Consider the following 55,049-nt stretch of genomic DNA (forward strand, 5'->3'; position numbering starts at 1 on the left):
AGAGGTGAAAAAAAGCTTGTAAAATATCCACGAATATTGCACGTTCCTTGGTCGATAGGGGTACGATAAGGGTAACAAGTGATGACCGTGTTCTACAAAATATGGACGTATTTGAAACTCAAGATGTGGTCGCACTAGAAAAGTTAGATGGTGAAAATACATTCCTTTATAAAGATGCTATTCATGCAAGGTCGTTATCAAGTGATCATCACCCATCGAGAACATGGGTAAAAACGTTACAAAGAAGTCTGGGATATAGAATTCCAGAAAGACGAGCTCTCTAAGAAAGCAAAAGAAAAACTAGGTGTAAAATAATCAGTTATTTGTGATGGTGGATTCTCCTAGGTGGAGGGTTTACCGTTTTTTATTATATGTTACGTTGTAGTTTTTATATAAAGCATATTGAAAAGATAGGTTAATTCTTCTGGAATGATATCTCCATAATTAATAACTTGTACAATAACTTTTCAATTATCACTAAATCCATTCATATCAACAAATTGTCCCACATATCCCTTTGTAGCAATATCTTTTAAAGTAGGCTAAAAAATACCCTTTATTTTATCTTTATCTTATCTTTACCTTATCTTTAAATTTTTATATTAAACTTGAAACCTTAAAGTATTGATGTATAAGTCTAAAAGGGCGGGAGATAGATGTTCATTACATAGTTTATGATAACCAATTACCTTTGAAAAAATTGAATTTCTTATACGAGGAGGAATATATGAAGGATACAAGTAAAAAACAAATTATAAAAGTGTTCCTTATTAGTATTTTAGGTTTAGGAACAATACTTGGAATGCTATATTTTAATCATAAAACCAATATTCAACAAAATAAAGCGCTAGCCACCGAAAAACGTGTATTGCAATATGAGTCTACCTTAAAAAAAGAATTAGAAAAATATAATTTAGGAGAGAAAACACCAATTTTATTAGGAATTATGTACCAAGAGAGTAGAGGTGAGGGAAACGACCCTATGCAGTCATCCGAATCACTTGGATTAAAGCCAAATGAAATTCAAGAGACAAGCTTGAGCATTAAACAAGGGGTAAAGCACTTTGCTAAAATGTACAAGTATGGAACGGAAAAAGATGTTAGCATGGATACAATTATTCAAAGCTATAATATGGGGCCAGGGTATATTGATTTTATTGCTAGTCAAGAAGTTAAACAACACTCGGAGGATTCGGCCAAAAAATTTTCTAAGATGAAAGTTGATCAAAATCCAGCAATGTACACTTGTGGTGGAAATAAAAATAATTTTAGGTATCCATATTGTTATGGTGATTTCAAATATGCCACAAAGGTAAATGAAAAAACAAAACTTATTGAAGAACTTCTTCAAAATGTACATAGCTCTTCTAAATAAGTTGCAGAATGAAATATAATGATACCATCAGTTATTAACAATAATAGCTAAGAAAAAACTATTTTATTTATTAATTCACATAATTTTCAAAAATAAATTCTGTAGATGTTAATATTTGTTATATAATATATTTGTCAAAGCATTACCCCTGAAGTTTCTACGGTCAATCTGTAAGATAGTTTGTTTGTCCCTTATATTCACCTTAAACTAAAAAGAACTTGTAGAGATTCCTACAAGTTCTTTTTGTTTTAAGGGTTAAATGTGGGTTTCAAATATAATTGTAATTTTTTGAGGGGGGAAAGTAAATGTTTATAAAAACAGAAAGGTTATTGATACGAAAATTTGAGTTCAAAGATTGGCAAGCTGTTCATGAGTATACATCAGATATCAATGTTATGAAGTACATACCTGAAGGGGTTTTTACTGAAGAAAATACAAGAAACTTTGTGAATGAAAACATTGGTGAAAACGCTAAGAACTTTCCTGTAGTATTAATAGATAGGGATATTCTGATTGATCATATAGTTTTTCATAAATATTTTGGTGAGCATACTTATGAGATTGGTTGGGTGTTCAATTCAAAATACTTCAATAAAGGATATGCTTCTGAAGCAGCACAAGCTACACTGAAATATGGCTTTAAGGAAATGAAATTACATAGGATTATAGCTACATGTCAGCCACAAAATATTCCATCATATCGAGTGATGGAGAAGATTGGAATGAGAAGGGAAGGTTATTTTAGGAAGTGTATACCACATGGGAATGAATGGTGGGATGAATATTATTACGCTATTTTAGAAGAAGAGTAGTGTTTCAGAATGCATTATTTAAATTGACACTCTTATTCCTAAAGAGGCAAGTTTGACTATCTTTCGTGGGGATTCTTGCTACTAAAGGCGAAGTCTATTTCCGGTATCGCTGACGTGCAAAACTTTGTATAATCTGATCTTATCTCTAAATCACAACTGTTACCCCATCATCATCAAGTTAAAGTTTCATTTTATTTTGCTAACTTGATGGTGATGTGACGTAACCTTAATTATTTAAAAATTTTAAAAAATCCCCTTAATCATGTTAAAGGGACCTTGATCACGCAAATGATCTGTAAATCAATTTATTTTTGATAGACAGATCATTTGTATGATAATTTTTATAAATAATTGCTAAATAGTGAATTTACATAAATGCTTTTAGAAGTTCTTGAATTAATGGGATAGCTCCACCTATAAATTTTAAAACTGCCATTGCGATTTCCATATTATTCTCTCCTCTTTTTTCGTATTAAGATGTGATAAATCTTTATAACATTATTATAGTAAGCGCTTACAATTAAAACAATACATTTTCGTATGTAATATTGCATATTTATACATTAGATCTCTATTATTCATTTTTTAATGGTACTATAGCGAGGTGAGAGTCTTTAAAGGTTCTCCTTAATAGGAGGAAATATGGAAAGAGTGCAAGCGATTTACAGTAATCAAAAATTTAAGAGTTGGGTTAAACAGGTATTAGCTGTAGGAGGAATAATAGGGTGCTGCTATTTGGTGTTATATGTTTTCTGTTTCTTAGTTATCATGTAAATGTCATACAACTAAACTAGTAGAGTCTTGCCTAGAGAGGTAAGGCTCTTTTATTGTAGTATCTGGAGATGAGCAAACTAGATACAATACCTCTCAGGTTTTTCAGATCACTTTGCATGGTTCCTTGTTTAGAACACTAATCACTATCATTGAAACTAAATAAACGTCTTTTAAAAGTTTCAATTTATATTGAAAACAGAATTCTATTGATAAAAAATATGTTTTTACTAGATACATATTAAAAAGACAAGCATAAATTATATTAGACTTTGGTAAAGTCTTTTTGATTTTGAAAAGGATTTAATTCTTACTTATAGATTTGATTCCTTTTTATATACCATAATCCTTATATTGATACATAAATATAATATAGTAATAATCATTTAAAAGCAAGAATTTTAGTAGCGGTACGTTCACACATCCATCAACTTAAGATTTTAAAGTAGCTCTTAAACAAAAAATTCTTTTTTTAATTGATTAATAGTAAACAAGAAAGGTTGGCAAATTAACAACTAAGAGATTTCTTCAGGTAAGCTAATAAGGAGTTATTACAGAACAGTGCAGTAGATTTTGCATTAACGGCTGAGGATGCAAAAAAGGCCCTTGAAAGAAAAGGGGAATATATGAAAGCTCTACAGCTTACAAGGTGAAAAAGAAACTCATTTTAAAACTGTTTTTAACATTTTATTCTTGTACCGGAAAAACATGGGAGGTTAAGGGTGGTAGTTTACATTTAATGAGGGATAAGCAAAAATAATTGTTAACAATATTAAGTGCAGCATCTTAATTGTAAAATCTTTTATATCCCTACCTTTGATTTTATTGAGTTTAGCATCTATGATCTAAATATCACAGAAGGTAGTTTTCTTTTATACTTCTATATCTTTCCCTTCTGCTACTACTGTATCTCGCCACAACACAAGTAGTTTTCTAAATTCAGAGGTCTCAATTTTACATTGGTTATTTGGAGCACTCATAAATAAGTTAATAGCACTGGTGTAATTAGGTTCAATGTAGACTGCTGCTACGTTCCCTTCTATTTCATATTGCGGAACTTTTTTGTCTACTACATTATCTAAAATTTGTATATACTCATCTGCTTCATCATCTAAAATATCTTCCAAGAAATGAGAAATTATAGAAATTTCTTTTGGCAAACGTATTCTTAATCCGCCAAGCCCATCACGATAAAATTCGTATGTATATTTCATTTTTTACCTCCTAGTATAAACAGGATATGCTGTTATTATCTCATTATTTTGTATAATCATTTCTACTTTAAATCAGTGGGATGTTTGTCCTACATATCTAACTGTATCGACTTGAATCTTATTATCGTATGCTTCTTTGATAGAATCAAGTATCTGTACTCTATCCCAATCCTTAGGGAAAAATGAAGAAAGCGCATTTTTTGTTTCTCTTGAATTAATGTTTCCTTTTGTTCTTCTAATTTATAAGAAAGGCTTCTTTCAATTTGTTGAGTTTCTAATTGTATATTGGTAAAAAAGCGAAAGAGTTCTTTATCACCATGCCATGTTTCTAAAATACGATGAAAAAAGCGATGGCTGCGTATTTTTAATTCTTGAAAGTCTGCTTCTGCTTGTTCTTGTATTTGTATTGCGTGTTGATTTTGGTATTGTTCCTCGGATAGATTCATTAGATTTCGACTCAAGACCTTCATTTTTTGTTCTATTTCTTGATTCATTTTTTCCGCCTACCTTTTTGCTTATATATAAGTTAATAGAAGGGGTAAAGGAAAAATTCTTAAAAAAGCTAAAAATTCTTCTGTAATTCGTTGTCCATTCGTTCAAACTCTGTTGCTACAGACTGTATATTGTCAATGGATTGCTGAAAGGCAGCAAGAAATTGTCTAGTTAATTCTAAGGCTTGTTGGTTTGCTTCCTGTGCTTTGGAATTAACGGTTAAAGTTGTACGTGTTGCGTGCGTTATTGATTTACCTGTTGCATTTTGAATTGCGTCAGAAGCTGATCTCATTTGAGTAGCAATTTGTTCAGCTTTTAGAACATTACTTTGAAAGATTGCTATTATAATATAACTCCTTACTTCAATATGTTTTTTAATAGTAAAAAGAAAGGGCTATGTATTTTATTATGTTTAATATTAAATTAGCAGTATTTTTATATGTTTTAAAACATAGCCTTATATTAATTTGTTTATCCATAAAATGGAATACGATATTGATTATACCAATAAATCACTAGATTTATTTAGGCTAATTTTAGCTTTCATACAAAATAATTCATTTTATAATGAATTATTTTGTAGCCTAGAAGGATAGTAGAGCTGTGGAAATACAAAAATTAATGAAAGAGTTTGAAATAGCCCCTAACTCTGCTGTTGCAGCAATTCAGAAAATCAGAATAGGGTTATTGGAGAGCAGTATAAAAATAAATCAACCAAGGAATGGAACTTGAGTAAATAACAGAGCATATAAGAGGGAAAGTATGAAGATTTGGCAATAAAACTTTCTGATTTATACATAAGTTAATTATAAAACGATGTAAATATTATGCATTTTTGCAAAATAAATTCATTGACACTTGTGTATATAAGTAACTATACTCGTTACATCAAATTGAATGCGTGATAATACGATTTTATTCTTATTACAAACATGTAAATATAAAAATAGAAAATCTCAATTTGATAAATACAATGGTAGAGGTGTTTATTTTAATGAAGCACAAATTAATTGCAACAGGTATCCTTGCAGGAGCTATATTATCCTATTCTTCTAATATTTTAGCAGATACTCATAAATTCCCTGATGTTCCTGCCTGGGCTGATAAATCTGTTAATTATTTAGTTAATAAACAGGTATTGAATGGTTATCCAGATGGAACTTTTGGTTCAAATGACTCATTAGACAGAGCTTCGGCTACAAAAATTATGACAAAAGTTTTAGGGATACAAATTGATCCTAATGCAAAACCATCTTTTACAGATTCACAAAACCACTGGGCTACTCCTTATATTGCTGCTGCTGAAAAAGCCGGTATTGTTAAAGGGGAAGGTAATGGAATCTTCAATCCATCCGGAAAAGTAACTCGCGCTGCTATGGCTACGATGCTAGTAAATGCATATAAACTACAAAGCACACCAAATCATAACGAGCAGGTTAAATTTGAAGATTTAAAAGGGCATTGGGGAGAAAAATATGCTAATATTTTAATCGGTTTGAAAATTTCTAATGGTACTGAGAACGGTTGGCAACCAAATAGATTTATAACACGTGCGGAAGCTGCTCAACTTACTGCAAAAACAGATATGTTACAACAAAATTTAAACGATGAAAAAGAGGTTATTACTGCTACGTCATATGAAGATCTAAATTTAACAGTAGCTTCGAAAATTACAGCTCAAGAGATTGATAGTTTTATTGCAAAATATCATTCAGATAGTCCCTTAGTTGGACATGGGCAAGATTTTATCAATGCGCAAAATCAATATGGCGTGAGTGCTCATTATTTAGCGGCGCATGCGATTTTAGAATCTGGATACGGAAAATCAGAAATCGCATATCAAAAACATAATTTATTCGGTCTACGTGCATATGATGGAGATCCGTTTAAATATGCGAAATATTTACCAAGCTACGGCGATAGTATTGCTTATAACGCTAATTATGTACGAGAAAGATATTTAGAAGAAAGTGGTATGTATTATAACGGGCCAACATTAACTGGCATGAACGTGAAATATGCATCAGATAAAGGCTGGGCTAAAAAAATTGCGGGTATTATGGAACGTATTAAACCGTTTCGTGCAGAAGACTATACATATGCAAAAAAATTACCAAAGAATGCTGAAACATTAGATGTCGACGCGTTATCTAATGAAATTCCGTATAAAATGTATGCAAACGGTTCAAGCTCAAATGTTGTATCATCAGCTACTTACTATCAGGTACCTTATCCATTTAATTTAAAAATTAAAAGTAGACCAGATGTAGCTGTCGAGGAGAATAAAGTTGGTACAGTAACTCCTGGAACAACCATCTTTATTTATCGTGAAGATCCAAATGGCTGGGTAGAATTCTCTTTTGAAGCGAATGGAGAAAAATACTGGACATTAAAAAATAAATTAAGTATGTAATTAAAAAGATATATTTCACTACTTTTAATCTCATATAATTATGAGACAAGTTTTTTACTTTCTTACAATAAAGTTATGTATACAAGAAAAGTTAGAGAATTATTTTCTCTAACTTTTCTTTGCTAGTATTTGAAATTAAAAAGATGGTGGGGTTACTCCAAATATAACAGTGACTTTGTTTAAAGAAGTGTTTTCCCATTTATGTTTTGCATAAGGTGGGATTTTAACGCTATCACCTGTATTGAGAAGTAAAACCTCATCATTTAGATGTAGTTTTACTTGTCCTTCCATAATAAATGCTATTTCTTCCCCTTTATGCGCCACAGGCTGCATAGATGAAGCAGTTTGAGGTAACAGATTCATTAGAGCCAATTCTAGTGATCCATCTAGATTAGGAGATAATAGCTCATACGAAACATTGCCGCTTTCAGGAAAAGTTATTTTTTTTCTTTGGTTAGCTCTTACAACTAATTCTTCTGTATTGGTATCCTCTAAGAAAAAATTAAACAATGGAATATTTAATGCTACAGAAATTAATTTTAGTGTTTGTAATGATGGATTTGTGATTCCTTTCTCAATCTGACTTAACATGGAAGGTGTTATATCAGCTAACTCTGCTAAACGTTTACTGGTTAATCCGGCACCTTTTCTAAATGCCATAATTTTTTGACCAACATTAATATTGTTCATATATGTAACCCCCTTTAAATAAGTAATAAAATTAAATTTTAATTAATTTTATTTACTTATACTTAATATATTGTTAATATATACTTAATTATAATAAAGTATGATTAATTTTAAAACATCATATGTACATATGTCAGCAGCTGCTTCTCGTTTGAATAATACATATGCAAATAAAAGTTGCTGAATCTCATCCTCTATTTGTATATCTACTATGTGGAGTAGGATATGGTGATGTTTATTGTATGAAGATCATGTACATGTATTTTTTGCTGTAATTCCCCATTCTTCGTATATGCTATTAGGTATGATGACCGGATTATTTGATGGTATTTCCATACAAGATTCTGAATGAAAAGAATTCTAATAAGTAAAGAACAACTTAAGAGTAAACATCAATGCTGTATTATAAAATTTTTAAGGAAGTGAAAATATTATGAAATCAGCTTTAAATAGTATTATGATCTCCTTGATTCTTGCAGTAGGAGGGATCATTGCGTTTTTGTTTAATTTAATGGGAAATCAAGATTGGGTCTTGAATTGGGTAGGGGTATTGCTGGCATATCTATCTTTAAGTATTTTAATAGATTTATATAATGAAACTGTGAATTATAAAACATTTTCTAAAATACTAAAAAGAACTTTGTTTATTTCCTTTAATGTTACAGTATTAGGAATAATAATAGGGATAACATACCAACTATTAGGAAAGTGGAATCTTACTATAATGATGTATTATTGGTTGATAATATTATTACTACATTTAATTACTGTAATAACATTGGTCGTCCTGGTATTTGTAAATCGAAATGATAAAAATTATAGCTTACTATATAAATTTATTATACTTTTAAACATTTTCCTTACCTTAGGACCAGTATTATATCCTGTGGTTCTAACTATTATAGGAAATGGCATGAACGCTAGTGCAGGCCACTAACTTTCACCTAAATAGATTATTAAAACGATTAGTCCAAAAGTGAGTTTGGTTAAGCTAATGAATCTATAAGCAAATAGAATAATAAAAATAACAACATAAAGTGGGATAATAAGATAGGAAGAGAATTATAATATGAAAATTAAGCTTAAGAAAAAGAGAATTATAAGTGTATTGTTGTCTATTACATTAGTAGCAATAGGATATTACATGTTTCAATCTATTACGAATCCTAAGCTGGTAAACGCGGAAGAGGCAAGTAGTGTTCAACAAGTGAGCAGTCTACCTAAAAATGAATTGAAAAAATCCATACCTAATCGTTTTGATGGTAAAGAAAGAAAAGTTGCATATTTAACTTTTGATGATGGACCAGGAAAATATACAGCTAATCTATTAGATGTATTAAAGAAAAATGATGTGAAAGCAACATTCTTTTTAATTGGCGATAATGTGAAAAGGTTCTCAGATTTAGTGAAACGAGAGCATGTAGAGAACCATTATGTGGGCATGCATAGTATGACACATAATTTTAAAAAGCTATATACCAATCAGGAATATGTGAAGGAAATGAAAGAGGATCAATCTTTAATTAGAAATGTTATTGGAAACTCCCCGAAATTAACACGCCCACCATATGGATCAATGCCTGGATTAAATGAATCACTTCGAAATGAGGTGGTCGGAAATAATTTAAAAGTATGGGATTGGACAATTGATTCTCTAGATTGGAAATACAATAAATTACCTGTGGATGTAGCAGCCGCAAAAATTGTTCAAAATGTCTTAGCAGGTGCGACGTCTTCAAAGGAAATTGTTTTAATGCACGATATTCATCCACAATCTGTTGCGGCTGTTCCAGCAATTATAAAAGGATTAAAAGAAAAAGGGTATGAATTTGAAGCTTATGATGAGAACAATCATCTTCCAATAAACTTCTGGCATGATAGCCGGATATAAAAGTATTATCTGGTATCATTAAACAGAAATTGCAGATCTAGTCTGGAAAGATATGTTTGTTCGTCTGGAAAAATATTAGTTTGAAGTGAAGAAGTCCTACGAAGAAATAGTAACAGAAGCGGTATTAAATCATAATTGGTTCCATTTCAACAGGCTCCAAATCCGACAGTAATTTTGTTCTGTTTATTTATGAGGTAACGGAAGGGAATTTAGAAGAACTTGCTACAATTGCTCATTAGTATACATACAATCACGGCATTGTAGAAGAAATAGGATAACAGAAGAACACATACGGTTCTAAATTAATATTACGTGTGTTTTTATACATACATTTCTCATTTAAATGTATATGTTGAATATATAGATATATAGTGATATAATGTGAATTAGAAACTCGCGTGTTTCAAATACAACATTTTTATCTTCTTGATGACCTCTTATCTTTCCGTAAGAGGTCTTTTTTTATGCCTCCTTATTGCATAGCCGTTAAAATACTATGAAAAGATACTAGAGACTACTACACTATGACATTCATGTTGAAATCTTATCAAACGTTATCTCACTTGTATGCATTAGGACTAGGCTGGAGACTTTGGAATAGAGAGGATGTAATTTCATGGTGTGATAGGTTGATCGAAGCAACTGATTACCCACCATATGAAATTATAGAGATATCCTTAATGTCTAAAGAAAAACGGATATATATAGAATCGGCTTTACTATCATATAGCCGCATAGTTGATGAAAAACACTCGGTAAACATCCTTCTTTCAGTCTTAAATGAAAAGTTAGTAGCTCAGAAATGGAATGTAAAACAAGCTCTTACCTGCTCCACTCGTTTACTAGTAAACAGTGGCCTGTATTGGGATGAGGAATATTTTAATTTATACAGTCTGGATGATAGCTATGATATAGTACAGAAAGGGCTCCATTTTAATAAAGAAGATGTGATTTCTGCTTATATCGATACATTAGGTGCTTTTCGCGTCCATTTTAACGAGTTTGAAGATCTCTATTTACAAGTCATGAAACAGAAGTGGCAAGTGTAGAAGGCAGGAAAAGGAATCATTGAATCGTAAGAGTTACTTCCTGTATTTATCACCAAATTTATCTAGCTAAGACAAATCTGTCTTGGCTAGATAAATTTTTGTCTCTTAATAACTTAATTCTATCATCTTTAATTTTTCCGACAGCAAGCAAAGCTAGCGGTTTTTATGCATAATCAGACGCTTGTAAAGGAGAATCACTATATAAATTTTTACCAGAGAGTAATTTATTTAACTAGTAGAAAAAGGAAGGGGCCTATTTGGCTCCTTCCTTTTTCTCATACATAAAGCTTGTTGACAACTTATGAAATAATAGCATTCATCGCTATTAAAATATAGCACTAAAAGCAATTAAGCGGATATGTAATTATACATATCCGCTTAATTACATGGATGGGAACAAAACTATTTATCTCTTCCGGTATGGAAACAAATAGATTTAGGTTTACTTAGGGTAAGAGGACCTGATCACTGATTGATGGTTAAACCATATTTCTACATATCTGAAACAAATTATTTTATTGGATTGTATGTTAATAGGGTGAGGGCTTTATAAAAGTTAGATTGTTCCTTGGTTTCATGCTCTTGATTTTACTTGAAGTACGCATTGGAAAACTACACTTAGCATCATTAATACAGAAACTGATAAGATTATAAAGACAAAATTATTTTCAGATTTAATTACCCCGGTTCATGTAACGAATGATGGGAAAGTATTGGTAGGGCATACATGTTTCCAGAATAAGAATGGAGAGAGAACAAGAAATATGTTTTCTCCATCACCAGGGTATGTTTCTGTTCTTGATGGAGAATCGTTAAATGTGTTAGGTACAATAGAAGGAGATTTACTCCCAATTATAATGCGTTCTTTTACGGACGTAACGGTTAGATACGTTTCTAACCTTAGATCAAGGACAATAAGTATATTAGATTTAGTTAATTATAAGAATGTTCATACCATCAAAGTTAATCCAGGAGATCGAAATGCAGATCCTTCTGTAAATCAAGGAGCTCACGGTATAGCATATATAGAAAGATAAAATAAGAAAACACTATACTTTCTGTAGAAACTGACAGAAAGTATAGTGTTTTTTTGTATCTATTGATTACTGATGAATTCCAATTAGGTCTATTTTTTGTAAATATGGAACAATGTCATTACTTACACTGTCTATTAAGCGTTAAAACATTTTTTATTAAATAAATTAAGAAAGGAATCATCATTTTTAACTAAGGGAGAGATTGAATTGAAAAAATTATGGATGCTGCTTTTCGTTTGTTTCGCGGTTATGTTGGTAGGATGTAATAAAAACGAACCGTCAAAACAAGCATTTGAAGAATATATTAATTTATGGAATGATAGAAAATTTGCAAATATGTATGATCAATTATCAGATCATGCTCAAAAATCGATTTCTAAAAAAGAATTCACAGAAAAATATCAAAAAATCTATGAGGGGATTGGAGCTAAGAATTTAAAAGTTAAAATGAAAGGAGAGAATACAAAAGATAAAGAGCTTTTTCTTTTTGAAGTTAAGATGGATACGGATGTAGGGCCAGTTTCATTCATCCATGAAGCAAAACTTGTGAAAGATAAAGAATCTTGGAAAATAGATTGGACACCGGACTTCATTTTTCCAGGAATGAAAAAAGATTACAAAGTACGTATGCAAGTAGAGCAAGGAAAACGCGGAGAAATATATGATCGAAATGGAAAAGGGCTTGCAACGAATGGTAAAGCGACTGAGGTTGGAATTATTCCAGAGAAACTAGGCGAAACAGCAGCGCAAACGAAAGAAATAGTAGCACAATTACTTGATATGTCTATAGAAGAGGTCGAACAAAAGCTCACAGCGAAATGGATAAAACCAGACTCCTTTGTACCAATTGGAATTTTAAAAGAGGGAACCAGACAGAATGATTATATTGAATTAGAAGGAGTTTCATCTCGCCCAGTAAATATTCGTACGTATCCATTAGGTGAAGCAGCGGCACACTTAACTGGATATATAGGAAAGGTGAATGCGGAGGAGTTAAAATCACTTCAAAAACAAGGTTATCAAGCAGATGATTTAGTAGGTAAGACCGGTTTAGAGAAAGTGTTAGAAAATAAATTGCGTGGTGAAAAGGGTGGACGCGTATTTATAGAAGATGAGAAGGGGAAAGAGATTAAAAACGTAGCAAAAAAAGAAGCAAAAGAAGGAGAAACTGTTACGTTAACAATTGATGCTGCAATTCAAGAAAAAATCTTTAATGAGATGAAAACTGAAGCAGGATCTAGTGCAGCGGTCAACCCTAAAACGGGTGAAACAATCGCACTTGTAAGTAGCCCTGCTTATAATCCAAATATAATAGTTAGAGGAGCATCGAAAGCCCAACGAGAAGCATGGAGTAACGATTTGAAACTACCAATGATGAATCGCTTCACGCAAGCATTTGTACCAGGTTCCGTATTTAAAACGATTACAGGTGCAATTGGTTTGGAAACAAAAACAATAAATCCAAAGGAAGAATTTAAAATTCAAGGATTGAAGTGGACAAAAGATTCATCTTGGGGAAATTACTATGTCACGCGTGTAAAGGATGCAAGTCCAATTAATTTTGAGAAGGCAATGAAGTACTCTGATAATATTTATTTTGCTCAACAAGCTTTGAAAATGGGAAAAGATCAGTATGTAAATGAATTTAAAAAGTACGGATTTCATGAAAAATTACCAATCGAATACGAATTTCCTATTTCAATCATTGCAAAAGATGGGATAAAAAACGATATTCAACTAGCAGACACGGGCTATGGACAAGGACAAGTATTAATGACGCCACTTCATTTAGCATTAACATATGCACCGATTGTGAATGAAGGGAATATTCCGTGGCCACACCTTTTAAAAGAAGTAAAAGTAGCGGGGAATTGGAAAGAAAATGTGATTTCTAAAAAGAATCAAGAGATATTAAAGAGTGCATTAATCAAAGTCATTAATGACCCTGATGGCGCGGGGAGAATTGCAAAGGTTGATGGTGTTACGCTTGCTGGTAAAACCGGTACGGCAGAACTGAAAGAGTCTAAAGAAGCAGACGGAAAAGAACTGGGATGGTTCGCAGCTTTCGATGCAAATGCGCCAGACATGATTGTTACCATGATGATTGAAGGTGTAAAAGGAAGAGGAGGAAGTAACGTTCCAGGTGAAAAAGTAAAACATGTATTTCAGAAATAAAACTTAATTATAAGGTGAATTTTTTTCACTACATTTATCCCGCTATTTGCCCGTAAAAGCCCGATTGTTGAGGGCGGATTAAAGTTTCACTTTATTATATGTTTGCTTAACTCAAAGATATAAGTTGGGGAAAATATAGAACAATTAAATTTCAAAAAAGCATTCTTTCTAATCGAGAATGCTTTTTTGCTGCGACTATAGAAAATTGATACCTTATCTTTATTTTCATTTCTGAAAAGTTGGCATTGCTAATGGTAAATAGAAGAGTATAGTAAATTGAAATGGACAAGTAGATTGTTACGTTAAATTCAAAAAAATAGATTTTCATGAGTGGATTTTTATCATTGTATGCTTTACTTGTTTTTTAGTAGTATTATTCTACCTGAAAAAAGATAAACAATGGAACAAATGAAACTTGTATCTTGTCTATATATTGAAACCATAATAAAAGTGAGGGCAGTTTTATGTTTATTCAAATAAGTTTGAGGTGTGGAAATGGAACAGACGTTTATTGAAAAGTGTAATCATGATGAGCTGGACTATGTTATAAAAGACTATTGGCAAGATGTATGGAATTATTCATTTATTATTACGAAAGATCCACACTTATCAGATGATATCACGCAAGATGTATTTATAAAGGTGTTTAAAAATTGGAATTCATTTCGAAAGGAGTCATCTATTAAAACGTGGATATTAAAAATCACAAGAAATACGGCAATAAACTATTTGAAATCCTCCTATTTTAAAAGGATATCTTTAATAGGATTTTTTAGTGACGATAAGCAATCCCTGTCAGCAGAACAAGAATTTTTTAAGCAAGAAGAAATGAATGATGTGTGGAAGGTTGTATTAGAACTACCTAAAAAGCACCGTGAAATAATTATATTGGACGCAAAATATGAATTATCTTATGAAGAAATGGCTGAAACATTAGGAGTATCCATTGGAACTGTAAAATCGAGATTAAGTAGAGCGAGAAGTAAGGTTTCAAAATTAATAGGGGAGGGTAGTAGTGATGAACAATAAACAAAATCCTGACTGGTATAGAAAAATAAAAAAAGGGCCAATGGAGAATCGTAAAGATGAAGAAGAATTTATTTCTAAAATAAAGCAGTCTATATATGAAAATAATGAAGTGGATTTTGTAAAACATAAAAGACCATTTCGTAAAAAAGCATTACCTATTGTAGTTGTTTTGGTTTGTACGATGTTATTTTTCATTGTTCAACAACCTTGGCTTGATGATAATAAATCGCCGGTACAAAGTAGTACTCAAATTAAGCCTAAAACAAAAGATGAGTCTGCTCAAGATTCATCATTAAAACAATTTATGAATGAACTATATCAAAGTACGAACTCAAAAAATGAAAATGAATTGTACAAAGCGTTAAATGATGAAGTTCTATTTAAAGGGAAGAGTTATAAGAAGGATGAACTGAAGTTTGATGAAGATATCTTTCATGAGTTGCAAGTCGCCCTTACAATGGGAGGAGAGTTTGCCAAAGATACAAAGCAAGTATATAAAGTACCAAGTGGATTGACAGAAAGTAATCAACCAAACCAAGCGCATTTTATATATGCGACTGTTACTGGAAATAAAACAAAAATTTTAGCTGAACCAAAGCGAGAATCACAAGTTTTATATGAAGTATCTAATGAAATGGTAAAAGCTTGGATTCCAGAAAAAGTACAGAATAATGGATATATAAAAGTTTCGACAATTAACGGTAATACTGGATATGTACAGAAAGAGTACGTTTTAACTGATATTAAATATTCATTTACATTCGAAAAGAATAATGAAGGTATATGGAAAATAATAAATATAAATTCTATATGGTAAAAGAGGAAGGTTCACTTAAATGAACCTTCCTCTTTGTTTTTATTGTCTTTTTGAAGAGTATTCCAGTACTCTAAAATTTCTGATGTAACGAGAGCGGCAATGTTTTTTTCTGAATTACTACCAAGGATAACGACAGAAACGGCAATTTGTGGATCTTCCGTAGGAGCATACGCAATGAAAAGAGAGTGATTTATCATTCTTGCTTGCTCATTTGGAAAACCTGTAATACCTGTTTTACCTGCGACGTCAAAGGGCAACTTTTTAATTTCCTCTATATTTTGACTCATCCCACCTTGCACGACACTCCAAAAGTTCATCGGGTAACGATTTGAACTTTCTAAAATGGGTTTAAACTTTTTGGTTTCCTTACCATCTTGACCAATAATCGCACTTACGATTTGAGGTTTATATTTGTCGCCTTTACTTGCCAAAGTTGCTGCATATTGAGCGAGTTGAAGAGGAGTATGCACTTCATTTCCTCCCCAAGAGGCATTTAATAATGCTGAAATCCCATTTTCAAATTTATTAGATGGATGGAATTCATATTGTCCGTCTTCTTCAAAGGGTAAATCAATCCCAGTTTTAGAACGTAGGCCGAATTGCATTAAATAATCTGTCCATATATGTGCCACTTTTTCTATATTTCCATTATTTTGGTTGAATAAGGGCAGAGCTACTTTTGCTGTCATAAATGTGTTAGATGAATTAATGATAGCCTGCCTCGGTGTAATCTCCCCTGTTGGTGTTTCAGGCGCATTCGTAATGTTATTTTGATTATCATACTGAAAAGTACCTTTATCTAAATAAGTATCTTCTGGTTGAAAAAGCTTTTCGTTTAATCCAATTAAAATAGTAAGTGGTTTTATAGTAGAAGCCATATTTACATAAGATTCACCATACTTTAATTTTTGAATTGCTTTATTTTGCGAAAGAGATTTAATGTTTTCTTTTCTAGAAGATACATGTGTATTTAATATATTTGGATCAAAAACTACCGAGTTGGCCATAGTTAAAATTGCGCCAGTTTTTGCATCGCTCACTATAGCATAACCAGCTTTAGCATCAGGTGTTTTCTTAATTTGAGATTTTAATGCTTCTTCTGCCTTTTGCTGCAACTCAGAGTCTAAAGCTAGCCGCACGTCTTTTCCTTTTTGTACTTTTTGAATGTTCCATAAGAACTTTTTATTATTCAATTTAAAAATAAGAGTTTTGCCTGGTTTTCCTTTTAAATCATTTTCATATTGCAGCTCAATCCCGTTTTTTCCAACAGCCATATGCTTTGAATTAAGGTCATTTTCTACATACCCAATTACTTGTGAACCAATTTCGTGTTTAGGGTAATATCGAATCCATTCATCTTTAATTATTACATTATTGGGTTTGTTTTTGTTTATGAATGCAAGTTCATTCTCATTTATATCAGAGTATAACGGTATATCATTCATAGTCTGCTTTTTACAAGATTGTTGTAATTGAGATTTTATGTTCTCTGTAGAAATATCATGTTGAAACTCGCTTGAAAATTGGTTGAAAAAAGCTAATGTGTTTGATGTATCTTGTTTCGATAGCTTTTCATCATTAGAAGTGCAATATAGAGACTTAACTTTCTTATTTGTAGCGAGCATTACACCATTTTTATCAAAAATCTTTCCTCTTTCAGCTGAAGAAGTTGCGATAGTAATTGAAATGAAGTTGATTTTTAATAAAATCAGTAAAATCAAACCTACAATAGAAAGAATCGCAAAAAATCTCCATCTTCTTGTATGTAACATATAACCCTCCCTTATGTAGCCTATTTCATCTTATATTTAATTATTTTTTTTGTAAATGTGGAACAACTTTATTGTTTAGGTTGTCTATTAAGTATTACAGCATGAAGAAAGGAATAATTAGCATGAAAATTTACTAGCAAGTTTATATGTAAGATTAATAAGAGTCATTATACAGTTTAGCACTTCTAATGTAAGTGGCAAAAAAAATAGAGAGAAAACAAGAAGGGAGAGTTATTAATTCCGTAGCTAAACGAAAAGGAATGGTTGCTTACAAGGATTAAGCAAAAAATTGAGGCGATATTTATAACCGATTATCGGTATCTAATATATAAGGAATGCTTTTAGTATTTGTAGCAATTCCTGAAAGGATTAAATGGAGGATTTATGAAAGAACAAAAAGGCAAGAAGCAGAAGACATATATATCTATTCGATTAAATATAATGTTCCTTTGCATATTTGTACTATTCTCAGCTATTATTATGCAGCTAGGAAAGGTACAAATCGTTGAGGGAGAGGCTTATAAGAACCAAGTGGAAAGTAGTCAAAATGCAATAACTAGTATTCCAGTTCCACGTGGACAAATTTTAGATCGAGAAGGGAAAACAGTTGTTAATAATAAATCTCTTCGCACAATTACGTATACAAGGGTGAAGGGAATTACGAGTGAAGATACTTTAAAAACAGCAAAAGACTTGGCGAAAGTACTTGAAATGCCTGAACAAGATATAAATAAATTAACAGATATCGATAAAAAAGATTTTTGGATGCAGTTGAATTCGAAACGTGCGGAGGCAAAGATTACTAAGAAAGATATAGAAAAGTTTAAAGAAAAGGGTATAGAGGGAAAAGAGTTAGATAAAAAAATAGAAGACTTAAGACGAGGTCGTGTTACAGAGGTAGAATTAGCAGAATTAACAGCACAAGATTTAAAGGTGTTAGCTATTAAAAGTAAAATGAGTTCAGGTTATCAACTAACACCACAAATCATTAAAAAAGATGTAACAGATGAAGAGTATGCGCGGATAAGCGAAAATCTTGCGGATTTTCCAGGAGTAGATGCAACTGTTGATTGGGAACGTAATTATGTAAACGGTAATTTATTTCGTTCTGTATTAGGAAATATTACGAGTAGTGAAGAAGGATTACCGAAAGAAAATTTAGATTCTTATTTAGTACGTGGATATAACCGTAATGATCGTGTTGGAAAAAGTTATATTGAACAACGATATGAAGATGTATTACACGGCACAAAAGAAGAAGTGAAAAATATTACTGATAAATCAGGAAACATTGTTAACACAGAAATAATCTCTAAAGGAAAAAGTGGTAATAGTTTAACATTAACGATTGATATGGAATTACAAAAGAAAGTTGAAGAAAGTATAGAGAAAAACTTGAGAGCTTTTAAGAGTTCAGAGCCACTGCTCGATCGAGCTTTTGTTGTCATGACGAATCCAAATAACGGACAAATTTTATCAATGGCAGGCAAAAAGATTGTAGAAAAAGAAGGGAAAATAGAGGTTGAGGATTTGGCATTAGGAAACATGACAACTTCGTATGAGCTAGGGTCAGCTGTAAAAGGTGCTACTTTATTAACTGGATATGAGACAGGGGCAATACATCCAGGAGATCAATTTTATGACGCACCGATGAAATTTAAAGGTACACAAGCTAAGAAATCGTGGAATGTATCCGGATTTGGTAATATTAATGATTTACGGGCTTTACAAGTATCTTCGAATGTATACATGTTCCAGACAGCTTTAAAAATTGCGGGAGTCAATTACGTACCAAATGGCTCATTAGATATTAAACAAGGAGCATTTGATACGATGCGCTATTATTTCAAGCAATTTGGTTTAGGTGTCCCAACAGGTATTGATTTACCGAATGAAATAATTGGACAAACGAGAAAAGTAGATAGTCAACCTGGTTTTTTACTAGATTTTTCTATCGGTCAGTATGATACGTATACGCCGTTGCAATTAGCGCAATATATTTCAACGATTGCGAATGGTGGTTATAGAATGCAACCTCAAATTGTACAAGAAATACGAGAACAATCAATAAAAGAAGAGGTTGGCAAAGTTATACGTTCCATAGAGCCTGTCGTATTAAATCGAATTGATATGAAGAAAGAACATATTGATCGTATAAAAGAAGGGTTTAGATGGGTATTCCAAGAAGGTGATGGAACTGGCGTGAAATATTTCAAAAACGCGCCATATAAACCAGCAGGAAAGACAGGAACAGCCCAAACTGTATATGGTGGAGATGACCCGATTGGCAGAAATGCAAAAGGAGAACGTATGGAATGTTACAACTTAACGTTAGTTGGATATGCTCCATATGATAATCCGGAAGTAGCATTTTCCGTAGTAGTTCCATGGCTTCATGATGATAAAAATGGAATTAATTCTATAATTGGAAAGGAAGTTTTAGATGTATACTTTGATTTGAAACAGCAACGTATACATGCTGAATCTACTAGTACAGGTAGTTCTAAGCAAAATTAGAATACTTTTCTCAGGGAAGAGAACCTGTTTATATAAAGCCATTTATAAGTAAAAAAATGAAATATGAAATAAGAGATAGTGGCGATCATAGCTACTATCTCTTATTTTGTTAATAACTCTCATACTAGCTATAAATTTTTTTCAGTTTATGGAACAAATTTGGTTCGGTGATTGTCTATTATGTGTACGTATAAAAAGGTGCTAAAAATTTGGAAGGAATGATGATTTTGAAAAATAAGAGGATGCTAAAAATAGGAATATGCGTTGGTATATTAGGTTTAAGTATTACAAGCCTAGAAGCTTTTACAGGAGAGTCACTGCAAGTTGAAGCGAAAGAAAAGACTGGACAAGTGAAACATAAAAATCAGGCAACGCATAAAGAGTTCTCTCAACTTGAGAAAAAATTTAATGCTCGATTAGGTGTATATGTGATTGATACTGGTACAAATCAAACAATCTCTTATCGACCTAACGAAAGATTTGCCTTCGCATCAACTTACAAGGCTTTAGCCGCGGGAGTATTACTACAGCAAAACTCAATTGATTCATTAAATGAAGTAATCACATATACGAAAGAAGACTTAGTGGATTATTCACCTGTTACAGAGAAACATGTAGATACTGGAATGAAACTAGGAGAAATTGCTGAGGCAGCTGTTCGTTCAAGCGATAATACTGCAGGGAACATTTTATTTAATAAAATAGGAGGACCGAAAGGATATGAAAAAGCGCTTAGGCATATGGGGGATCGGATTACTATGTCTGATCGCTTTGAAACAGAATTAAACGAAGCTATTCCAGGAGACATTCGTGACACTAGTACAGCGAAAGCTATTGCTACGAATCTTAAAGCTTTTACGGTCGGAAATGCACTTCCAGCTGAAAAACGTAAAATTCTTACAGAGTGGATGAAAGGAAATGCTACAGGGGACAAACTTATTCGTGCAGGCGTACCAACTGACTGGGTAGTTGGAGATAAATCAGGTGCTGGTAGTTACGGGACAAGAAATGATATTGCTATCGTTTGGCCTCCAAATAGAGCACCAATTATCATCGCAATTTTATCTAGTAAAGATGAGAAAGAGGCAACCTATGATAATCAACTCATTGCAGAGGCAACTAAAGTTATAGTTAAGGCTCTTAGGTAATAGTATTTTAGTTTTCGCATTTTTAACATGAAAGTATTAAAAGTATAAAGTTAGAAAACGACTCTTTTCTTGTGATAAGAGTCGTTTTTGTATTCTTATTATTAAAAAGGTAAAAGTAAAAATATAACGAATATATATGACATATCTCATACGAAATTTCATGTACTGTATTATTTTATTAATTTAAATAAATTTCAAGAAAGTATAATATAATTCAGTTAGCATATAGAAGTGTTTGATGAGAATGTAAAGGAGAAAATATGAAAAAGAAGATTAATAGAATTGTAATGATTATTTGTATATTAGTAGGTTTTACAATCTTTTTATATTTACAGAACAATTTAATAAGTATAACTGAGATTAAAATAACCTCTAGTAAAATACCATCCTCTTTTAAAGGGTATAAAATTCTACAAATTTCAGACTTACACAATAAAAAATTTGGCGATAATCAAGATGTGTTAATTCAAAAAATAAAAAGTATAGACCCAGATATTATTGCAATTACGGGTGATTTAATTGACAGTAAATCATACGATGCAGAAGTTAGTATGCAATTAATACGAGAAATGGTAAAGAAGTATCCTGTATATTTTGTGACAGGAAACCATGAACAATGGTCTGGAAAGTATAACAGTTTAGAAAAAGAGTTGAAGAAATATGGTGTCAATGTTTTAAGGAATGAACATGTAGGCATTCGAAAGGGTGAGCAAGAGATAAACTTGCTAGGTATTGATGATCCAGAGTTTGGTACTGGAAACCGTGATGAAGGAAATATTATAATAGATGAAATTAAAAAAGCAAAAATTGAAATGCAGCCAGATAGATATAATGTGTTATTATCCCACAGGCCTGAATTTATAAAGGAATATACGAATGAGAGGTTGGATTTGGTTTTATCGGGACATGCTCATGGAGGGCAAGTTAGATTGCCATTTATCGGTGGATTAGTTGCTCCAAATCAAGGTGTTTTACCTAAATATACAGCAGGTTTATATGTAGAACAAAATACATCAATGGTAGTGAGTAGAGGATTAGGAAATAGTATCATTCCGCAAAGAATTTTGAATAGGCCAGAGATTGTAGTCGTGCAGTTAAATTAAGCTGTACGATTTTTTTATACAAAAGTGAGTAAAGAGATTTTATGGATTTTGCAGGAGTTAACATTACAATTTTGTTAAAAATTTTCTACGTTACATAAAGTAACAAAATTTGACCCTGATTGTTTGTTATAGTGTAAATAATCAAAAAACTTAAAAATTGTCGAGTGAAAATTGTGATAAGTAATTCATGTAAAAAACTTAAAGGGGTGTACACATGCATAAAGAATATGAAATTGAAGAATACACGGCGATTGAGGAACAAATACATTATTATTGTAAATGTTTATTAGTAAGTCATCCTGATCAAATAATAAAGTATTTAGAAAAAAGATTAGAAAAATATGCAGAAACATTACAATATGCACATTTATATCCTGACACAGTTATTTTACCGTTACAGCAATTAGTTATTGAATATTCTTTAGATGTTGCTAGAATTCGGAAGTATATGAATTTAAAAACGTAAAGTGAAATTTATAGTTTAAATGAAACAGAGTCGGCTTTAGGAAATGAAATTCTAATGTCGACTCTGTTTCATTGTTTAATATCGTTGATTGAACATACATACTAATCAATGAAGTTTGACATATAATTAAGCAAGGGTAAAATAAAAGTGAGTACTCACTCATTTCATTGGAAAAGGAGGATGAAACGTGCAACAACCTTCAATTATTTTACGGACTGTATCAAAAAGTTTTGGAAAAAAAGAAGTGTTACACAATCTTTCATTGCAAGTTGAAAAAGCAGAAATTTTTGGTTTTGTTGGACCTTCTGGATCGGGGAAAACAACGCTCATTAAAATGATTGCAGGTATTAATGAGGCAACGAAAGGTGAAGTGCTTGTTAATAATACTAATATGCCTAATTTAAATGAAATGAAAAGAATTGGTTATATGGCCCAGGCGGATGCATTATACGAAGAATTGTCAGCATATGAAAATGCAGATTTTATAGCAACGATGTATGGACTAAAGGGAAAACGTAAAAAGACAAGAATTGCACAGGTTTTTGAACTTGTACAATTGTCACAGTATATGAAAAAGCAAGTACAACAATTTTCAGGTGGAATGAAAAAACGCTTATCATTAGCAATAGCGCTCCTTCACGAACCAGAAATATTAATTTTAGATGAGCCTACAGTGGGGATAGATCCGCTTCTTAGAAAAACGATTTGGGAAAAATTTTATGATCTTAAAAAGAAAGGCACAACGATTATTGTAACGACGCACATTATGGATGAAGCTGAATTTTGTGAGCGTCTAGGGTTAATTAGAGAAGGGAAACTAGTTGCGGTTGGAACAACTGAAGAATTGAAAAAACGCGTGTCATCTGGACGGATTGAAGATGTCTTTTTGCTGGAAGAGGTGGCTCCGTCATGAGAGTTACTGGTGTAATTATACGTATTATTCGTCAATTTTTTCGAGATAAGCGTTCGTTAGCAATGATGTTTGGAGCACCGATGTTATTACTTTGGCTTTTGTCACTAGTGTTTACACAGAAAGACTATATACCGCAAATTGCTGTTGTTGATATGCCCGCTCAAATAGTAAAAGTGATGAAAAATCAAGAAGCGTCAATTTATGAATACAGTAAGGAAAAGGCGATTTCTGAGTTGGAAAAACAAAAGGTAGATGCAGTATTTCGTATAGAGAATGGAAAAATGAAACTTCTGTTGGAAGGTAGTGATTCGTCAAAAAATCGTGCTGTACTTCAAGTATTGCAAAAAAGCACAGAGAAGAATGATGTATCGATTATGAAACCTGAAGTAAATTATTTACATGGCTCTAAAGACTTTACGATGTTTGATGGGCTTGGTCCTGTATTAATTGGTTTCTTTACATTTTTCTTTGTATTTATATTATCAGGTGTATCTTTCGTAAGAGAACGTTTAAGTGGTACGCTAGAAAGGTTATTATCCACCCCAGTAAGAAGATGGGAAATAGTCGCAGGTTATATTATTGGTTTTGGATTCTTTGCCTTTATACAATCCATTATTATCGTAAGCTTTTCCGTTTATATTTTAGATTTATACGTAGCTGGCTCCATATGGCTAACGCTACTTATTACATGTATGCTCTCTTTAACTGCACTAACATTAGGTACGTTTTTATCGACATACGCAAATAATGAATTTCAAATGATTCAATTTATACCGCTTGTTATTGTGCCACAAATCTTCTTTTCTGGATTATTTCCAATGGAATCTATGAACAAGTGGCTACAAATGTTAGGGAAAGCATTTCCACTCACATACGGCGCTGACGCAATAAGACAAGTGATGATTCGGAATCAAGGGTTTACAGAGATTGCATTAGATCTTACTGTGTTATTACTTTTTTCACTATTATTTGCAGTAGGAAATGTATTTGCTTTAAAGAAACATCGCAAAATATAATAATGACAAAAAGGAGCTTTATAAATGCAGAAAGATTGGCTGGAGGAATTAATAGCTGCAACTAATACGGATAAACGAAATGAACGTCAAATGCGAATATTAGAGGCGGCTGTTGATATGTTTGGAGAAAAAGGATACGCTTCAACTTCAACAAGTGAAATTGCAAAGCGTGCTGGTGTAGCGGAGGGAACCATCTTCCGCTACTATAAGACGAAAAAAGATTTATTACTAGCGGTCGTAATGCCAACTTTAACTAAGTTCGCTGCACCATTTTTCGTACAAACCTTTGCAAAAGAAATATTTAAATCGGAGTATGAATCGTATGAAGGACTTTTAAGGGTTGTAATTCATAATAGATTTAAATTTGCTCAAAAACACTTTCCTATGATAAAAATATTAATTCAAGAAGTACCATTTCAACCAGAACTGAAAAATGAAATACAGCAATTAGTAGAAACAGAACTGTTTTCACATTTCAAAAAGTTGATTGTGAAATTTCAAGAAGAAGGGGAAATAATTGAGATACCACCATCTTCCGTATTACGTTTTACTTTATCAGCTGTATTAGGTTTATTATTAACACGATTTTTATTATTGCCTGAAGAAAAATGGGATGATGAAGCGGAAATTGAAAATACGATTCAATTTATATTGTATGGATTAACTCCACGAATTTAATCGTTGAAGTGTGAATTACATACATTACTTTTAAGTGAAAATAAATCGCCTTTAAAAAGGCGATTTATTTTCATTATATATTTTTGATAAATAAGTACTTGTTTAATAAAAACATTCTAAATCAGCGTGTTTCTTTGTCTCTTCTTCTAAGACCTAATAATCCTGCTAGTCCTAATAAACCAAGCCAAGCCCAATTATTATTTCTATCACGATTATCATTTAAATCATTTGTTGTATTTACATTTCGAGTTCTCACATCATTATTAACTCTGTCTAAATTATTGTCATTTACTCGAGTTGAAATATCAGTGTTATTAACTCTGTTCATATTATTTCCATCGTATTCAGCTTGCGCAGATGTACCTAAAAACATAATAGATAGTGCTAAAACACTTAAGATTGATGATAATTTCTTTTTCATAACAATCCCTCCTTTCTTAATAATTAAGTTCTCCGAAGCATGTGTGTATTATTCATTTCACAATATCTAAACCCTCATTAAATAGAGCGCACATTTATAGAAAATAGAGTTGAATGATTGTTAATATTTCATTGGATATATATTTCTCATAAAAATAAATGCATCAAACTTTGCTTAAAATGTTAATCTTAGTACAATTTATATTATACGGACTAGCAATAAGGAGGTAATGAGATGCGACAATTTGCAAAACCTACAATCGTCGTAAGTAAATGTTTAGAATTTGATGCTTGTCGTTATAATGGAGAGATGATTCCAGATGTAACAATACGAAATTTGCAGCCATTTGTTACATTTATACCTGTTTGTCCAGAAGTCGAGATTGGATTGGGGACTCCTCGAGAAACGATACGAATTGTAGAAGAAAATGGTGAGAATAGACTTGTGCAACCGTCGACACGAGAAGATGTAACTGAAAAAATGGAACAGTTTTCAAATGACTTTTTACAAACGATACCGGATGTGGATGGTTTTATTTTAAAGAATCGTTCGCCAAGTTGTGGTACGCGCGATGTGAAAATTTATTCTGGTTTTGAAAAAGCACCAGCAAAGGGAAAAGGATCAGGCTTATTTGGCGGAGCAGTAATAAAAAAATTTTCGCATCTTCCTATTGAAGAGGAAGGCAGATTGTCGAATTTTATTATTAGAGAGCATTTCTTTACAAGGCTATTTACAATCGCATATTACAAAATGATTAAACATAATAAAAATATGAAAGACCTTGTATCGTTTCAGTCGGACAATAAATATTTATTTATGGCATATAATCAGGTGAAACAAAAGGAATTAGGGCGTATAATTGCAAATCACAAAAATGAAAAGATTGAAGTGGTATTTGAAAACTATGAGAAGACTTTATATGAATTATTTATGCGCACACCCCGTTATACATCGAATGTAAATGTATGCGAGCACATTTTTGGATATTTTAAAACAAAGCTAAAAAAACAAGAAAAAGATCATTTTATAGAACTGTTACAAAAGTATGCAGAAAAGAAAATACCACTTAGTAGTTTACTTACAATTTTAAAATCATGGGCCATTCGATTTGATGAGAAGTATTTATTAAGACAGACGTATTTCGAACCATATCCTGAAGCATTAGTAGAAATTTCTGATTCAGGAAAAGGTAGAGATTATTAAACAATAAATTACATAATTCGACACAAAATCTCCTATGTTGTTGTAGAACAATGTAGGAATTTTTTTGTGCATTAGTACAGAATCTGTTTTAAAATTAAGTTATGACAGAATTATAGCAATTGTCTAACTAATACTTTTGTCTTTTAAGTTGTTATGTTTGTAGTAGAAACTCGCACGCTGTCGAAACTCAATATTCGATAAGGGGTGTGTAGCGGAATGGAATTTACTCTAACTCGCGAAAAACAAATGATTAAAGAAATGGTACGTGACTTTGCTGAAAAGGAAATCGCACCGAAAGCTGTATATTATGACAAAACTGCAGAGTTTCCATATGAAACATTTCAAAAAATGGGCGAACTAGGATTACTAGGCATCCCATTCCCAGAAGAGTATGGAGGTTCAGGTGGCGATACGGTATCGTATGCGTTAGCAGTTGAAGAAATTGGTCGCGCTTGTGGTGGCACCGGTTTAAGCTATGCTGCAACAATTTCATTAGGTGCTTCTCCAATTTATTATTTCGGTACAGAAGAACAAAAACAAAAGTATTTAGTTCCAATGGCGTCAGGAAAAACATTAGGTGCCTTCGGATTAACGGAGCCGAATGCTGGATCAGATGCAGGTGGTACTCAAACGAAAGCGGTATTAGATGGTGATGAGTATGTAATCAGTGGTGAGAAGTGTTGGATTACAAACGCAGAGTATGCAAATACCATTATTGTAACCGCTGTCAATGGTATTGAAGAGAATGGTAGAAAACGCATTTCAGCATTTATCGTACCTACTACTAGTGAAGGATTAACGATTTCTAGTCCTTATGATAAAATGGGCGTTCGCGCTTCTAATACTTGTGAAATCGTACTTGATGGTGTTCGTGTACCGAAAGAAAATATTCTTGGTGATGTAAATAAAGGTTTTAAACAATTTTTATATACACTTGATGGAGGACGTATTTCAATCGCAGCATTGGCAGTTGGTATTGCGCAATCAGCCTTTGAACGTGCATTGCAATATGCGAAAGAACGTCAACAATTTGGAAAGTCAATTTCTAATTTCCAAGCGATTCAATTTAAATTGGCTGATATGGCGACTGAAGTAGAGTTAGCTCGTAATTTAGTACATAAAGCAGCTTGGTTAAAAGATAACGATAAACCTTTCGGCAAAGAAGCGGCAATGGCAAAACTATTTGCATCGGAAGCGGCAAGCCGTATTGCGAATCAAGCAGTACAGATTCATGGTGGATATGGGTATATGCGTGAATATGAAGTTGAACGACATATTCGTGATGCGAAACTATTAGAAATTGGTGAAGGAACTTCTGAAATTCAACGTCTCGTAATTGCTAGACATTTAGGATGTAGATAAAAGGGAGGAATCACTATGTTTCAAAAAATATTAATTGCGAATCGTGGAGAAATCGCTGTTCGTATTATGAAAACTTGTCAAAAACTAGGCATCCGTACTGTTGCTATTTATTCTGAAGCAGATGAAAATGCCCTTCATGTGAAAATGGCAAATGAAGCTTACTTAGTAGGTGGACCGCGTGTTCAAGAAAGCTATTTAAACCTTGAAAAAATTATTGAAATAGCTAAGAAGACAAATGCAGAAGCAATTCATCCGGGTTATGGTTTATTATCAGAGAATCCGTCTTTTCCGGTTCGCTGCAAAGAAGAAGGAATCGTATTTATCGGTCCTTCAGAAGAAATTATTACGAAGATGGGAAGTAAAATTGAATCACGTATCGCAATGCAAGCAGCAGATGTCCCAGTAGTCCCAGGGATTACTACAAATATTGAAACTGCTGAAGAAGCAATTGAAATTGCAAAACAAATTGGTTATCCATTAATGCTTAAGGCATCCGCAGGCGGCGGAGGCATTGGTATGCAGTTGATGGAAACTGAGCAAACGCTCACCAAAGCGTTTGAAAGTAATAAAACAAGAGCGCAAAACTTCTTCGGTAACGGAGAAATGTATTTAGAGCGATATATAGCAGATGCGCATCATATTGAAATTCAGCTTTTAGCAGATACACATGGTAACACAGTGTATTTATGGGAGCGTGAATGTTCGGTACAGCGCCGAAATCAAAAAGTAATCGAAGAAGCACCCTCACCATTTTTAGATGAAGGTACACGAAGAGCGATGGGAGAAGTTGCTGTACAAGCTGCCAAAGCACTTGGCTATACAAATGCAGGTACAGTTGAGTTTCTTGTAGATGATCAGAAAAATTTCTATTTCTTAGAAATGAATACGAGATTACAAGTAGAGCATCCAGTGACAGAAGAAATTACGGGATTAGACCTTGTAGAACAGCAACTCCTTATCGCAAGTGGAGAGAAACTATCATTTACTCAGGATGATGTAAAACGTAGTGGTCATGCCATTGAAGCTCGTATTTATGCAGAGGATCCGAAAACATTCTTCCCATCACCTGGGAAAATTACAGATTTAACATTACCGTCAAATGTACGGATTGATCACTTCTTAGAAAATCATGTAACGATTACACCTTTCTATGATCCAATGATTGCGAAAGTCATTGCACATGGCGAGACTCGTGAAGAAGCAATTTCGAAATTACATGATGCTCTAGAAGAATTAAAAGTAGAAGGTATTAAAACGAACACTCCAATGTTACTGCAAGTTTTGGAAGACGAAGTGTTCAAAGAGGGTATTTATACAACGGGTTTTGTAACGAAACAGCTCGTTAAAAAATAAGATTTAACAATATTAAGGGGGAAAAATGATGACGAAAGTATACGCATCGATGGCAGGAAACGTTTGGAAGATTGTTGTAGGAGTAGGGGACACAGTAGAGGAAGAGCAGGATGTCGTCATTTTGGAATCTATGAAAATGGAAATTCCAATCATTTCAGAGGAAGCCGGTACAGTTATGAAAATTAATGTGCAAGAAGGCGATTTTGTAAATGAAGGAGATGTATTATTAGAAATTGAATAGGGAGATATAGGGGGAAGCGAATTGAAACTACCTAATTTTGCTGTCATTAAAGAAGTAGGACCACGTGATGGTTTACAAAATGAAAAAAAGATTGTTGGCACAAAAGATAAAGTAAAATGGATTCAACTACTTACAGAAGCAGGATTGTCGTATGTTGAAGTTTCCTCATTCGTTCACCCAAAATGGGTCCCAGCATTAGCGGATGCAAATGATGTGTTTTCTGAGCTGAAAAGGGATCCCAATGTTACATATGCTGCGCTTGTTCCGAACCAAAATGGTTTGGAACGAGCTTTTTTGCAAAATGTAGATGAGGTGAATGTTTTTTTATCAGCAAGTGAATCTCATAATAAAAGTAATATTAATAAATCGATTAAAGAAGCATTAGTTGTAATTGAAGATATAACAAAACAGGCATTATTCGAAGGGAAAAAGGTAAGAGGTTATGTTTCTACTGTATTTGGATGTCCTTATGAAGGGGATATAAGTCTCGCAGCAGTTGACGAATTATGTAATCAGCTATTTTCATACGGCATTTATGAAGCATCTCTTGGTGATACGATTGGTGTAGCAAATCCGTTACAAGTAGAGCAAGTATTAGAACATTTATTAAAGAAATATGATGCTTCGCAGTTTGCAATGCACTTCCATAATACGTATGGAATGGCTCTGGCGAATGTAGTTAAGTCATTAGAATATGGTATTACAACATTTGATAGTTCTTGTGGTGGTCTTGGTGGATGCCCATATGCACCAGGAGCATCAGGCAATGTTGCAACTGATGACTTAGTTCATATGCTCCATAAGTTAGGGGTACAAACGAATATTGATGAAAAGAAGTTATTGAGAGCGAGTCAATTTATTCAAAGTAAATTAAATATCCAATTACCGAGTCATGTGTATAGAGCGCTTCAACATAAAACGATAAGTAGGTGAGAAGATGCTACAATTACAAAACATTTCAGTTGATTACGTAACACCACACGTTGTAAAGATTTCATTAAATCGTGAAAGACAAGCAAACTCATTATCTTTAGCGTTATTAGAAGAGTTGCAAAACATACTAACTCAAATAAGTGAAGAGTCAAATACTCGTGTAGTTATTTTAACAGGGGCTGGTGAAAAAGCATTTTGTGCCGGAGCTGATTTAAAAGAACGTGCTGGCATGAATGAAGAACAAGTTCGCCATGCTGTTAGTATGATTCGCACTACTATGGAAATGGTTGAACAATTACCACAGCCAATTATTGCTGCTATAAATGGAATCGCACTTGGTGGTGGTACGGAATTAAGTTTAGCTTGTGATTTTAGAATTGCTTCAGACACTGCAAGTCTTGGTCTTACTGAAACGACACTTGCAATTATACCAGGAGCAGGTGGTACACAGCGCTTACCGAGATTAATTGGTGTTGGTAGAGCGAAAGAATTAATTTATACAGGTAGACGTATTTCAGCGCAAGAAGCTAAAGAATATGGTTTAGTAGAATTCGTTGTACCAGCTAATTTACTTGAAGAGAAAGCGATTGAAATAGCAGAGAAAATTGCTAGTAATGGACCTATTGCTGTTCGATTAGCAAAAGAGGCAATTTCAAACGGTATTCAAGTTGATTTACATACCGGATTACAAATGGAAAAACAAGCGTATGAAGGTGTAATCCATACGAAAGATCGAATAGAAGGATTACAGGCATTCAAAGAAAAACGCAAACCGATGTATAAGGGGGAGTAAATATGTTAGACCAAAAACAACAATCTAATTCATTTGAAGAACGAGTTGAAACAATTAAACAAGGCGGGGCACCGAAATATCATGAGCAAAATAAAGCAAAAGGAAAATTATTCGTTCGAGATCGTTTAGCGCTTCTATTTGATAATGGCGAATATGTAGAAGATGCATTATTTGCTAACTGTGAACAAACAGGCTTACCTGCGGACGGCGTTGTAACGGCAACGGGTAAAATACATGGTCGTACTGCGTGTGTAATGGCCAATGATTCTACTGTAAAAGCTGGATCATGGGGATCACGCACAGTTGAAAAGATTTTACGTATTCAAGAAACAGCTGAAAAACTACGTGTTCCGTTATTTTATTTAGTCGACTCTGCTGGAGCGCGTATTACAGATCAAGTAGAAATGTTCCCAGGGCGCCGCGGTGCAGGAAGAATCTTCTATAATCAAGTGAAGTTATCAGGTAAAGTTCCTCAAGTATGCTTATTATTTGGACCTTCTGCAGCTGGTGGTGCGTATATTCCAGCCTTTTGTGACGTTGTAATGATGGTAGAAGGAAATGCATCTATGTATTTAGGATCTCCTCGTATGGCTGAGATGGTTATCGGTGAGAAGGTAACGTTAGAAGAGATGGGCGGAGCTCGTATGCATTGCTCTGTATCAGGATGCGGAGATGTTTTATGTAAGACCGAAGAAGATGCGATTACACAAGCAAGACAATATATTTCATATTTTCCAAACAACTACTTAGAGAAGACTCCATTGGTTACACCTCAAGAACCGAAACAATTCGAAAAAACATTAGAACAAATCATTCCAGAAAATCAAAATGCGCCTTTCAATATGAAAGATCTCATTAATAGAGTTATTGATGAAGGTTCTTTCTATGAAGTGAAAAAATTATTTGCTCAAGAACTAATTACAGGCTTAGCACGTATTGATGGTAAGCCAGTTGGTATTATTGCAAATCAACCTCGTATGAAAGGCGGCGTATTATTCCACGATTCAGCTGATAAAGCTGCTAAGTTTATTAATTTATGCGATGCATATCATATTCCATTATTATTCCTTGCAGATGTACCTGGATTTATGATTGGTACAAAAGTAGAGCGTGCCGGTATTATTCGCCACGGTGCAAAAATGATTTCTGCAATGAGTGAAGCAACTGTACCTAAGATTTCTATCGTTGTTCGTAAAGCATATGGCGCTGGTTTATATGCGATGGCAGGTCCAGCATTTGAACCAGATTGCTGCTTGGCATTACCGACAGCCTCTATTGCAGTAATGGGTCCAGAAGCTGCGGTTAATGCTGTATTTGCAAATAAAATTGCAGCTTTACCAGAAGAAGAGCGTGCTAGCTTCATTGCTGAAAAACGTGAAGAGTATAAGAAAGATATTGATATATACCACTTAGCATCAGAGATGGTGATTGATGGTATTGTTCATCCAAACAATTTACGTGAAGAGTTAAAAGGACGTTTCGAAATGTATATGAGTAAATATCAAGTATTCACGGATCGTAAACATCCTGTATATCCAGTTTAAAAGCCTTATTTAGGGCTTTCTTACTCAAAAAGTTAAGGAGGGGAAAACATTGAAACAAGCAGTTTGGTTTCCAACAGAAGAGTACAAGGGAAAAACACGTTTATATGGTTGGATGAAATCATTGGGATATGAAGACTATGAAACTTTTTATAATAAATCTATTGAGGAAACAGCTTGGTTTTGGGGAGAGGCAGAAAAAGCAGTGGGCTATCAATGGATGAAACCTTATACAGAAGTGTTAGATTTAGAAAATGGTACACCGTTTGCACAGTGGTATAATGGCGGAACATGTAACGTTGTAGAATCAGCTTTATCCCGCTGGCTTGCGGATGAAGAGACGAGAATACAGCCAGCACTTCAGTACGAAGGGGAAAATGGAACTTCAAAATCATTTACATATGAAGAGCTTGACAACTGGGTAAGCCGTGTTGCAAATGGTTTGAAACACGCGGGTATTGAGAAAGGTGACCGTGTAACAATTTATATGCCAATGATTCCAGAAACAGTTGTTGCGATGCTAGCTGTAATGAAAATCGGAGCAATTATTTCACCAATATTCTCAGGCTTTGCGTCTGATGCAGTTATGACACGTGTGCAAGCGGCAGGTTCAAAAATGATTATTACCGCAGATGGATTTTCACGCCGAGGTAAAATTGTTTCTTTAAAAGATGAAGTAGATAAAGCTTGTGAACATTGCCCAACTGTTGAAAAAGTTGTTATCGTTCGTCATGCAGGAAATGATTTTACACCACATAACTATGACTTTTCGTGGAGTACGCTAGAAAAAGAAAAACCATTCATACATGCAGAGGAAATGCAAAGTGATGATCCATTAATGCTCATTTATACATCAGGAACGACTGGTAAGCCGAAAGGAACAGTACACACGCATGCAGGATTTCCTTTGAAAGCAGCTTTTGATGCAGGATTTGGAATGAATATTAAACAAGGTGATCGTGTATTATGGGTAACTGATATGGGCTGGATGATGGGGCCGTTTCTATTATTCGGTTCACTCATTAATGGAGCAACGATGGTTATGTACGAAGGTGTTCCAGACTTCCCAGAAGCAGACCGGTTATGGGAGACAGTTGATAAATATGAGATTACTCATTTAGGTATTTCGCCAACGTTAATCCGAGCATTAATGGCAAAAGGTGATGAGTATGTCAATAAACATTCTTTAAAGAGTTTGGAAGTATTCGCATCAACTGGAGAACCTTGGAATCCTAATCCATGGATGTGGCTGTTTGAAACAGTTGGAAAAGGAAATGTCCCAATCTGTAACTACTCAGGTGGAACTGAAATCTCTGGTGGGATTTTCGGTAATGTTCTTATTAAGCCAATAGCACCGATTAGTTTTAACGCATCTTTACCAGGAATGGCAGCTGTCGTACTGGATGATCAAGGTAAACCAATTCGAGATGAAGTCGGAGAATTATGCTTAGAGAAACCTTGGGTAGGTATGACGAAAAGCTTCTGGGAAGATGATGAACGTTACGTAAACACATATTGGTCGCGTTTTGAAAATAAATGGGTCCACGGTGACTGGGTCATTTACGATGGTGAACAATATATTATCACAGGGCGTTCAGACGATACGTTAAATATTGCAGGTAAACGTATTGGACCTGCTGAATATGAATCTATTCTTGTGAAACATAACGATGTAATTGAAGCTGCTGCAATTGGTGTACCTGACGAAGTAAAAGGTGAAGTTTGTCATTGTTTTGTAGTATTAAGAGATCATGTAACATTCACAGGAGAATTAAAGAAAGAATTAATGAGTTTAGTAAACTCTCATATTGGAAAAGCGTTGTGTCCTAAAGACATCCACGTTGTAGAAGATTTACCGAAAACACGTAACTCTAAAGTAATGCGCCGTGTTATTAAAGCAGCTTACTTAGGAAAAGAATTAGGTGATTTGTCTTCACTTGTAAATCCTGAAGTAGTTCCGTTTATTCAGGGGTTACAGTCTAGTAAATTATAAAATTAGAAAGGAGCTCTATATAAATAGAGCTCCTTTTTTATGTTTATAAAAAGAAAAAAGTGAATTTGATGAAGAAGAAAAATTTTACTATTAGTGTTAAGTATGTTTTTTAGTTTTAATCAAAATACGATATTATGGAATGTCTATTCAATGGAGAAATACTATTTTACAACAACAAGGTGATGACAAAGCGTGACTGCTTATATGTCTGTTTAAACCTTTACGTGTTCATATATAAAAAGCTGACTATACTCAGTCAGCTTTTTATATATTACATTCTAGTATTTATCTCGCTATTTGTCAGGCAGTAATGCCCCCACCTAAAAATTCAGCGAAAGCAAGGAAGTAGGTGAGGGGTCAACTTTCCGGAAAAGTCCGATTGGTTCCAAAAGACATATTCTTTCCTTTAAGTTGACATTAAGAATATTACCAATTTTTTCTTTTACAATGGCAACAAATAAAGAAACATTTACAACGACACTTATTTCGTTTAGAACTCCAATCATCATCACGATGACACTTTTCTTTAGATTTCCACCAATCATCATTACAATGTTTTTCCTGAGAACTCCAATCGTCATCACAATGACACTTTTCTTTAGATTTCCACCAATCATCATTACAATGCTTTTTCTGAGAACTCCAATCATCATCACAATGACGCTTTTCTTTAGATTTCCACCAATCATCACAACAATGCTTTTTCTGAGAACTCCAGCAATCATTTTTCCAGGACATTCATTTCTACCTCCTTTCAATAGTGTTCATATTATTCTATGTTTTAATAAAAAAATGGCTTGTTTATTAACCTACTATTTTATTTTTATATGATAGAGTGTTTTCTACTCGGTATAGAGTTCATACAAACTATGCTAATTTTTAAGAGATAGTGGAGGGAACTACTACTAGTTATGGTATTTTTCAATAAACATTTGTTGAAGAAAATGTTCTGATTACAAATAATATCTTATTTTCGAGTACGTTTTTTAAAATGTATATTTTACGATAACAAAGGAAAAATCCATGAATAAAGTCTATGTATATGTGAGTTAATGGGAAAATCTAGTGTGTTTTTAAGAGGCGTCTTATTTAAAAGAAAAAAGATTTATTTTAAAAAGTGGTGTCTAAACATTAAATGAAGTAGGACTAAACTCACCTGCCCTAATTAAACAAGCTTTTAATTAGGGCAGGTCTGTTTTTATAATGAATAATGAAAAGAAAGTTTGGTACAATTGTTTGTTTTTTTCTTTTTATGTGTTTGCCTCGTACCCTTTTAAGCTAATGGACATACTTTACTAATAGAAAGGATTAGGAGGTGAGGTATTGGGTTCTCGATTTAATAATTGTAAAAAGAAATGTACATGTAAACAAGATGATTGTTGGGAAGTATTCGAAGAGTGTAAAAAAGAACAGCATGAGAAATGTGATAATTCTTGTGTACAAGGAATTAGAGATGAACTTAAGAAATTAATTAATCGAACAGTTCAAATTAATACAGAGGGACGTACTTATGTAGGTACTGTCTCGTCTGTAAGTTGTGATGTAGTTAGGCTTGCGGCTATTCCTGGATCGGTTGCAGTAATTATTTCCATTTGCAAAATTGAAGCAATTTTCCCACCTGTTACAACGGTTACTGCTGACTTTGATTTTAATGGTATTGATGTAGCAAACAAAGCATAATTATGCTGCTTTTTTGTAAAGCCATTCACATGAATGGCTTTATTTTAATTTCATATAAAAGGAGAATATATTCTTTATATAGAAATAAGTTTGAGGTTATAAAGCATGATGTACGAAAGGAGCAAGGAAGTGATTAAACTAGAAACCTTTAAAAAATCTGATTTTAAACAATTAATAAATTGGATTAATTCCGAAGAATTTCTAATACAATGGTCAGGTAATGCCTTCACATTTCCTTTAGACGAACAGCAATTAGAGAAGTATATAGAAAGTGCAAATACATTCGCTTTCAAAGTGGTAGATGAAGAGACTTCAGACGTTATTGGTCATATTTCGCTTGGGCAAATAGATAATATTAACAAGTCCGCTAGAATTGGAAAAGTATTAGTTGGTAATACGAAGATGAGAGGACGTTCTATAGGAAAACATATGATGAAAGAAGTACTTCATATTGCTTTTGACAAATTAAAACTACATAGAGTAACTCTTGGTGTTTATGATTTTAATACGTCGGCTATTTCATGTTACGAAAAAATAGGATTTGTAAAAGAAGGATTATTAAGAGAGTCGAAAAAAGTAGGGGAAACGTATTGGAATTTATGGGAAATGAGTATGTTAGAATATGAATGGAAGAAGTAGTAACAATAGTGATTTATAATTATATTATGTTAACAAAAGGGGATTGGTGGATATAGTGGATAATAAAACAAAAATTATTTCAGTTGCAGCTGTTTCAGGGGGAGGTAAAACTACAATTACAGAAAGGTTAAAGCATGAGTTTAAGAACTCAAAAGCTCTATATTTTGATAGTTATACATTTGATAACTGTCCTGCTGATATTTGTAAATGGATTGATGATGGGGCGAATTATGACGAGTGGGTATTAACACCATTAATTCATGATATTGAGCAACTTATACAAAATAATAGCTTAGACTATATTATTATAGATTATCCTTTTGCATACTTAAATAGTGAGATGCGAAAATTCATTGATGTAACTATATTTATTGATACGCCTTTAGATATTGCGATGGCTAGAAGGATTTTGCGAGATTTTAAGGAAGGTACAATAGATGAAATACATAATGATTTGGAACATTATATGACATATGCGAGAAAAGCTTATTTAGAAGCAATTCATACTGTTAAGCCGAATTCAGATATCATATTGGATGGTTCTTTATCTGTAAGTGAAATAATTAATCACGCTGTAGAGGAACTTGGCCGAAGAGAAGTGATTGTCAATGGTTAAATGTATAACAGATGCTGTTAGGTGGATAATTGAAGTAAGGGAGAGATAAATGTGTATACTTTATTTCAATATAATTGGCAAGTAAGAGATGAGTGGTTTAAGAGGTGTGAACAACTTTCAGAGGAAGATTTACTTTGCAAACTGGTGGTATTTTAGAAACATTATTTCATATTGTAGATGTAGAGTATAGTTGGATTAGTGCTCTTCAAGGAGAAGAAGATAAAGAACCGCAATTTAAAGATTATCATTCGATTCAAAAAGTGAAAGCGTTATCTGATTTATATAAACGAGAACTTGAAGGTTTTTTGCAGTCATGATCATCTAGCCTAGAATGCTAGCGTACTTAAAATAAGCAGTATAAAAAGTTAATTATTGTGTGCTTTGATTATATAATGTCGGCGAAATAAATAGTGTGAAGGACAGCTATCTTAACAAGTGCTTCATGTAACGTTCATATACTTTAATTTTTTATAATTAATCAAATTTGAATATTATAGAAACGGATAAAGAGGTATGGGTGGTGCTCTTTTTTATTGAATAGAATGGGTTGATTTTTCGGATTTTCATTACAATATAAAAATTAAAATTTGAATTTTGTTTGTTGTTAAGAAAAGGTGAGAAGAAAATAAAAAAGAGGGCTAATACCCTCTTTTTCTTTTAATTTGGTAATTAATCACAGATTGGTATCCCAAGTACTCTTAGAGCTAATGCTACTTGAAGGGAAATCTCTAATCTAGCAATTTCAATACCAGCTACTGAAAGAACTAAAAAAGGTTGCCCGTTTACAAATACAACGCAACTATCCATAGTTAAGCCTCCTTTCTAGTAATCTACTATAGTATATGGATAGAACTTTAATATGTAATAGTTAAATTGTTGGATTTAATAGAATTAATAGATTAACCCATTTATACTAAACAAAAGAACACAACGAACGGAAACAGAGATGGATGTATGCCTCGAAAAACATAGGTTTTAAGACATGTAATGAGATATAAAATTCATCATATTGGTCAGCTATCTATATGGGCGAGGGAGTTAAACTTGCAATTTGTTTCAGCAAATTTGATTGGACGAGGATGATAGAATTAAAAACCGACTTGCATCTCAAACGCAAGTCGGTTTTTATATATAAGAAGATTTCTTAATTGAAATCCTCGGATTTTTTTTGACGTATATGTAAAAACATTAAGGTGGTAATGATTAAAAAAATCATTATAGTTTGTATAATTAAATTTTTAAACTGAAGTAATATTGTCCAAGATGTAAGGGTGTCTTTAAAAGCTTGGAGTGCAGAGTACGAGGAAGGATCAAAACCATACTGTAGTAACTTTTTTGTTTCAATAAATGAAATGTTTTCTTCATCTGCATCTAATATTACTGAAATTAGTCTAGTATCTCCAAGTTTTGCTGTACTGACAAAACTATAATTACCGTTAGTTGAAAAACTAGTTTGTAAGCCATCAACACCTTGAAGTTTAATGTTTTCATTAAGAGAATATATCATTTTATTCGTATTGAAAACCTGGGAATCTTTGAAGGTAAATTGGTAAGAGGTTAGTTTCGTAATATTCAATACATCTGGAAAATCTTTTACTAATTTAGCTGCTAGTTTAGCTGCGTCTATCGCTGTTGTAGTTGATTGTTTATTTGTATCATTATTAACTCCAGTAGAGTTTAGAAATGGAGATGGTTGTAATAACTTTAGTTCTTTTGCTTTTTTATTCATTAATAATGTAAAGTTATCTTCATTTCCAGCAATGTGTTCTGCTAGAGCGAGTGCAGAACGATTATTCCCTGTCAGTAGCAATGCATGAAGTAAATCACGAACCGTTGTTTTATCATTCGATGTTACTTGTATAGGGCTTGTTTCTACTCGGAAAACTTCGTTACTTATTTGTACTAAGTCATCTAACTGTATTTTTCTATCATTTAGTTGCTCCAATACGATATATTCTGTCATTAATTTAGATAAAGCAGCTGATTGTACTGGAGTTTCTTCATTTTTTTTATAAACAATTTCACCTGAATTAGCATTTATTAAAATAGCTGATTTAGCTTGAATAATCGGACCATTTACATAAAGGTAAAAATATAAAACGATAAGTGCAGTAATGAAAAAAGATAATAATAAAATAGCGAATTTTTTTAAGAATTGCATAAGCGATCCTCCTATTATGACATCAATACTAGTATTGTAAAAAGGAATGCTTAATTAGGAAGAAAGAAAAGGTAAAGAATTTCTAAAGAATTATAAAGGATTATTAAATTTTGGGCATTAATGGAAAAAGTTCAATTTCTTATATGATAAGAAATTGAACTTTTTATTTATAATATTAACATTTGTATGGGAGTAGTTTTACAGTGAATGTTGTTTTTTCATCATCACTATATACTTCAATTGTTCCTTTATGCAATTCGACTATACTTTTTGCAATCGCTAATCCAAGTCCAGATCCACCAGTGTTTGTAGAGCGAGATTTCTCAACGCGATAAAAACGTTCAAAAATATGAGGTAAATCTGTACTAGGAATAGGTTGTCCGTAATTTGTTATATCAATTGTAATCATATTATTGCTTTCATAAGCAGTAAGGTCAATATAGCGACCTTCGCTTCCATAAGCGATAGCGTTTATAATAAGATTTTCAAACACACGCACTAATTTGTCACCATCAGCTAATACCATGAGCTTTTGAGATGGGAAAGAAGGTCGACATTCTATATTTGCTTCTTGAAATTGTATACGGAATTGAACAGTTAATTGCCCAAGTAACTCTACTATGTCAATAGGGACAGAATACAAGCTTAACTCTTTATTTTGAACACGTGTATATTCGAACAAGTCATTCATTAATGCATTAAGACGAGTTACTTTATCGTAAATGACTTGAATATAGTATCGCAATTCTACTTCATCTCTATAATTATCATGATGGATTAAATTTACGTATCCAACTATAGAAGTAAGGGGAGTGCGTAAGTCATGTGATACATTTGTAATAAGTTCACTTTTTGCTTGTTCCGCTTGTCTTTCTTCATCAATGGAGACTTTTAATTGTTCAACAATTTCATTGACCCCGATTGCTAATTCTTCTAGATAATTATGATTTACAATAGAAACTTTATGATTGAAGTTTCCATTTGCAATATAACGAATTTCTTCTATCATTTTTTTAATACAAGTTTCATAATAAAGTTTTTTCTCGTGACGATAAAAAATGTAAAGATAGGATGAAAAGATAGAAAATAAAAACAAATAAGATACAATCATCATCCATAAAGATTCTTTAATCCCTTTATACTTTTCATAACCAAAAATTCGAATGAATTCTTTACCAAGTTCGGTTAGAGTAAGTGAACTCTCAATTACACTCGTAACGAGGCGATAAATAATTAATTCAGTAATAGGCGTGAGTGTGATAGCTAATAAGAGCCAAAAAATAAGTTTCCATTTAGGGATATCTTTTAATATATCAAATGCTTCATTTCTCAATTTTATAGCCAACTCCCCAAACAGTGTGAATAAATTTTTCTCCATTTATTACTGTTTCAAGTTTATCCCGTAAGTTGCTAATATGAACCATTACAGTCTTATTTGAACCGTAACCATCTTCATTCCAAACGCGTTCAAAAATTTCTTCTGAACTAAATACTCTTCCTGTATTACTTGCAAGTAAATATAAAATATCGAACTCAATAGAGGTTAGTTTAATATACTCTCCATTTACTTTAACAGTATGATTATGTTTGTGTATTTCAACAGAGCGAATACGAATAATACCATCTTCATTCTTTTGCGAAGTAGCATTTTGGAAAGAGGATCTTCGTAATAAAGCTTTCACTCTTGCTACTAATTCTAATGGATTGAATGGTTTAATCATATAATCATCGGCACCTGTCATAAGGCCTAATATTTTATCCATATCCTCTGCTTTTGCACTAAGCATTAGAATTGGTACAGTATTATTTTCACGCACTTCCTGACAAACTTCTAATCCGTTTCGTTTTGGCATCATAATATCCAAAATCATAAGGTCAACTTTATATGTAGAAACCTTTTGTAATGCTTCATCGCCATCATAAGCTTTATAAATGTTATAGCCTTCATTTCGCAAATAAACAGCAAGTAATTCAACAATTTCTTTATCATCATCAATAATTAATATGTTTTTATTCATTGTGTAGTTCCTTTCCTTACAAATCATCAACATTACTATAATATCAAACATTTATGTACTTGTAGTGACGATTCTGTATAAAATTTCATGTAACGTATTAAAAAGGAGTAAAAAGATTAATAACGAATATAAAATAACGAGGATATTTATATTCTATATTATACTGAAAGTTAGTTGTGAGGGGGATTTGTTATGCTGTATGACGATATATATTCATTTACTGCAACGGGAAAAATAGAAAATGATATTCAAGTTTTTTTACTAAAATATAATAAAGAGTTTACATATAAACATTCAATTTGTGTGGCAAATGTGGCAAAAAAGATTGCAGAAAAGTTTCACGTAGATAAAGAAAAAGCAGCAATTGCAGGATATTTACATGATATTAGTGGCATTTTTCCGAACGAGGAGCGGATTGCAGTTGCTGAAGAATTTGGGATAGAAATAGTGGAAGCAGAAAGAAAGTTTCCTATGATCATTCATCAAAAACTATCGAGAGTAATCGCAAAAGAAATATTTAAAGTAGAAGATGAAGAGATTTTAAATGCAATTTGTTGCCACACAACGTTGCGTAAACATGCAACGAAGATGGATTTAGTATTATTTGTTGCAGATAAAATAGAATGGGATCAAAAAGGGACACCACCATATTTAATAGAAATAAAAAAAGGATTGGGAAAATCTTTGGAAAAAGCAGCTTTTGTATATATTTCATATTTGTGGGAAAGGAAAGATATATTGAAAGTTATACATCCATGGCTAGAAGAAGCATATTGGGATTTAAAAGGAATTGTACAGTAGAAAGGACAAGGAAATGCAATTAAAAGAATATATGAATCAAACATTTCCAGGAGTTACATTAGTACCCTACTTATATTCTTAATGGGAAAATCATTTACATTTTGATTTTGGAAAGATAAATATCAAATTGTAGAAGGAACCGACAATTTAAATACGGAATACTTTTCTCAACTATATACATATAATAAATTCTTATTTGAAGACATATTTTCAAAAGAAGATGTAGTGTTTGTAGTGACAAATGTTTATAGATTTAAAAAGGAAAATATAAAAACTCCACAGAAAATAAATGTATACAATAAATATATTAAGAAAAGAGATTTAAGATTTCATATAAGATAAGAAACGTTACCGTTTTTATTTGAAGATGAAGAAGCAGATTTATATTGTACATATCATTTTTCTTTACAATGCCTTGCGGAACATATTAAATATGAATCGCTTATACAAGTTGTTAATCATGAGGATTTCTTTGATCTATATCCTCGATTTGGACGAAAAAAAGAAATTTCTTATCCAGATGTATTTCTCATAAATGCAACGAAAGATATTGTCATGTTTATGTATGATGATAGAGGATGTGAAGTAATTGCGAAGAATAAAGAAATAATACGAGATTTATATAAGAAATACAAAGAATGGATTCCAGATTATGAACGAGAAAGTATAGATAACTTATTTAAATGACAATAGGGGAAGTGAAGCGTGTAATGAAACGTATTGCAATTGTATCTGCATGGGAACCAGAACTGACGTATTTGCATCAACATTATCCAAGTGAACGTGTTGAAAAAAGAGCTGCTTGGGAATTTCATTTTCATACTATTAATGAGCTGGAAATTATATCAGTTGTTACTGGTGTCGGTAAAGTAAGTTGCGCTAGTTGTGTACAATTGTTAATTAGTGAGTTTCAGCCAGATGAGTTGTTTATGACAGGAATATGCGGAAGTTTATCAAACAAGGTGAAAAACGGTCATATTGTAGTCGCACTAAACGCAATACAACATGATGTTACTGCTGCTGGTTCAGGGGAAGATGTTTTTAATTTATATAACGGTAGAACAGCACCTATTGAAACAACAAAATCACTTGTAAGAAGAATAAAAAAAATACGATCGTATGATCCGATCCATTTCGGTACATTTTTATCAGGAGATCAACGTATTCGTAGTTCGGAAATGAGATATTTACTCCATACCGTATATGGAGCATTAGCAGTTGATCAAGAATTAGCAGCTTTCGCCTATGTATGCCAAATAAATAAAAAACCATTTCTCTGTTTAAAAGCTGCTTCAGATCAAGCAAATGATAAAACGAAAGAAGAGCAAAAAATCTTTAAAATGCTAGCATGTGAAAGAGCATGTGAGCATTTAATTGCTTTTTTACGTGTTTATGAGATTAATGTAGTAAATAATAGATAGTTTGTTATAAAACAAATTAAGAGTGAGTTATATGTAGGGAAATGTCCGTTCATTTCAAATAAAGAGCTGAAATTTATAATAGATGGAATATATTATATGGGTACATGTTTAGTTTAATACAAGCAATTGGAGGGCAATTTTATATGATTCAATATAAAAGGTGTAGTGATGTAAATATTGATTTAGTATATGTCGATAATGACTTAAAAGGCTCTCTATGCGTAAATGAACAAGGTAAAATTAGTTTTATTTTCGTAGACAAAGGTTATAGAAATATTGGTGTTGGGATGAAATTATTACAAGTAGCAAGAGAAGAATTAAATTTATCAAGTTTATCAATTGGGTTTCCTAACAATAATTTATTGGAGGGTTTTTTAAAGAAATGTGGATTTGAAAAGAATTCTTTAGCGCAATATGAAATGTATTTATTACTCTAAGAGCGGAAAGATTTATTCTTTTCGTTTTTTATTTAGCCGTTATGTTGGTAAATGCTCCGCAATTATAATTTGTAATGAGAGGGATTTTGTTTATCCTTAAGTTATTTTTTTAATTGTCAATTTTATGCTAATAATTTTCTTTGTATAATATTCTAATTTTATGTAGAATAGATACGATGGGAGGGGATGAAATGAATAATGGATTAAAGTTTAAGATTTTTGAATTGCATTGTCTCGTTCAAAAGACTTATTCTGATATTAAAATAGCATGTGATATTGCTATTTATCAAGAAAACACTTCTAAATATTTAATTTCATTAGGATTTTTAAATAAATCATATATGACTTATATAGAAGCAAAAAGATTCTATCGTGAAAATGAAGAACTTGTAAGTGTAGAATTTGATAATTTCTTTGATATGTATGATAAATTAGAAAATGAATTAAAACAAGTTATTTCAACTGAAGATAAAAATCCTTCATTGCTACATAGCAGACTTGATCAGTTTCAGCAGAAAGTTGAAAATATAAATGACCTAATAAAAGTATTGCAAAATGCTCGTTAATGAATGCTTTTTTCTTTTTTGTATAGAAATTATGTATTAAAAACATTTTAGGGATATTACATATTGAAGAGGTGGCTTTTGTAGATTACAAAAGTCATCTTTTTATGTTAGGAATAGATTGTATACATTTTAGCAGTTTCATATAAATAATAGAAATTTATACGAGGTAAATATCATGGGAAATAAAAAAGAAATAGCTATAGTTGCATTAACAACAGGATTCGTTTTAACAAGTGTAACACCATATGGAGTAGGTCATGCAGAGGAACCTGGTCAAATGCAAGTTGAAATTCAAGAGGATTCGTTCCGTACAGGTGATCTTACACAACCATCAAAAAAGGCGCCAGAGAATGTAGTGAAAGATGCACTTAAGGAAAATACAGAGCATGCTTTGTCTCCAAAACAAGTTAGTGCAGAAACAGGAGTAGATTACAAGGTTCTTCAAAAACGTGGTTCTTATGATGGAACTACACTTGTGCGCATGCAACAAATATATAAAGGAAAAGAAGTGTATGGCCACCAGTTGACTGCTCACGTAGATAAAAAAGGTATTATTAAAAGCATTTCAGGAGCTAGCGCACAAAATTTAACACAAGAAGATTTAAAGAAACCTATTAATTTATCAAAAGAAGAAGCGAAACAATATATTTATAAAAAGTACGGAAACGACATTAAATTTATTTCTGAACCAGAAGTTAAGGCGGTTATTTTTGTTGATGAAAATCATGGGCAGGCTAGCAATGCATATCAAGTTACATTTGCTGCTACAACACCAAATTATGTATCTGGAACTTATTTAGTGAATGCTCATAATGGCGATATGTTAAAAGATATGGTACAAGAATCAAGTTTGAAAATAAGTGAAGAGTATGTTGAATCCGTTAAGGAAAATAAAACTAGCAATTTCACATCATTAACTGGAACAGGAAAAGATGATTTAGGCGTAACTCGTACATTTGGTATTTCTAAACAGACCAGTGGGAATTATGCGCTTGCTGATTACACAAGAGGGCAAGGAATTGAGACATATGATGTAAATTATAGAGATATTACAAATGAAGAAAGTTATTATCCTGGCATACTAGCAACTAGCGCTTCAACAACATTTAATGATCCAAAGGCGGTAAGCGCTCATTTCTTAGCAACAAAGGTATATGATTTTTATAAAGAAAAATATAAGCGTAATAGTTTTGATAATAAAGGAAAAAAAGTAGTTTCAGTGGTACATGCATGGGATTCTGGAGGAACAAATGATCCTGAAAATTGGGAGAATGCATTTAGTACTAATATTAATAACATTAGTATGCTTTTATATGGAGATCCTATGGTAAAAGCGTTCGATATAGCCGGTCATGAATTTACACATGCAGTTACATCAAGTGAATCTAACCTTGAATTTTCAGGAGAATCTGGGGCAATTAACGAGGCATTATCGGATATTATGGGAACGGCTATAGAGAAATACATAAATAATGGGGAATTTAACTGGACAATAGGAGAACAAACTGGATCGACTTTTCGTAATATGAAAAATCCAACTGCAATTAATTTTTCAGAAGGACTACCGTATCCCGATGATTATAGTAAATATAATGATTTAAATGGAGAGGATTATGGAGGCGTTCATTTTAACTCAAGTATTATTAATAAAGTTGCGTATTTAATTGCACAAGGCGGTACTCATAACGGTGTAAATATAAATGGTATTGGTGAAGATAAAATGTTTGATATTTTCTATTATGCAAATACTGATGAATTGAACATGACTTCTAATTTCTCTGAATTGAAATTGGCATGCCTTAAAGTTGCAACTAATAAATATGGAACGAACTCAATTGAAGTTCAAGCAGTCCAAAATGCTTTTGATGCGGCAAAAATTCCAGGAACAGTGAAAGAAAACGAAAAAACAGCAGAAAATCAAGCTCCAGAGTTAACTGTGCCGTTTACCATTACACTACGTGTAGGTGATACGTTTGATCCAATGAGAAATGTAAAAGCTGTTGATAAAGAAGATGGTGATTTAACAAATAAAGTAAAGCATAAAGGCGATGTAGATACTTCAAAACCAGGTACATACATTGTGGAATACTTGGTTGTTGATTCCCAAGGGAGAACTACAACGGCTAGACAGACTGTAATTGTAGAGGGAAATGGAGAAATATTAGATTTAGAACCTAAATTAACAGTGCCTGTTGGAGCGACAATGCATGTAGGAGATTCATTCGATCCAATGATAAAAGTAAAAGCTATTGATAAAGAAGACGGCGATCTTACTTCTAAAGTAAAAGTTGATGGTGGAGTAGATACATCTAAAGTCGGTACTTACGTATTAACGTACACGGTTACAGATTCTAAAGGTCATGAAGTAACGGCGAAACAAACTGTAACGGTTAAAGTTAGAGAAGAAGTTACAAATGAAAAACCAATACTAAAAGTACCTGCTACAACTTCAATTACTGAGGGTGATCAATTTGATCCGTTGGTAGGGGTATCAGCTACTGATAAAGAGGACGGTGACCTTACTTCTAAAGTAGCGTATGAAGGAACTATAGATACAACTAAAGCTGGTACTTATGAAATAATATATAGTGTCAAAGATTCCATGGGTAATGACGTAAATACAAAACAAAAAGTATTAGTGAAAGATAAAGAAACTAGCAAAGCTAATGGCCTTGCTAATAAGGCAAATAAGAGTAATATCTCAAACAACAGTAATAGCGATAAAAAAGAGTATACATATAAGGAGCTTCCAAAGACGGGTGTAAGTACAAATAACAGTGCAGCAATCGGCATATTGATGATTATTACAGGCACAGTACTCACTTTTGTTCGCAAATTTAGAAAGATACAAAAATAATAGTAGGGATTATTCGTTTGAAGAAAAGAGTTCATTATTCAGAAGAAATAAAGTAGAAAGTAAGTAAAACAAAATATGGATTTTTTACTTAATAAGATTTTAGTAGTTAAGCGGTGCATTTGGCTTCTATAAAAATTTGTAGTTGGATCATGTTCTGTCTACAAAACTGCATTAGATAAAAAACACGTTACTATTCTCATTAAAATAAAAGAATAGTAACGTGTTTTTTGGTTTGGAAAAAGCATAAATCCTATAGTTCATGAATCTGGGAGTGCTTCTAATCTGCCATTGATGAGTTACTGAAAACATTTTGTTTTAATGGAAGTTTCACTCTAAATGACAACATGAGATTTTCGATATTTACCAGGTGTTTCATTGGTGAATTTTTTGAAAATTTTAGTGAAATAACTTTGATCGCTAAAATTAAGCGAAGCGCATATGTCTGATAAGGGATAGGTGGTGAAAGTTAATAATTTCTTTGCTTCTTCGACTCGTTCACGTTGAATGTACTCAATTAATGAAATACCGACCTCTTTTTTAAATAATATAGATAAATAATCTGAATTCACATTTGCAAATTTAGCAAGTTGTTTAACAGATATTGGATTGTAAATATTTTTAAAAATATAGTTTTTGCAAATAGCAATAGTCTGTGAATGTTGCTGTGTTTTTTGTGCCTTTACACGGTCTGCAAAGGTGGAAAAAGCATTTTTTAATAAATCCCAAACAGATTCTTTGTCTTTTAAATCTTCTGTTCTTTGAATATGTAAATCATAAATTTTGTAAGCAATCCCAGATGGAAGTCCCCCTTTTATCGCATATCTAGTAGCGAGCGTGATGGATGAAATACAAATGTTTTTATGACGTCTTAATTGATGGAATGAAGATAAAGATGAAAGAGTCTCTTGTTGGAATTCGTAATAATATTTGAGTACGGTTTCTTTATCCCCGTTTTCTATAGATCTAAGTAGTTGCTGCTCTATATATAAATTATGATAAATGGATTCGTCTTTTTGCATTGAAATATATACATCTTCGTTTAAGATTCTGCTATGACTTATATGAACTGAGTCACTGTTATTTGAAAAGGTGCTTACATCTGAATTTTTTTTATAGAGAATGTTATAAAACAATATTGCTATATTTACAAAGAAATTTTGATCTTTCACTGACAATGAAAAATAACGGTCTCTTGTTCTTTTATAATTCGGAATAAAATTAAGGTTACTATCCACTTTACTTGTAGAAAAATTTACATGTGCCATGGGCCCAATAATAATAGTACCGTTCACCATATAATCACTCTTTATGTGAATTAAAATGAAGTGCCCTAGATGTTCGTGAGTTCTGAAGATGGGAGAATTATATGTATCATTTCTTTGAAAAAGCATATGTAACTGTTCTATTTTTGATGTATACAACGAATGTGAATCATTTTTTGATTTAAATTTTAAAAGAATATTGTTGTTACAATCTAAAAAACAAACTGGAATTTCGAAAGATTGGAAAAACATATTGCAAATGTACTCTATCTCAACTAGACTGAGCTTTTTAGTCATATTCTTCCTCCTTACAGTTATGCGTGATAGTTGAATAATTATATATTCCTTTTTTCATAAGTAGAAACGGAAAATCTTTATCAATAAAAAATATAAATAAAAGTTATAAACTTCTAAGAATAATACCATAATTTAACATGAATAGCACATATTATTTGAATATACAGGTAATAGTTTTGGACAGTAGCGTAAAATATGAATCGTCACACTTATTTGTTGGTTATTACTTATATGTATCAAAAAAGGATTAAGATTGGATTTTAAATAGGGATAGGAAGGGAGAAATGAATGGATTGACAGTAAGTGATTAGTCGAAATTAGCAGTGAAAGCTATTATGTAACAATGTAATAAGTCTTGAAGTAGAGATATGAGGGTAATTCAGGGGAGAAAATTACATATATCATGCAGAGAGACAACGTAATAATAGAAGATAAGTAAAGTGAATAAGTGATTGTAAACAATGGATTGTTGGACGACTATGTTTTATGTTATTGGTTTAAATCTGATACTTGGCACACTATTGCTTGTAAGAAGGTAATAGTAATAAAGAGATTTTTAAAATGATACAAGTAGTAAAGGGGAAAAGAGAAATGAAAAAAATATTTAGTGTGCTTTTAGTGTTTTTCTTAACATTTTCTACATGGTCTAGTGTATTAGTAAAGGCAGATTCACCATCTAAAGGTACTTTAACGATTCATAAGTATGCACAAGAAAAAGATGGAGTGCAGGGACTAGAAGGTGACGGTTCTGCAAATCAAGAGGTGCCAAAAGATGCGAAACCATTAAAAGGTGTAACGTTTGAAGTGAAAAGGGTTGCTTCTTTTGAAAAAATTTCAAATGATGGGAAAATCGTAAAAGAAGATGTGAAACCTGTAATGGGAGCCACTCCAAATCAAGTAGTAACAGATGATAATGGACAAGCTGTATTAAAAGATCTTCCGCTAGGACGTTATGAAGTGAAAGAAGTAGCAGGACCTCCACATGTTAACCTAAATCCCAATACGTATACAGTGGATATTCCTTTAACGAATAAAGAGGGTAAGGTGCTAAACTATGATGTTCATATGTATCCAAAAAATGAGATTAAACGTGGTGCAGTGGATTTAATAAAAACTGGTGTAAATGAAAAAGCATTAGCAGGTGCAGTATTCTCTTTATTTAAAAAAGATGGTACAGAAGTGAAAAAAGAGTTAGTAACAGATGCTAATGGTCATATTCGCGTGCAAGGATTGGAGTATGGAGAATACTATTTCCAAGAAACAAAAGCTCCGAAAGGCTATATAATAGATCCAACTAAACGTGAGTTTTTTGTTAAGAATTCCGGAACAATTAATGAAGATGGAACTATTACTTCTGGTACAGTAGTTAAATTAGAAGTGAAAAACTATGAAGAACCAACAATTGATAAAAAGATTAACGCAAAATTGGAAGCGCTACCAATTAATCCTCTAACTAATTATAATTATGATATTAAAACATTAATTCCTGAAGACATTAAGGAATACAAAAAATATGTGGTAACAGATACTTTGGACAATCGTTTAGTGATTCAAGGAAAGCCAATCGTGAAAATTGATGGAGCAGAAGTAAATGCAAACGTTGTTGAGGTAGCTATAGAAGGTCAAAAAGTAACAGCTACAGTAAAAGATTTCACAAAATTAGATGGTAAAAAAGAATTTCATTTGCAAATTAAATCCCAAGTAAAAGAAGGGGTACCATCTGGTTCGGAAATTTTAAATACAGCAAAAATTGATTTTACAAATAAAAATGATGTAATGGGAGAAAAGGAGTCTAAACCTGTAGTTGTTGTTCCAACAACTGGAATAATTGAGTTAACAAAAATTGATGGTGCTAATAAGAATAAATTAAAAGGTGCAGAGTTTGTACTTAAAGATCATAATGGAAAAATAGTTGTCGTAGCAGGAAAAGAAGTAACAGGTGTATCTGATGAGCATGGTGTTATTAAATGGTCTAACATTCCATATGGAGATTATCAAATTTTTGAAACGAAAGCACCGACATATACAAAAGAAGATGGTACAAAAGCTTCTTATCAATTATTAAAAGACCCTATTGATGTAAAGATTAGCGAAAATAATCAAACGGTTAAATTAACGATAGAAAATAATAAAAGTGGATGGATTCTTCCGGTAACGGGTGGTATAGGAACGACTCTTTTTACTGTAATAGGCCTTACTTTAATGCTTACAGCGGCACTTGTTTTCTTTAGAAAAAAATTTGCTAGAAATTAAGATTTTAGGAACATGTAACTATATGAAAAGGGGAGAAGCAAAATGCTTTCCTCTTTTCGATATTTAAGCATATACAGAGGTGGAAATATGAAACGAAATCTTGTTTTGGGGGGTATTTTTTTATTTGGATTAGGTATTTTTTTATATCCTACTATTAGTAATTGGTTGGCGACCCGTGCACATTATTCTGAGATTAGCTCTTACGATAAGAAGATTAAAGCGCTACAAAAGAAAGAAGTCGAACGTAGGGAAAAAGAAGCAGCCGAATATAATAAACAAGTTCAAACTTCCATGAAAACATTTACAGATCCATTTTCTGAAAAAAAAAGTAATCATCAAGCGTATGCTGATGCGTTAAATTTAGGAGATGTAATGGGGTATATTGAAATATCGAAAATTAATATAAAACTGCCAATCTATCAAGGGACCTCTGAGGAAGTATTGAGCCGCGGGATAGGTCATTTAGATTTTTCTTCGCTCCCGGTAGGTGGAGAAAATACCCACACTATTTTAACAGGGCATCGTGGTTTACCATCAGCAAAATTATTTACAGATTTAGATAAGTTGAGTGAAGGAGATCTTTTTTTTATTCATTCTTTAGACAAAGTTCTTGCTTATAAAGTAAATCAAATTAAAGTAGTGTCACCACATGAAACGGACGATCTACAAATTGTAGAAAATAAAGATTATACAACTTTAATTACGTGTACGCCTTATGGAGTAAACACCAATAGATTGCTAGTTCGAGGTGAGCGTGTGGAGTTAAACGAGAAAGAAAAACAAAAAGTGAGTACAGAGATATTTATATTTAATAAGTGGACTGTAATAGTTACAATCCTATTGTTATGTGTGCTTCTAGTCGTAATTTATAAGAAAAAGTTAACTCGATAGAATGTATTTATCCTGCATTAATGGGAAGTGGGACCGGAAATTCAAAGATAAGTAAAGACGGTATATAGGGGATGAAGTAAATCATCATTAATAAAAATTCATTTTATTCGACTATAGAAAAAAACGGTAAAGGTGGGAACAAAGGAATTGAGGCTACGATTAAAGCTGGTAAGTATTCATTTTATTGTTTTGTTAATGTTAAGTGTAAGTTTTGTCGTATATGTACCAAAAGAAGCATATGGATCCACGACTACCTTAGAAGGTCTAGGAGATATATCGCGTTATAATGCTGTTATCTTTGGTAACCATAAAGCAATAGGTGGCGACATTGAAGGAGCAATTGCAGTTCAAGGTGATATGGATGCATCGGGGTATACGATTGTAGGTGCAGCAGCAGGAACATCTAATATAGTAGGTGAAAAATGGGTTGATGAGAGATATCCGTCCTTGTTATTGTCTGGAAAACTAAAAAAATCAAGAGAAGAATCTTTTATCATTCAAAACGGAATAGTCGTAATGACAAAAGAGAGTGATCCAGATCGCATCATACAACCTTCTTATGATCGTATCGTTTATAAAGAAAAACTAGAAATTGACGCGAAATTTAATGAATTTCGCAATATAGTGAACCAAGTTAGTAAAAATGCAGGTCAATATAAAACGAATGCCCCAATTCCAAATATGAGTCATGGAATCGGAAAAGATATAAACAATCCTAATATTTATGTTTCATCAGAATTGACAGAGAAAATCAATGTAGATATAAGAGATGTATTTTTGCCCAATGCTAAGGACAAAGATTTAATTGTAATGTATTCAGATGCAATAGAAGTTACATTTAAAAATGGGTCTATTCTATATGACACGAATAATATTGGAAAGGCTACAGATATAGTTCCTACATCACAACCATATTCGCCTAATTCCCCGTTTACTGAGCTATATGGGAAAATGATTTGGGTTTTTCCAAATGCGAAAAAAATTACAACAGAGGGATATGGTGTCGTTGGGAGTGTGTTTGCTCCCAATGCTGTATTAGAAACAAAAGGCGGTTCGATTAATGGACAAGCATTTGTCGGTGCAGTACAACAAACTGGTGGATTTGAATTTCACAATTTCAAATTTAACTGGCAACATTGGAACAAGCCTAGTATAGGAAAAGTGAAAATAAAAAAGGTTGATAGTAATAATGATAATAAAAAATTGGTGGGAGCAAAGTTTCATATAGAAGATTTAAAAGGAAAAATAGTTGGAGAACTAATAACAAATGAAGAAGGAGAAGTAATATCAAAAGACTTACCAATAGGAAACTATACCTTAGTGGAAATAGAGGCACCTAAAGGCTATGAATTAGTAAAAGATAAAATAACTGTAAAAATAGAAAAAGATGCAGTAGCAGAAATTAAAATAGGAAATAAGAAATTGCCCGATCCAATGGGGAAAATGAAGTTAGTGAAAGTAGATACGGGAGATAAAAATAAAAAGCTAGCAGGGGCAAAGTTTCATATAGAAGATTCAAATAAAAAAGTAGTTGGGGAGTTAGTAACAGATGAAAAAGGAGAAGTAATATCAAAAGACTTACCAATAGGAAACTATACCCTAGTGGAAATAGAGGCACCTAAAGGCTATGAATTAGTAAAAGATAAAATAACTGTAAAAATAGAAAAAGATGCAGTAGCAGAAATTAAAATAGGAAATAAGAAATTGCCCGATCCAATGGGGAAAATGAAGTTAGTGAAAGTAGATACGGGAGATAAAAATAAAAAGCTAGCAGGGGCAAAGTTTCATATAGAAGATTCAAATAAAAAAGTAGTTGGGGAGTTAGTAACAGATGAAAAAGGAGAAGTAATATCAAAAGACTTACCAATAGGAAACTATACCCTAGTGGAAATAGAGGCACCTAAAGGCTATGAATTAGTAAAAGATAAAATA

At 32.6% G+C, this 55,049-nt stretch carries 47 protein-coding genes and 8 pseudogenes; 40 read left to right on the forward strand and 15 right to left on the reverse strand.

Annotated features, from left to right (window positions below):
* The first annotated feature begins 101 nt into the window (after positions 1 to 101).
* Positions 102 to 284 (forward strand): hypothetical protein, encoded by a 183-nt coding sequence (locus BAQ53_RS11770; protein WP_208906872.1) that lies wholly within the window; start codon positions 102 to 104, stop codon positions 282 to 284.
* Positions 285 to 392: 108 nt separating this feature from the next.
* Here BAQ53_RS11770 and BAQ53_RS26230 read toward each other — a convergent pair.
* Positions 393 to 515, reverse strand: a pseudogene (locus BAQ53_RS26230) (vancomycin resistance histidine kinase VanS); the annotation flags it as partial.
* Positions 516 to 727: 212 nt separating this feature from the next.
* Here BAQ53_RS26230 and BAQ53_RS11775 point away from each other — a divergent pair.
* Together BAQ53_RS11775 and BAQ53_RS11780 are read left to right on the forward strand one after the other, a co-directional pair.
* Complete coding sequence (locus BAQ53_RS11775; protein WP_061884177.1) at positions 728 to 1,375, forward strand: lysozyme family protein; 648 nt, start codon at positions 728 to 730, stop codon at positions 1,373 to 1,375.
* A gap of 305 nt (positions 1,376 to 1,680) precedes the next feature.
* Complete coding sequence (locus BAQ53_RS11780) at positions 1,681 to 2,187, forward strand: GNAT family N-acetyltransferase (protein WP_000470147.1); 507 nt, start codon at positions 1,681 to 1,683, stop codon at positions 2,185 to 2,187.
* Between the two features lie 367 nt (positions 2,188 to 2,554).
* Here BAQ53_RS11780 and BAQ53_RS11785 read toward each other — a convergent pair.
* The 5 genes and pseudogenes from BAQ53_RS11785 to BAQ53_RS11805 all read right to left on the reverse strand — a co-directional run bounded on the left by BAQ53_RS11785 (position 2,555) and on the right by BAQ53_RS11805 (position 5,007).
* Positions 2,555 to 2,741: pseudogene (locus tag BAQ53_RS11785) on the reverse strand (hypothetical protein).
* 1,089 nt (positions 2,742 to 3,830) lie between these two features.
* The gene (locus BAQ53_RS11790) at positions 3,831 to 4,172 is read right to left on the reverse strand and encodes a hypothetical protein (RefSeq protein WP_000878115.1); all 342 of its coding nucleotides are present in this window, start codon (positions 4,170 to 4,172) and stop codon (positions 3,831 to 3,833) included.
* 72 nt (positions 4,173 to 4,244) lie between these two features.
* On the reverse strand, positions 4,245 to 4,412 hold the full coding sequence (locus BAQ53_RS26625) for an EndoU domain-containing protein (RefSeq protein WP_199717863.1): 168 nt from the start codon (positions 4,410 to 4,412) through the stop codon (positions 4,245 to 4,247).
* Positions 4,367 to 4,666: pseudogene (locus BAQ53_RS11800) on the reverse strand (DUF3958 family protein); the annotation flags it as partial. The gene BAQ53_RS26625 and the pseudogene BAQ53_RS11800, both read right to left, overlap by 46 nt.
* 68 nt (positions 4,667 to 4,734) lie before the next feature.
* Positions 4,735 to 5,007 carry a TIGR04197 family type VII secretion effector gene (locus tag BAQ53_RS11805; RefSeq protein ID WP_033690113.1) on the reverse strand — a complete coding sequence of 91 codons (273 nt, stop codon included), beginning with the start codon at positions 5,005 to 5,007 and terminating at the stop codon, positions 4,735 to 4,737.
* 651 nt (positions 5,008 to 5,658) lie between these two features.
* On the opposite strand from BAQ53_RS11805, the gene BAQ53_RS11810 reads away from it, so the two are divergent.
* Positions 5,659 to 7,077: an S-layer homology domain-containing protein gene (locus tag BAQ53_RS11810; protein ID WP_000680973.1), complete on the forward strand. Its 1,419-nt coding sequence runs from the start codon at positions 5,659 to 5,661 to the stop codon at positions 7,075 to 7,077.
* 135 nt (positions 7,078 to 7,212) lie between these two features.
* Here the strand turns inward: BAQ53_RS11810 and BAQ53_RS11815 are convergent, their stop codons facing one another.
* The gene (locus BAQ53_RS11815; protein WP_001059813.1) at positions 7,213 to 7,767 is read right to left on the reverse strand and encodes a helix-turn-helix domain-containing protein; all 555 of its coding nucleotides are present in this window, start codon (positions 7,765 to 7,767) and stop codon (positions 7,213 to 7,215) included.
* A 164-nt stretch (positions 7,768 to 7,931) separates the two neighbouring features.
* Between BAQ53_RS11815 and BAQ53_RS26235 the strand changes: the two are divergent.
* From BAQ53_RS26235 to BAQ53_RS11845, 7 genes and pseudogenes are all read left to right on the forward strand, one after another.
* Positions 7,932 to 8,110: pseudogene (locus BAQ53_RS26235) on the forward strand (D-serine ammonia-lyase); the annotation flags it as partial.
* Positions 8,111 to 8,200: 90 nt separating this feature from the next.
* The gene (locus tag BAQ53_RS11820; protein WP_046946283.1) at positions 8,201 to 8,704 is read left to right on the forward strand and encodes a DUF3902 family protein; all 504 of its coding nucleotides are present in this window, start codon (positions 8,201 to 8,203) and stop codon (positions 8,702 to 8,704) included.
* A gap of 132 nt (positions 8,705 to 8,836) precedes the next feature.
* Positions 8,837 to 9,658, forward strand: coding sequence for a peptidoglycan-N-acetylglucosamine deacetylase (locus tag BAQ53_RS11825; RefSeq protein ID WP_000694608.1), 822 nt, complete (start codon positions 8,837 to 8,839; stop codon positions 9,656 to 9,658).
* Between the two features lie 536 nt (positions 9,659 to 10,194).
* Entirely contained in the window at positions 10,195 to 10,707 is a 513-nt protein-coding gene (locus BAQ53_RS11830) for a hypothetical protein (RefSeq protein WP_033673011.1), read from the forward strand.
* 1,244 nt (positions 10,708 to 11,951) lie between these two features.
* Entirely contained in the window at positions 11,952 to 13,919 is a 1,968-nt protein-coding gene (locus BAQ53_RS11835) for a penicillin-binding transpeptidase domain-containing protein (RefSeq protein ID WP_000737776.1), read from the forward strand.
* Positions 13,920 to 14,414: 495 nt separating this feature from the next.
* Complete coding sequence (locus BAQ53_RS11840) at positions 14,415 to 14,948, forward strand: RNA polymerase sigma factor (RefSeq protein ID WP_000438327.1); 534 nt, start codon at positions 14,415 to 14,417, stop codon at positions 14,946 to 14,948.
* On the forward strand, positions 14,938 to 15,765 hold the full coding sequence (locus BAQ53_RS11845; protein WP_001060765.1) for a hypothetical protein: 828 nt from the start codon (positions 14,938 to 14,940) through the stop codon (positions 15,763 to 15,765). Before BAQ53_RS11840 ends, BAQ53_RS11845 begins: the two co-directional genes overlap by 11 nt.
* Positions 15,766 to 15,776: 11 nt before the next feature.
* On the opposite strand, the gene BAQ53_RS11850 is transcribed toward BAQ53_RS11845, so the two are convergent.
* Positions 15,777 to 17,537 carry a peptidoglycan D,D-transpeptidase FtsI family protein gene (locus BAQ53_RS11850; RefSeq protein WP_000903418.1) on the reverse strand — a complete coding sequence of 587 codons (1,761 nt, stop codon included), beginning with the start codon at positions 17,535 to 17,537 and terminating at the stop codon, positions 15,777 to 15,779.
* 384 nt (positions 17,538 to 17,921) lie between these two features.
* Between BAQ53_RS11850 and BAQ53_RS11855 the strand changes: the two genes are divergently transcribed.
* The 7 genes from BAQ53_RS11855 (at position 17,922) to BAQ53_RS11885 (ending at position 25,378) form a co-directional block, all read left to right on the forward strand.
* Positions 17,922 to 20,054, forward strand: a complete 2,133-nt coding sequence (locus BAQ53_RS11855) for a peptidoglycan D,D-transpeptidase FtsI family protein (RefSeq protein ID WP_000662992.1) — start codon at positions 17,922 to 17,924, stop codon at positions 20,052 to 20,054.
* A gap of 221 nt (positions 20,055 to 20,275) precedes the next feature.
* Positions 20,276 to 21,202, forward strand: coding sequence for a class A beta-lactamase Bla1 (bla, locus tag BAQ53_RS11860; RefSeq protein WP_002164025.1), 927 nt, complete (start codon positions 20,276 to 20,278; stop codon positions 21,200 to 21,202).
* A gap of 260 nt (positions 21,203 to 21,462) precedes the next feature.
* Positions 21,463 to 22,305: a metallophosphoesterase gene (locus tag BAQ53_RS11865; RefSeq protein ID WP_061884181.1), complete on the forward strand. Its 843-nt coding sequence runs from the start codon at positions 21,463 to 21,465 to the stop codon at positions 22,303 to 22,305.
* A gap of 214 nt (positions 22,306 to 22,519) precedes the next feature.
* On the forward strand, positions 22,520 to 22,771 hold the full coding sequence (locus BAQ53_RS11870) for a hypothetical protein (RefSeq protein ID WP_000548621.1): 252 nt from the start codon (positions 22,520 to 22,522) through the stop codon (positions 22,769 to 22,771).
* 187 nt (positions 22,772 to 22,958) lie between these two features.
* Positions 22,959 to 23,684: an ABC transporter ATP-binding protein gene (locus tag BAQ53_RS11875; protein WP_001187072.1), complete on the forward strand. Its 726-nt coding sequence runs from the start codon at positions 22,959 to 22,961 to the stop codon at positions 23,682 to 23,684.
* Positions 23,681 to 24,700 (forward strand): ABC transporter permease, encoded by a 1,020-nt coding sequence (locus BAQ53_RS11880; protein WP_001266725.1) that lies wholly within the window; start codon positions 23,681 to 23,683, stop codon positions 24,698 to 24,700. The genes BAQ53_RS11875 and BAQ53_RS11880 overlap by 4 nt, the downstream gene beginning before the upstream one ends.
* Positions 24,701 to 24,724: 24 nt before the next feature.
* Positions 24,725 to 25,378, forward strand: a complete 654-nt coding sequence (locus tag BAQ53_RS11885) for a TetR/AcrR family transcriptional regulator (protein WP_208906873.1) — start codon at positions 24,725 to 24,727, stop codon at positions 25,376 to 25,378.
* 121 nt (positions 25,379 to 25,499) lie between these two features.
* On the opposite strand, the gene BAQ53_RS11890 is transcribed toward BAQ53_RS11885, so the two are convergent.
* Positions 25,500 to 25,799: a WGxxGxxG family protein gene (locus BAQ53_RS11890; RefSeq protein ID WP_000728151.1), complete on the reverse strand. Its 300-nt coding sequence runs from the start codon at positions 25,797 to 25,799 to the stop codon at positions 25,500 to 25,502.
* Positions 25,800 to 26,033: 234 nt separating this feature from the next.
* Here BAQ53_RS11890 and BAQ53_RS11895 point away from each other — a divergent pair, with 234 nt between their 5' ends.
* The 8 genes from BAQ53_RS11895 (at position 26,034) to BAQ53_RS11930 (ending at position 35,218) form a co-directional block, all read left to right on the forward strand.
* Positions 26,034 to 27,002 (forward strand): YbgA family protein, encoded by a 969-nt coding sequence (locus BAQ53_RS11895; protein WP_001248641.1) that lies wholly within the window; start codon positions 26,034 to 26,036, stop codon positions 27,000 to 27,002.
* A gap of 216 nt (positions 27,003 to 27,218) precedes the next feature.
* Positions 27,219 to 28,364 (forward strand): acyl-CoA dehydrogenase, encoded by a 1,146-nt coding sequence (locus tag BAQ53_RS11900; RefSeq protein WP_000397279.1) that lies wholly within the window; start codon positions 27,219 to 27,221, stop codon positions 28,362 to 28,364.
* A gap of 15 nt (positions 28,365 to 28,379) precedes the next feature.
* Positions 28,380 to 29,717: an acetyl-CoA carboxylase biotin carboxylase subunit gene (locus BAQ53_RS11905; protein WP_000486751.1), complete on the forward strand. Its 1,338-nt coding sequence runs from the start codon at positions 28,380 to 28,382 to the stop codon at positions 29,715 to 29,717.
* Between the two features lie 25 nt (positions 29,718 to 29,742).
* Positions 29,743 to 29,958, forward strand: coding sequence for an acetyl-CoA carboxylase biotin carboxyl carrier protein subunit (locus BAQ53_RS11910; RefSeq protein ID WP_001987345.1), 216 nt, complete (start codon positions 29,743 to 29,745; stop codon positions 29,956 to 29,958).
* Between the two features lie 21 nt (positions 29,959 to 29,979).
* The gene (gene mvaB, locus BAQ53_RS11915; protein WP_208906874.1) at positions 29,980 to 30,891 is read left to right on the forward strand and encodes a hydroxymethylglutaryl-CoA lyase; all 912 of its coding nucleotides are present in this window, start codon (positions 29,980 to 29,982) and stop codon (positions 30,889 to 30,891) included.
* A gap of 4 nt (positions 30,892 to 30,895) precedes the next feature.
* Positions 30,896 to 31,684 (forward strand): enoyl-CoA hydratase, encoded by a 789-nt coding sequence (locus tag BAQ53_RS11920; RefSeq protein ID WP_061884185.1) that lies wholly within the window; start codon positions 30,896 to 30,898, stop codon positions 31,682 to 31,684.
* A 2-nt stretch (positions 31,685 to 31,686) separates the two neighbouring features.
* The gene (locus BAQ53_RS11925; protein ID WP_000886746.1) at positions 31,687 to 33,228 is read left to right on the forward strand and encodes an acyl-CoA carboxylase subunit beta; all 1,542 of its coding nucleotides are present in this window, start codon (positions 31,687 to 31,689) and stop codon (positions 33,226 to 33,228) included.
* Between the two features lie 49 nt (positions 33,229 to 33,277).
* Positions 33,278 to 35,218: an AMP-binding protein gene (locus BAQ53_RS11930; protein ID WP_000806508.1), complete on the forward strand. Its 1,941-nt coding sequence runs from the start codon at positions 33,278 to 33,280 to the stop codon at positions 35,216 to 35,218.
* Positions 35,219 to 35,538: 320 nt separating this feature from the next.
* Here BAQ53_RS11930 and BAQ53_RS11935 read toward each other — a convergent pair whose 3' ends face one another.
* Positions 35,539 to 35,943, reverse strand: coding sequence for a hypothetical protein (locus BAQ53_RS11935; RefSeq protein WP_000560147.1), 405 nt, complete (start codon positions 35,941 to 35,943; stop codon positions 35,539 to 35,541).
* 598 nt (positions 35,944 to 36,541) lie between these two features.
* On the opposite strand from BAQ53_RS11935, the gene BAQ53_RS11940 reads away from it, so the two are divergent.
* The 4 genes and pseudogenes from BAQ53_RS11940 to BAQ53_RS11955 form a co-directional block, all read left to right on the forward strand.
* Positions 36,542 to 36,898 carry a hypothetical protein gene (locus BAQ53_RS11940; RefSeq protein WP_000535575.1) on the forward strand — a complete coding sequence of 119 codons (357 nt, stop codon included), beginning with the start codon at positions 36,542 to 36,544 and terminating at the stop codon, positions 36,896 to 36,898.
* A 105-nt stretch (positions 36,899 to 37,003) separates the two neighbouring features.
* The gene (locus BAQ53_RS11945) at positions 37,004 to 37,537 is read left to right on the forward strand and encodes a GNAT family N-acetyltransferase (RefSeq protein WP_000990085.1); all 534 of its coding nucleotides are present in this window, start codon (positions 37,004 to 37,006) and stop codon (positions 37,535 to 37,537) included.
* Positions 37,538 to 37,592: 55 nt separating this feature from the next.
* On the forward strand, positions 37,593 to 38,153 hold the full coding sequence (locus BAQ53_RS11950) for a nucleoside/nucleotide kinase family protein (RefSeq protein ID WP_000369207.1): 561 nt from the start codon (positions 37,593 to 37,595) through the stop codon (positions 38,151 to 38,153).
* Between the two features lie 51 nt (positions 38,154 to 38,204).
* Positions 38,205 to 38,464, forward strand: a pseudogene (locus BAQ53_RS11955) (DinB family protein); the annotation flags it as partial.
* Between the two features lie 358 nt (positions 38,465 to 38,822).
* Here BAQ53_RS11955 and BAQ53_RS11960 read toward each other — a convergent pair.
* On the reverse strand, positions 38,823 to 38,960 hold the full coding sequence (locus BAQ53_RS11960) for a DUF3956 domain-containing protein (RefSeq protein ID WP_000376554.1): 138 nt from the start codon (positions 38,958 to 38,960) through the stop codon (positions 38,823 to 38,825).
* A 165-nt stretch (positions 38,961 to 39,125) separates the two neighbouring features.
* Here BAQ53_RS11960 and BAQ53_RS11965 point away from each other — a divergent pair.
* Positions 39,126 to 39,236 (forward strand): annotated as a pseudogene (locus BAQ53_RS11965) (DinB family protein); the annotation flags it as partial.
* Between the two features lie 61 nt (positions 39,237 to 39,297).
* Here the strand turns inward: BAQ53_RS11965 and BAQ53_RS11970 are convergent.
* The 3 genes from BAQ53_RS11970 to BAQ53_RS11980 form a co-directional block, all read right to left on the reverse strand.
* A complete protein-coding gene (locus tag BAQ53_RS11970) occupies positions 39,298 to 40,314 on the reverse strand; it encodes a D-alanyl-D-alanine carboxypeptidase family protein (protein ID WP_208906875.1) in 1,017 nt (338 codons plus the stop codon).
* 175 nt (positions 40,315 to 40,489) lie between these two features.
* Entirely contained in the window at positions 40,490 to 41,647 is a 1,158-nt protein-coding gene (locus tag BAQ53_RS11975; RefSeq protein WP_001243307.1) for a sensor histidine kinase, read from the reverse strand.
* Positions 41,637 to 42,332 (reverse strand): response regulator transcription factor, encoded by a 696-nt coding sequence (locus BAQ53_RS11980; RefSeq protein WP_001038810.1) that lies wholly within the window; start codon positions 42,330 to 42,332, stop codon positions 41,637 to 41,639. The genes BAQ53_RS11975 and BAQ53_RS11980 overlap by 11 nt, the downstream gene beginning before the upstream one ends.
* A 192-nt stretch (positions 42,333 to 42,524) precedes the next feature.
* On the opposite strand from BAQ53_RS11980, the gene yqeK reads away from it, so the two are divergent.
* From yqeK to BAQ53_RS12010, 6 genes and pseudogenes are all read left to right on the forward strand, one after another.
* Positions 42,525 to 43,133: a bis(5'-nucleosyl)-tetraphosphatase (symmetrical) YqeK gene (yqeK, locus tag BAQ53_RS11985; protein ID WP_000964995.1), complete on the forward strand. Its 609-nt coding sequence runs from the start codon at positions 42,525 to 42,527 to the stop codon at positions 43,131 to 43,133.
* A gap of 13 nt (positions 43,134 to 43,146) precedes the next feature.
* Positions 43,147 to 43,820 (forward strand): annotated as a pseudogene (locus BAQ53_RS11990) (DUF3885 domain-containing protein).
* Complete coding sequence (locus BAQ53_RS11995; RefSeq protein ID WP_002164028.1) at positions 43,817 to 44,554, forward strand: phosphorylase family protein; 738 nt, start codon at positions 43,817 to 43,819, stop codon at positions 44,552 to 44,554. The pseudogene BAQ53_RS11990 and the gene BAQ53_RS11995 overlap by 4 nt, the downstream one beginning before the upstream one ends.
* 188 nt (positions 44,555 to 44,742) lie before the next feature.
* A pseudogene (locus BAQ53_RS12000) lies at positions 44,743 to 44,991 on the forward strand (GNAT family N-acetyltransferase); the annotation flags it as partial.
* 191 nt (positions 44,992 to 45,182) lie between these two features.
* Positions 45,183 to 45,557: a hypothetical protein gene (locus BAQ53_RS12005; RefSeq protein ID WP_001059022.1), complete on the forward strand. Its 375-nt coding sequence runs from the start codon at positions 45,183 to 45,185 to the stop codon at positions 45,555 to 45,557.
* 175 nt (positions 45,558 to 45,732) lie between these two features.
* Complete coding sequence (locus BAQ53_RS12010; protein ID WP_208906876.1) at positions 45,733 to 48,414, forward strand: M4 family metallopeptidase; 2,682 nt, start codon at positions 45,733 to 45,735, stop codon at positions 48,412 to 48,414.
* Positions 48,415 to 48,746: 332 nt separating this feature from the next.
* Here BAQ53_RS12010 and BAQ53_RS12015 read toward each other — a convergent pair whose 3' ends face one another.
* A complete protein-coding gene (locus BAQ53_RS12015) occupies positions 48,747 to 49,973 on the reverse strand; it encodes an AraC family transcriptional regulator (RefSeq protein ID WP_208906877.1) in 1,227 nt (408 codons plus the stop codon).
* Positions 49,974 to 50,564: 591 nt separating this feature from the next.
* Between BAQ53_RS12015 and BAQ53_RS12020 the strand changes: the two genes are divergently transcribed.
* From BAQ53_RS12020 to BAQ53_RS12030, 3 genes are all read left to right on the forward strand, one after another.
* The gene (locus BAQ53_RS12020; protein WP_199697352.1) at positions 50,565 to 52,226 is read left to right on the forward strand and encodes an LPXTG cell wall anchor domain-containing protein; all 1,662 of its coding nucleotides are present in this window, start codon (positions 50,565 to 50,567) and stop codon (positions 52,224 to 52,226) included.
* A gap of 87 nt (positions 52,227 to 52,313) precedes the next feature.
* Positions 52,314 to 53,117, forward strand: a complete 804-nt coding sequence (locus BAQ53_RS12025; RefSeq protein WP_074593703.1) for a class C sortase — start codon at positions 52,314 to 52,316, stop codon at positions 53,115 to 53,117.
* Between the two features lie 147 nt (positions 53,118 to 53,264).
* Positions 53,265 to 55,049: SpaA isopeptide-forming pilin-related protein (locus BAQ53_RS12030; protein ID WP_208906878.1), on the forward strand; the 1,785-nt coding region annotated here is incomplete at its 3' end.

Source organism: Bacillus sp. B25(2016b) (genome assembly GCF_001679765.1).
Lineage (GTDB): Bacteria > Bacillota > Bacilli > Bacillales > Bacillaceae_G > Bacillus_A > Bacillus_A thuringiensis_K.

What these genes read in the sequence shown, in the direction of transcription:
- yqeK (WP_000964995.1), top strand. Translation starts at nt 42,525, where the DNA reads ATGCTGTATGACGATATATATTCATTTACTGCAACGGGAAAAATAGAA.
- BAQ53_RS11900 (WP_000397279.1), top strand. Translation starts at nt 27,219, where the DNA reads ATGGAATTTACTCTAACTCGCGAAAAACAAATGATTAAAGAAATGGTA.
- BAQ53_RS11870 (WP_000548621.1), top strand. Translation starts at nt 22,520, where the DNA reads ATGCATAAAGAATATGAAATTGAAGAATACACGGCGATTGAGGAACAA.
- BAQ53_RS11825 (WP_000694608.1), top strand. Translation starts at nt 8,837, where the DNA reads ATGAAAATTAAGCTTAAGAAAAAGAGAATTATAAGTGTATTGTTGTCT.
- BAQ53_RS11815 (WP_001059813.1), bottom strand. Translation starts at nt 7,767, where the DNA reads ATGAACAATATTAATGTTGGTCAAAAAATTATGGCATTTAGAAAAGGT.
- BAQ53_RS11845 (WP_001060765.1), top strand. Translation starts at nt 14,938, where the DNA reads ATGAACAATAAACAAAATCCTGACTGGTATAGAAAAATAAAAAAAGGG.
- BAQ53_RS12015 (WP_208906877.1), bottom strand. Translation starts at nt 49,973, where the DNA reads ATGACTAAAAAGCTCAGTCTAGTTGAGATAGAGTACATTTGCAATATG.
- BAQ53_RS11770 (WP_208906872.1), top strand. Translation starts at nt 102, where the DNA reads ATGGACGTATTTGAAACTCAAGATGTGGTCGCACTAGAAAAGTTAGAT.
- BAQ53_RS11970 (WP_208906875.1), bottom strand. Translation starts at nt 40,314, where the DNA reads ATGCAATTCTTAAAAAAATTCGCTATTTTATTATTATCTTTTTTCATT.
- BAQ53_RS11980 (WP_001038810.1), bottom strand. Translation starts at nt 42,332, where the DNA reads ATGAATAAAAACATATTAATTATTGATGATGATAAAGAAATTGTTGAA.
- BAQ53_RS11880 (WP_001266725.1), top strand. Translation starts at nt 23,681, where the DNA reads ATGAGAGTTACTGGTGTAATTATACGTATTATTCGTCAATTTTTTCGA.
- BAQ53_RS11925 (WP_000886746.1), top strand. Translation starts at nt 31,687, where the DNA reads ATGTTAGACCAAAAACAACAATCTAATTCATTTGAAGAACGAGTTGAA.
- BAQ53_RS11890 (WP_000728151.1), bottom strand. Translation starts at nt 25,799, where the DNA reads ATGAAAAAGAAATTATCATCAATCTTAAGTGTTTTAGCACTATCTATT.
- BAQ53_RS12025 (WP_074593703.1), top strand. Translation starts at nt 52,314, where the DNA reads ATGAAACGAAATCTTGTTTTGGGGGGTATTTTTTTATTTGGATTAGGT.
- BAQ53_RS12010 (WP_208906876.1), top strand. Translation starts at nt 45,733, where the DNA reads ATGGGAAATAAAAAAGAAATAGCTATAGTTGCATTAACAACAGGATTC.
- BAQ53_RS11865 (WP_061884181.1), top strand. Translation starts at nt 21,463, where the DNA reads ATGAAAAAGAAGATTAATAGAATTGTAATGATTATTTGTATATTAGTA.
- bla (WP_002164025.1), top strand. Translation starts at nt 20,276, where the DNA reads ATGATTTTGAAAAATAAGAGGATGCTAAAAATAGGAATATGCGTTGGT.
- BAQ53_RS11820 (WP_046946283.1), top strand. Translation starts at nt 8,201, where the DNA reads ATGAAATCAGCTTTAAATAGTATTATGATCTCCTTGATTCTTGCAGTA.
- BAQ53_RS11855 (WP_000662992.1), top strand. Translation starts at nt 17,922, where the DNA reads ATGAAAGAACAAAAAGGCAAGAAGCAGAAGACATATATATCTATTCGA.
- BAQ53_RS11910 (WP_001987345.1), top strand. Translation starts at nt 29,743, where the DNA reads ATGATGACGAAAGTATACGCATCGATGGCAGGAAACGTTTGGAAGATT.
- BAQ53_RS11905 (WP_000486751.1), top strand. Translation starts at nt 28,380, where the DNA reads ATGTTTCAAAAAATATTAATTGCGAATCGTGGAGAAATCGCTGTTCGT.
- BAQ53_RS12005 (WP_001059022.1), top strand. Translation starts at nt 45,183, where the DNA reads ATGAATAATGGATTAAAGTTTAAGATTTTTGAATTGCATTGTCTCGTT.
- BAQ53_RS11895 (WP_001248641.1), top strand. Translation starts at nt 26,034, where the DNA reads ATGCGACAATTTGCAAAACCTACAATCGTCGTAAGTAAATGTTTAGAA.
- BAQ53_RS11945 (WP_000990085.1), top strand. Translation starts at nt 37,004, where the DNA reads ATGATGTACGAAAGGAGCAAGGAAGTGATTAAACTAGAAACCTTTAAA.
- BAQ53_RS12020 (WP_199697352.1), top strand. Translation starts at nt 50,565, where the DNA reads ATGAAAAAAATATTTAGTGTGCTTTTAGTGTTTTTCTTAACATTTTCT.
- BAQ53_RS11840 (WP_000438327.1), top strand. Translation starts at nt 14,415, where the DNA reads ATGGAACAGACGTTTATTGAAAAGTGTAATCATGATGAGCTGGACTAT.
- BAQ53_RS11920 (WP_061884185.1), top strand. Translation starts at nt 30,896, where the DNA reads ATGCTACAATTACAAAACATTTCAGTTGATTACGTAACACCACACGTT.
- BAQ53_RS11790 (WP_000878115.1), bottom strand. Translation starts at nt 4,172, where the DNA reads ATGAAATATACATACGAATTTTATCGTGATGGGCTTGGCGGATTAAGA.
- BAQ53_RS11995 (WP_002164028.1), top strand. Translation starts at nt 43,817, where the DNA reads ATGACAATAGGGGAAGTGAAGCGTGTAATGAAACGTATTGCAATTGTA.
- BAQ53_RS11775 (WP_061884177.1), top strand. Translation starts at nt 728, where the DNA reads ATGAAGGATACAAGTAAAAAACAAATTATAAAAGTGTTCCTTATTAGT.
- BAQ53_RS11885 (WP_208906873.1), top strand. Translation starts at nt 24,725, where the DNA reads ATGCAGAAAGATTGGCTGGAGGAATTAATAGCTGCAACTAATACGGAT.
- BAQ53_RS11935 (WP_000560147.1), bottom strand. Translation starts at nt 35,943, where the DNA reads ATGATTGCTGGAGTTCTCAGAAAAAGCATTGTTGTGATGATTGGTGGA.
- BAQ53_RS11960 (WP_000376554.1), bottom strand. Translation starts at nt 38,960, where the DNA reads ATGGATAGTTGCGTTGTATTTGTAAACGGGCAACCTTTTTTAGTTCTT.
- BAQ53_RS11850 (WP_000903418.1), bottom strand. Translation starts at nt 17,537, where the DNA reads ATGTTACATACAAGAAGATGGAGATTTTTTGCGATTCTTTCTATTGTA.
- BAQ53_RS11780 (WP_000470147.1), top strand. Translation starts at nt 1,681, where the DNA reads ATGTTTATAAAAACAGAAAGGTTATTGATACGAAAATTTGAGTTCAAA.
- BAQ53_RS11810 (WP_000680973.1), top strand. Translation starts at nt 5,659, where the DNA reads ATGAAGCACAAATTAATTGCAACAGGTATCCTTGCAGGAGCTATATTA.